The 55,590-nt window shown below is 73.0% G+C and carries 49 protein-coding genes and 8 pseudogenes (1 of these 57 only partly in view); 26 read left to right on the forward strand and 31 right to left on the reverse strand.

What is annotated here, in order from left to right:
- Positions 1-288 (reverse strand): annotated as a pseudogene (locus tag ACQKM2_RS26330) (hypothetical protein); the annotation flags it as partial.
- Between the two features lie 216 nt (positions 289-504).
- Here ACQKM2_RS26330 and ACQKM2_RS26335 point away from each other — a divergent pair.
- From ACQKM2_RS26335 to ACQKM2_RS26355, 5 genes are all read left to right on the forward strand, one after another.
- On the forward strand, positions 505-927 hold the full coding sequence (locus tag ACQKM2_RS26335) for a GntR family transcriptional regulator (protein WP_362462279.1): 423 nt from the start codon (positions 505-507) through the stop codon (positions 925-927).
- Positions 924-1,835: an ABC transporter ATP-binding protein gene (locus ACQKM2_RS26340; protein ID WP_427713966.1), complete on the forward strand. Its 912-nt coding sequence runs from the start codon at positions 924-926 to the stop codon at positions 1,833-1,835. Before ACQKM2_RS26335 ends, ACQKM2_RS26340 begins: the two co-directional genes overlap by 4 nt.
- On the forward strand, positions 1,832-2,785 hold the full coding sequence (locus ACQKM2_RS26345; RefSeq protein ID WP_427713968.1) for a transporter: 954 nt from the start codon (positions 1,832-1,834) through the stop codon (positions 2,783-2,785). Before ACQKM2_RS26340 ends, ACQKM2_RS26345 begins: the two co-directional genes overlap by 4 nt.
- A 64-nt stretch (positions 2,786-2,849) precedes the next feature.
- Positions 2,850-3,629: a class I SAM-dependent methyltransferase gene (locus ACQKM2_RS26350; RefSeq protein WP_427713969.1), complete on the forward strand. Its 780-nt coding sequence runs from the start codon at positions 2,850-2,852 to the stop codon at positions 3,627-3,629.
- A gap of 191 nt (positions 3,630-3,820) precedes the next feature.
- Positions 3,821-7,057 carry a TIM-barrel domain-containing protein gene (locus ACQKM2_RS26355; RefSeq protein WP_427713972.1) on the forward strand — a complete coding sequence of 1,079 codons (3,237 nt, stop codon included), beginning with the start codon at positions 3,821-3,823 and terminating at the stop codon, positions 7,055-7,057.
- Between the two features lie 48 nt (positions 7,058-7,105).
- On the opposite strand, the gene ACQKM2_RS26360 is transcribed toward ACQKM2_RS26355, so the two are convergent.
- Positions 7,106-8,458: an MFS transporter gene (locus ACQKM2_RS26360; RefSeq protein WP_427713974.1), complete on the reverse strand. Its 1,353-nt coding sequence runs from the start codon at positions 8,456-8,458 to the stop codon at positions 7,106-7,108.
- Positions 8,455-9,087, reverse strand: coding sequence for a TetR/AcrR family transcriptional regulator (locus ACQKM2_RS26365; RefSeq protein WP_427714080.1), 633 nt, complete (start codon positions 9,085-9,087; stop codon positions 8,455-8,457). Before ACQKM2_RS26365 ends, ACQKM2_RS26360 begins: the two co-directional genes overlap by 4 nt.
- Positions 9,088-9,244: 157 nt before the next feature.
- Between ACQKM2_RS26365 and ACQKM2_RS26370 the strand changes: the two genes are divergently transcribed.
- The 3 genes from ACQKM2_RS26370 (at position 9,245) to ACQKM2_RS26380 (ending at position 13,544) form a co-directional block, all read left to right on the forward strand.
- Positions 9,245-10,159 carry an oxidoreductase gene (locus ACQKM2_RS26370; protein ID WP_427713977.1) on the forward strand — a complete coding sequence of 305 codons (915 nt, stop codon included), beginning with the start codon at positions 9,245-9,247 and terminating at the stop codon, positions 10,157-10,159.
- Between the two features lie 64 nt (positions 10,160-10,223).
- Positions 10,224-12,281, forward strand: a complete 2,058-nt coding sequence (locus ACQKM2_RS26375) for a prolyl oligopeptidase family serine peptidase (RefSeq protein ID WP_427713979.1) — start codon at positions 10,224-10,226, stop codon at positions 12,279-12,281.
- A gap of 93 nt (positions 12,282-12,374) precedes the next feature.
- Positions 12,375-13,544, forward strand: coding sequence for a PP2C family protein-serine/threonine phosphatase (locus ACQKM2_RS26380; RefSeq protein WP_427713982.1), 1,170 nt, complete (start codon positions 12,375-12,377; stop codon positions 13,542-13,544).
- Between the two features lie 13 nt (positions 13,545-13,557).
- Here the strand turns inward: ACQKM2_RS26380 and ACQKM2_RS26385 are convergent, their stop codons facing one another.
- From ACQKM2_RS26385 to ACQKM2_RS26395, 3 genes are all read right to left on the reverse strand, one after another.
- Positions 13,558-15,627 (reverse strand): SpoIIE family protein phosphatase, encoded by a 2,070-nt coding sequence (locus ACQKM2_RS26385; protein WP_427713985.1) that lies wholly within the window; start codon positions 15,625-15,627, stop codon positions 13,558-13,560.
- Positions 15,628-15,783: 156 nt separating this feature from the next.
- Complete coding sequence (locus ACQKM2_RS26390; RefSeq protein ID WP_427713987.1) at positions 15,784-16,284, reverse strand: hypothetical protein; 501 nt, start codon at positions 16,282-16,284, stop codon at positions 15,784-15,786.
- 185 nt (positions 16,285-16,469) lie between these two features.
- Positions 16,470-16,721, reverse strand: a complete 252-nt coding sequence (locus ACQKM2_RS26395; protein ID WP_427713990.1) for a hypothetical protein — start codon at positions 16,719-16,721, stop codon at positions 16,470-16,472.
- Between the two features lie 147 nt (positions 16,722-16,868).
- On the opposite strand from ACQKM2_RS26395, the gene ACQKM2_RS26400 reads away from it, so the two are divergent.
- From ACQKM2_RS26400 to ACQKM2_RS26425, 6 genes are all read left to right on the forward strand, one after another.
- Positions 16,869-18,098 (forward strand): sensor histidine kinase, encoded by a 1,230-nt coding sequence (locus ACQKM2_RS26400; protein ID WP_427713993.1) that lies wholly within the window; start codon positions 16,869-16,871, stop codon positions 18,096-18,098.
- Positions 18,095-18,760: a response regulator gene (locus tag ACQKM2_RS26405; protein WP_427713995.1), complete on the forward strand. Its 666-nt coding sequence runs from the start codon at positions 18,095-18,097 to the stop codon at positions 18,758-18,760. Before ACQKM2_RS26400 ends, ACQKM2_RS26405 begins: the two co-directional genes overlap by 4 nt.
- 133 nt (positions 18,761-18,893) lie before the next feature.
- Positions 18,894-19,199: an SHOCT domain-containing protein gene (locus tag ACQKM2_RS26410; RefSeq protein ID WP_427713996.1), complete on the forward strand. Its 306-nt coding sequence runs from the start codon at positions 18,894-18,896 to the stop codon at positions 19,197-19,199.
- A gap of 104 nt (positions 19,200-19,303) precedes the next feature.
- Complete coding sequence (locus ACQKM2_RS26415; protein ID WP_427713999.1) at positions 19,304-19,936, forward strand: pyridoxamine 5'-phosphate oxidase family protein; 633 nt, start codon at positions 19,304-19,306, stop codon at positions 19,934-19,936.
- Positions 19,937-19,991: 55 nt separating this feature from the next.
- Complete coding sequence (locus ACQKM2_RS26420) at positions 19,992-20,729, forward strand: SOS response-associated peptidase (RefSeq protein WP_427714001.1); 738 nt, start codon at positions 19,992-19,994, stop codon at positions 20,727-20,729.
- A 44-nt stretch (positions 20,730-20,773) separates the two neighbouring features.
- Positions 20,774-21,202 (forward strand): GNAT family N-acetyltransferase, encoded by a 429-nt coding sequence (locus tag ACQKM2_RS26425; protein ID WP_427714003.1) that lies wholly within the window; start codon positions 20,774-20,776, stop codon positions 21,200-21,202.
- A gap of 19 nt (positions 21,203-21,221) precedes the next feature.
- Here ACQKM2_RS26425 and ACQKM2_RS26430 read toward each other — a convergent pair whose 3' ends face one another.
- Entirely contained in the window at positions 21,222-22,628 is a 1,407-nt protein-coding gene (locus tag ACQKM2_RS26430; RefSeq protein ID WP_427714006.1) for a caspase family protein, read from the reverse strand.
- Positions 22,625-22,966 (reverse strand): effector-associated constant component EACC1, encoded by a 342-nt coding sequence (locus ACQKM2_RS26435; protein WP_427714008.1) that lies wholly within the window; start codon positions 22,964-22,966, stop codon positions 22,625-22,627. Before ACQKM2_RS26435 ends, ACQKM2_RS26430 begins: the two co-directional genes overlap by 4 nt.
- 175 nt (positions 22,967-23,141) lie before the next feature.
- On the opposite strand from ACQKM2_RS26435, the gene ACQKM2_RS26440 reads away from it, so the two are divergent.
- Entirely contained in the window at positions 23,142-23,582 is a 441-nt protein-coding gene (locus ACQKM2_RS26440; RefSeq protein ID WP_427714011.1) for a hypothetical protein, read from the forward strand.
- Positions 23,583-23,605: 23 nt separating this feature from the next.
- Here ACQKM2_RS26440 and ACQKM2_RS26445 read toward each other — a convergent pair whose 3' ends face one another.
- Both ACQKM2_RS26445 and ACQKM2_RS26450 read right to left on the reverse strand, forming a co-directional pair.
- Positions 23,606-24,757, reverse strand: a complete 1,152-nt coding sequence (locus tag ACQKM2_RS26445) for a sulfite oxidase (protein WP_427714014.1) — start codon at positions 24,755-24,757, stop codon at positions 23,606-23,608.
- 39 nt (positions 24,758-24,796) lie between these two features.
- Positions 24,797-25,552 carry a DeoR/GlpR family DNA-binding transcription regulator gene (locus ACQKM2_RS26450; protein ID WP_427714016.1) on the reverse strand — a complete coding sequence of 252 codons (756 nt, stop codon included), beginning with the start codon at positions 25,550-25,552 and terminating at the stop codon, positions 24,797-24,799.
- A gap of 72 nt (positions 25,553-25,624) precedes the next feature.
- Between ACQKM2_RS26450 and ACQKM2_RS26455 the strand changes: the two genes are divergently transcribed.
- The 3 genes from ACQKM2_RS26455 (at position 25,625) to ACQKM2_RS26465 (ending at position 28,237) form a co-directional block, all read left to right on the forward strand.
- On the forward strand, positions 25,625-26,887 hold the full coding sequence (locus ACQKM2_RS26455) for an MFS transporter (RefSeq protein ID WP_427714018.1): 1,263 nt from the start codon (positions 25,625-25,627) through the stop codon (positions 26,885-26,887).
- An 8-nt stretch (positions 26,888-26,895) separates the two neighbouring features.
- Entirely contained in the window at positions 26,896-27,690 is a 795-nt protein-coding gene (locus tag ACQKM2_RS26460; RefSeq protein ID WP_427714021.1) for a class I SAM-dependent methyltransferase, read from the forward strand.
- Positions 27,691-27,859: 169 nt separating this feature from the next.
- Positions 27,860-28,237 (forward strand): hypothetical protein, encoded by a 378-nt coding sequence (locus ACQKM2_RS26465; protein WP_427714023.1) that lies wholly within the window; start codon positions 27,860-27,862, stop codon positions 28,235-28,237.
- Positions 28,238-28,310: 73 nt separating this feature from the next.
- Here the strand turns inward: ACQKM2_RS26465 and ACQKM2_RS26470 are convergent, their stop codons facing one another.
- The 9 genes and pseudogenes from ACQKM2_RS26470 to ACQKM2_RS26510 all read right to left on the reverse strand — a co-directional run.
- Positions 28,311-28,973, reverse strand: coding sequence for a methionine ABC transporter permease (locus ACQKM2_RS26470; protein ID WP_427714026.1), 663 nt, complete (start codon positions 28,971-28,973; stop codon positions 28,311-28,313).
- On the reverse strand, positions 28,970-30,037 hold the full coding sequence (locus ACQKM2_RS26475) for a methionine ABC transporter ATP-binding protein (protein ID WP_427714030.1): 1,068 nt from the start codon (positions 30,035-30,037) through the stop codon (positions 28,970-28,972). The genes ACQKM2_RS26470 and ACQKM2_RS26475 overlap by 4 nt, the downstream gene beginning before the upstream one ends.
- Positions 30,034-30,918: a MetQ/NlpA family ABC transporter substrate-binding protein gene (locus ACQKM2_RS26480; RefSeq protein WP_427714032.1), complete on the reverse strand. Its 885-nt coding sequence runs from the start codon at positions 30,916-30,918 to the stop codon at positions 30,034-30,036. The genes ACQKM2_RS26475 and ACQKM2_RS26480 overlap by 4 nt, the downstream gene beginning before the upstream one ends.
- Before the next feature lie 117 nt (positions 30,919-31,035).
- On the reverse strand, positions 31,036-31,425 hold the full coding sequence (locus ACQKM2_RS26485; protein WP_385764917.1) for a GntR family transcriptional regulator: 390 nt from the start codon (positions 31,423-31,425) through the stop codon (positions 31,036-31,038).
- 147 nt (positions 31,426-31,572) lie between these two features.
- Positions 31,573-32,556, reverse strand: coding sequence for an ABC transporter permease (locus ACQKM2_RS26490; RefSeq protein WP_427714034.1), 984 nt, complete (start codon positions 32,554-32,556; stop codon positions 31,573-31,575).
- Positions 32,553-33,497 carry an ABC transporter ATP-binding protein gene (locus ACQKM2_RS26495; RefSeq protein ID WP_427714036.1) on the reverse strand — a complete coding sequence of 315 codons (945 nt, stop codon included), beginning with the start codon at positions 33,495-33,497 and terminating at the stop codon, positions 32,553-32,555. The genes ACQKM2_RS26490 and ACQKM2_RS26495 overlap by 4 nt, the downstream gene beginning before the upstream one ends.
- Before the next feature lie 86 nt (positions 33,498-33,583).
- On the reverse strand, positions 33,584-35,539 hold the full coding sequence (locus tag ACQKM2_RS26500) for a helix-turn-helix domain-containing protein (RefSeq protein ID WP_427714038.1): 1,956 nt from the start codon (positions 35,537-35,539) through the stop codon (positions 33,584-33,586).
- A 16-nt stretch (positions 35,540-35,555) separates the two neighbouring features.
- Entirely contained in the window at positions 35,556-36,911 is a 1,356-nt protein-coding gene (locus ACQKM2_RS26505) for an MFS transporter (RefSeq protein ID WP_427714082.1), read from the reverse strand.
- A gap of 429 nt (positions 36,912-37,340) precedes the next feature.
- Positions 37,341-38,081, reverse strand: a pseudogene (locus tag ACQKM2_RS26510) (ATP-binding cassette domain-containing protein); the annotation flags it as partial.
- Between ACQKM2_RS26510 and ACQKM2_RS26515 the strand changes: the two are divergent.
- Both ACQKM2_RS26515 and ACQKM2_RS26520 read left to right on the forward strand, forming a co-directional pair.
- Positions 38,041-38,193: pseudogene (locus tag ACQKM2_RS26515) on the forward strand (TOBE domain-containing protein); the annotation flags it as partial. The pseudogenes ACQKM2_RS26510 and ACQKM2_RS26515 overlap by 41 nt on opposite strands.
- Positions 38,194-38,765: 572 nt before the next feature.
- Positions 38,766-39,074, forward strand: coding sequence for a hypothetical protein (locus ACQKM2_RS26520; protein ID WP_427714041.1), 309 nt, complete (start codon positions 38,766-38,768; stop codon positions 39,072-39,074).
- Positions 39,075-39,396: 322 nt separating this feature from the next.
- On the opposite strand, the gene ACQKM2_RS26525 is transcribed toward ACQKM2_RS26520, so the two are convergent.
- Complete coding sequence (locus tag ACQKM2_RS26525) at positions 39,397-40,128, reverse strand: MerR family transcriptional regulator (RefSeq protein ID WP_427714043.1); 732 nt, start codon at positions 40,126-40,128, stop codon at positions 39,397-39,399.
- Positions 40,129-40,182: 54 nt separating this feature from the next.
- On the opposite strand from ACQKM2_RS26525, the gene ACQKM2_RS26530 reads away from it, so the two are divergent.
- From ACQKM2_RS26530 to ACQKM2_RS26545, 4 genes and pseudogenes are all read left to right on the forward strand, one after another.
- The gene (locus tag ACQKM2_RS26530; RefSeq protein ID WP_427714045.1) at positions 40,183-40,491 is read left to right on the forward strand and encodes a hypothetical protein; all 309 of its coding nucleotides are present in this window, start codon (positions 40,183-40,185) and stop codon (positions 40,489-40,491) included.
- Positions 40,492-41,214: 723 nt separating this feature from the next.
- Positions 41,215-42,021, forward strand: a complete 807-nt coding sequence (locus ACQKM2_RS26535; protein WP_427714047.1) for an SDR family NAD(P)-dependent oxidoreductase — start codon at positions 41,215-41,217, stop codon at positions 42,019-42,021.
- Between the two features lie 135 nt (positions 42,022-42,156).
- Positions 42,157-42,942 carry a GNAT family N-acetyltransferase gene (locus tag ACQKM2_RS26540; RefSeq protein WP_427714050.1) on the forward strand — a complete coding sequence of 262 codons (786 nt, stop codon included), beginning with the start codon at positions 42,157-42,159 and terminating at the stop codon, positions 42,940-42,942.
- A gap of 112 nt (positions 42,943-43,054) precedes the next feature.
- Positions 43,055-43,718 (forward strand): annotated as a pseudogene (locus ACQKM2_RS26545) (sensor histidine kinase KdpD); the annotation flags it as partial.
- A gap of 32 nt (positions 43,719-43,750) precedes the next feature.
- On the opposite strand, the gene ACQKM2_RS26550 reads toward ACQKM2_RS26545, so the two are convergent.
- The 8 genes and pseudogenes from ACQKM2_RS26550 to ACQKM2_RS26585 all read right to left on the reverse strand — a co-directional run.
- Positions 43,751-44,848: a hypothetical protein gene (locus tag ACQKM2_RS26550; protein WP_427714053.1), complete on the reverse strand. Its 1,098-nt coding sequence runs from the start codon at positions 44,846-44,848 to the stop codon at positions 43,751-43,753.
- A gap of 44 nt (positions 44,849-44,892) precedes the next feature.
- Positions 44,893-45,402, reverse strand: coding sequence for a hypothetical protein (locus ACQKM2_RS26555; protein WP_427714055.1), 510 nt, complete (start codon positions 45,400-45,402; stop codon positions 44,893-44,895).
- 192 nt (positions 45,403-45,594) lie between these two features.
- Positions 45,595-46,131, reverse strand: a complete 537-nt coding sequence (locus ACQKM2_RS26560; RefSeq protein ID WP_427714058.1) for a hypothetical protein — start codon at positions 46,129-46,131, stop codon at positions 45,595-45,597.
- Positions 46,128-48,188: a hypothetical protein gene (locus ACQKM2_RS26565; RefSeq protein ID WP_427714060.1), complete on the reverse strand. Its 2,061-nt coding sequence runs from the start codon at positions 48,186-48,188 to the stop codon at positions 46,128-46,130. Before ACQKM2_RS26565 ends, ACQKM2_RS26560 begins: the two co-directional genes overlap by 4 nt.
- The gene (locus tag ACQKM2_RS26570) at positions 48,188-48,631 is read right to left on the reverse strand and encodes a hypothetical protein (RefSeq protein ID WP_427714061.1); all 444 of its coding nucleotides are present in this window, start codon (positions 48,629-48,631) and stop codon (positions 48,188-48,190) included. Before ACQKM2_RS26570 ends, ACQKM2_RS26565 begins: the two co-directional genes overlap by 1 nt.
- A gap of 90 nt (positions 48,632-48,721) precedes the next feature.
- Positions 48,722-50,301, reverse strand: a pseudogene (locus ACQKM2_RS26575) (ATP-binding protein); the annotation flags it as partial.
- Between the two features lie 372 nt (positions 50,302-50,673).
- Positions 50,674-51,348, reverse strand: a pseudogene (locus ACQKM2_RS26580) (DNA cytosine methyltransferase); the annotation flags it as partial.
- Between the two features lie 14 nt (positions 51,349-51,362).
- A pseudogene (locus ACQKM2_RS26585) lies at positions 51,363-51,707 on the reverse strand (hypothetical protein); the annotation flags it as partial.
- Between the two features lie 269 nt (positions 51,708-51,976).
- Between ACQKM2_RS26585 and ACQKM2_RS26590 the strand changes: the two are divergent.
- A complete protein-coding gene (locus ACQKM2_RS26590; RefSeq protein ID WP_427714064.1) occupies positions 51,977-52,192 on the forward strand; it encodes a hypothetical protein in 216 nt (71 codons plus the stop codon).
- A gap of 249 nt (positions 52,193-52,441) precedes the next feature.
- The gene (locus ACQKM2_RS26595) at positions 52,442-53,185 is read left to right on the forward strand and encodes a hypothetical protein (RefSeq protein ID WP_427714066.1); all 744 of its coding nucleotides are present in this window, start codon (positions 52,442-52,444) and stop codon (positions 53,183-53,185) included.
- 926 nt (positions 53,186-54,111) lie between these two features.
- On the opposite strand, the gene ACQKM2_RS26600 is transcribed toward ACQKM2_RS26595, so the two are convergent.
- The 3 genes and pseudogenes from ACQKM2_RS26600 to ACQKM2_RS26610 form a co-directional block, all read right to left on the reverse strand.
- Positions 54,112-54,480: a hypothetical protein gene (locus ACQKM2_RS26600; protein WP_427714068.1), complete on the reverse strand. Its 369-nt coding sequence runs from the start codon at positions 54,478-54,480 to the stop codon at positions 54,112-54,114.
- Between the two features lie 157 nt (positions 54,481-54,637).
- A complete protein-coding gene (locus ACQKM2_RS26605; RefSeq protein ID WP_427714071.1) occupies positions 54,638-55,096 on the reverse strand; it encodes an XF1762 family protein in 459 nt (152 codons plus the stop codon).
- Positions 55,093-55,590 (reverse strand): annotated as a pseudogene (locus ACQKM2_RS26610) (type IV secretory system conjugative DNA transfer family protein) (its annotated part continues 246 nt past the right edge of the window); the annotation flags it as partial. The pseudogene ACQKM2_RS26610 and the gene ACQKM2_RS26605, both read right to left, overlap by 4 nt.

Below are 55,590 nucleotides of genomic sequence, written 5' to 3' on the forward strand. Positions count from 1 at the left end.
CGGGGTGTCGGCTGCCGGCTCAGGGGCTGCGCTCTTCGGCTCGTCCCCGGCCGGGGTGTCGGATTCCGGTTCTGGGGCGGTGTCCTTCGGTTCACGCCCGGCCGGGGCGTCGGATTCCGGATTCGGGGCGGTGTCCTTCGGTTCACGCCCGGCCAGGGCATCGGCCTCCGGTTCCGGGGCGGTGTCCTTCGGATCGTGCCCGGCCAGGGCTCCGGTGTCGGGGAGCGGTTCGCCCTCCTCCGGGTTCCGCCCGGCCTGCGCACCGTTCGCCACCGTTTCCGCCTTCATCCACGCCCCACCTTGCTGTTCACACCCGGGCTGCGCCGGTTCTCGCCGTCACGTCCGCGCGGCCGTAACCGGCGCGCCGATCACCTAGATGCCCGCCCCGGCCTCCGCGTTCCCGCCTCGGCGGGCTGTGACGGTTCGGTCATACTCCGCCGGTTTGACGAGCCCTCACTCAGTCTGCACTATTCCACTAACGTGTTAGTGGAATGAGGTGGAGGGATGGAGTTCCGAGTAGACCGGCGCAGCGGCGTCGCCACCTATCTGCAGCTCGTCACGCAGGTCAAACAGGCCCTGCGGCTGGGCGTGCTGGAACCGGGCGACCGGCTGCCGACGGCCCGGGAGGTGGTGGCGGCCACCGCCATCAACCCCAACACCGTCCTCAAGGCGTACCGCGAGCTCGAACGCGAAGGACTCGTCGAACCGCGCCCCGGCGCGGGGACGTTCGTCCGCCGCTCCCTCTCGCACCCCGGCGCGGCCCCCGACTCGCCGCTGCGCCTGGCCCTGGCCGCCTGGATGGCGCGGGCCCGCGAAGAGGGACTGGACCGCGAGGACATCACGGCGCTCATCGCGGCCGCCGTGGACGAAAGCTTCAACCCCTCCGGGCCCGGGCGGCCCGGACAGTCGAGAGAGGAAACGGCGTGAGCGATCCGACCCACGCGCCGGCACTACGGGCCACCCGGCTCGGGCGGGAGTTCGGCGGACACCGGGCCCTGCACGCGTGCGACGTCGAGCTGCCCGCGGGCCGCGTCACGGCCCTCGTCGGCCCCAACGGCGCCGGCAAGAGCACCCTGCTCCAGCTCGCCGCCGGCCTGCTGCGCCCGACCAGCGGGGAGATACGCGTCTTCGGTGAAGCCCCCGGCACCCCCGGGGCCCGCCGCCGCACCGCCTTCCTCGCGCAGGAGAAGCCGCTGCACGCGGGCTTCACCGTCGCCGACACCCTGCGCATGGGCCGCGCGCTCAACCGCGGCCGCTGGGACCAGGACGCCGCCGAGCAGCTGCTCACCGGTTCGGGCATCCGCCGCGAGGCCCGGGTCGGGTCCCTGTCCGGCGGCAACCGGACCCGGGTCGCGCTGGCCCTCGTACTCGGCAAGCGCGCCGACCTGCTGCTCCTGGACGAGCCGCTGGCCGACCTCGACCCGGTCGCCCGGCACGACGTGATGGCCCTGCTGATGACCGGGGCCGCCGAGCACGGCACCGGCATCGTGATGTCCTCGCACGTCCTGGCCGAACTGGAGGACGTCTGCGACCACGTGGTGCTCCTCAAGGACGGTGCCGCCCGGCTCTGCGGCGACGTCCAGGAGCTCCGCGAGGCCCACACCTGGATCACCGGCCGGGCCGACCCGGCCGAAGCCGACGGGCTGCCCCGCTCCATCGACCGCGGCGGCGTCGTGCACGCGGCGGTCGGCGGCCGGCAGGTCACCGCGCTCGTCCGTACGCCCCCGCCGGCCGACGACGGCCGCTGGATCACCGAGACCCCCTCCCTGGAAACCCTCTTGCTCGCCCACCTCCGCGCCCCCCGCCCCGCCGCCGACGAGGAGGCCGCCGCATGAAGGGCGTCCTGTGGCTGGCCTGGCGCCAGCAGCGCCTGATGATCCTGTCCGCGTTCGCCCTGCTGGCGCTCTGCGCGGCGTACGTGGCGTACCGGCGCTCCGAGATGGCGGAACTGATCGACGCCACCGGCTGGGTGCCCTGCCCCGGCTGGAACGGGGGCTGCGAGAGCCCCGCCACCTTCCAGATCATGCAGGGCAACTCCGACGGCATCCGCGCGCTCGGCGCCCTCGGCATCGCGGTCCCGGCGCTGATCGGCGTGTTCTGGGGCGCCCCGCTCATCGGCCGGGAGCTGGAGACGGGCACGTTCAAGCTGGCCCTCACCCAGGGCGTGGGCCCGCGCCGCTGGTTCGCGGCCCGGTTCGGCCTCGCGGCGCTGGTCGCCGTACTCGTCGCGGCCGTCGTCGGAGCGCTCGTCGCCTGGTGGTGGCTGCCCATCGCCAACACCCTCGACGGCCCCTACTGGCACGACGCCGCGGTCTACAACGCGACCGGCCCGGCCCCGCTGGCCTGCGCCCTGTTCGGCCTCGCCGCCGGCACCCTCGCGGGCCTCCTGGTGCGGCGGACGCTGCCCGCCATGGGTGCGGCCGTGGCCGCGATCGGCACCGCGATGGTGTTCGTGACGTTCTTCCGCACCTCGTGGATCGCCCCCGAGACCCGGATCACCCCCGGCGACACCCCGAAGCGGCTCGTCGGCAGTGCCTGGTCCACCGGGCAGTTCGGCTACATCACGCCCGACGGCCGCGAGTACCCGATCATGCGGTTCTGCCAGACGTCCGGCGACGAGATGCGGGCGTGCATGGCCGAGCACGGCTTCACCGGCCGCTACCACAAGGTCTATCCCAGCGGCGACTTCTGGACCTTCCAGTGGATCGACACCGCCCTCTACCTCGGGGCCGCCGCCGTACTCGTGGGCCTGACCCTCCTCGTGCTGCGCCGCCGCACGGCCTGACCGCCGCGCCCGCGACCGCCCCGCGCCCGACCACCGTTCCGTCCGCACTCCTGGGGGACCCCTCATGGCCACCAAGAAGAACCTCACCGCCAACCGGGCCGGCCTCGGCCACAAGGTCCGCTACGCGCTGGGCAACCCGACCCGCATCGCCCCGTACGTACGCCGTGCCGCGCGCGACCGCTGGCTGCGCCTCAAGCACCCCGACCACGTGGGCTACTACCGCGCCGTCATGGCCTCCGACACCGGCCGCAACCCGGAGGCCGCCGTCGGCAGCCAGACCCACGACCGCTGGCTGGCCCTCGGCAAGATGCAGTTCGACTACCTCATGGCGCACGGCCTCACCCCGCGCCACCGCATGCTCGACATCGGATGCGGCAACCTGCGCGCGGGCTGGCGGTTCATCGAGCACCTGGACACCGGCCACTACTACGGCATCGACATCTCGCCCGACATCCTCATAGCCGCCAAGGGGACGCTGGCCGGGCGCGGGTTGCAGGACAAGCTCCCGCACCTGACCATCACCCAGGACCTGACCCTGGACTTCCTGCCCGACCGGCACTTCGACGTGGTGCACGCGCACAGCGTGTTCTCCCACTCGCCGATCGGGATCATCGACGAGTGCCTCGCGCACGTGGAGCGCGTCCTCGCGCCCGGCGGCTGGTTCGACTTCACCTTCGACCGCACCGAGGGCACCGAACACCAGGTGCTGCGCGAGGACTTCTACTACCGCACCCAGACCCTCGTCGACCTCGCGGCCCGGCACGGGCTGAAGGCCCGCTTCATGGACGACTGGGAGGAGCTCGGCCACGGCCAGTCCAAGATCCGCGTCACCGCCGCCGGCTGACGGCGGCGGGTCGGGCCCGGGCGGCGAAGCAGGTGTGACGGCTTCCCGCCCGGGCCTCTTCGTGCTCAAATCTGCTTGGTACCGGACTACTTCGAGCAGGTTCCTTCAAATGGGCCGCCCGAGTCCGCTATCTTGCCGGGTGCATGCCAAGGCGGTGTGTCCGCGATCCGGACCGCACGAGGAGCTGCCCGATGAGTCCCACGAGACTGTCCCTGAGGCGCGACCGGCACGAACCCCCACCCGAGCACCGCCGCCGGGCCCGCCCCGGCCGCCACCGGGCCCGCCTCGCGGCCCTGCTCGCCGCCGCCCTCGCGACCGCCGGCCTCGCCGCGGCGGGGCCCGCCACCGCCCGCGCGGTGGCCGCCGCCCCGGCCGCCACCGCGGGGACGGCCACCGGCCTGACCCAGTCGGGCGGCACCTTCACCGTGAGCACCTCCAGCGGGGCCAAGGCCCGCGTGGTCGTCGCCCGCGCCGACGTCTTCCGCCTCTGGCTCTCGCCCGACGGGGCCTTCACCAACGACCCGGCCGGCTCCGACCTGGCCCAGACCACCGACTTCGGCCCCGTGAACGCGAACTGGACCGACGCGGGCGGCTACTTCCGGATCACCACCGGGGCGCTGTCCATCCGGGTCAACAAATCGCCCCTGCGGTTCTCCGTCTACCGCGCCGACGACACCACCCTCGTCTGGCAGGAGACCCAGCCCACCAGCTGGGGCGGCGGCAAGACCACCCAGTACCTGGCCCGCGGCGCCGACGAGCAGTTCTACGGCACCGGCCTGCGCCTCGGCGAGTGGGCGCTGCGCGACAAGACCGTGCCCGTGGCGGTCGACAACAAGTGGCGCGAGAACGACAACGCCAGCCCCGCCCCCTTCTACATGTCCACCAACGACTACGGCGTCATGCGCAACACCTGGGCCCCGGGCTCGTACGCCTTCAACGCCCCGACGGCCCTCACCCACGACGAGACCCGCTTCGACGCCTGGTACTTCACCGGCGACTCCCTCAAGTCCGTCCTCGACGCCTACACGGACGTCAGCGGCAAACCCTTCATGGCACCGATGTGGGGCTTCGAACTCGGCAACGCCGACTGCTTCAACGCCTCCAACCCCACGTACCAGGGCGACCACGACCGGCCGCGCCACCAGACCACCCCCGACGTGGCCGGCTACGCCGCCGACGCCCGCGCCGCCGACATGCCCTCGGGCTGGTTCCTGCCCAACGACGGCTACGGCTGCGGCTACACCGCACCCCTGAAGTCCACCGTCGACGCCCTGAAGGCCAAGGGCTTCCAGACCGGCCTGTGGACCTCCACCGGACTCGGCTCCATCGCCGACGAGGTGGGCAACGCGGGCAGCCGGGGCGTCAAGACCGACGTGGCCTGGATCGGCGGCGGCTACAAGACCGCCTTCCAGGGCGTCCAGCAGGCCGTGGACGGCATCGAGAAGAACTCCGACGCCCGCCGCTACGTGTGGACCGTCGACGGCTGGGCCGGCACCCAGCGCAACGCCGTCGTCTGGACCGGCGACACCTACGGCACCTGGGACGACATGCGCTGGCACGTCCCCGCCATCGCCGGCGCGGGCCTGTCCGGCCTCAACTACGCCTCCGGCGACATCGACGGCATCTTCGGCGGCAGCCCCAAGACGTACGCCCGCGACCTCCAGTGGAAGGCCTTCACCCCCGCCTTCATGACGATGTCCGGATGGGGCGCCGCCAACCCGTCGGCCGGCTACCAGGACAAGCAGCCCTGGCGCTTTGCGGAGCCCTACCTGTCCGTCAACCGCAAGTACCTCCAGCTGAAGATGCGGCTGATGCCCTACCTGTACACGATGAGCCGCACCGCCCACGAGACGGGCGTCCCCAGCACCCGCGCGATGGTCCTGGAGTACCCCGACGACCCGGTCGCCCGCGGGAACCTCACCAGCGGCCAGTTCATGGCCGGGGACTCCTTCCTCGTCGCGCCGGTCGTCTCCGACACCTCCGTCCGCGACGGCATCTACCTGCCCGCCGGGACCTGGACGGACTACTGGAGCGGGAAGACGTACGCGGGCCCCGGCTGGCTGAACGGCTACCGGGCACCCCTGGACACCCTGCCGCTGTTCGTCAAGGGCGGGGCGGTCGTGCCGATGTGGCCGCAGATGAACTACTCCGGCGAGAAGCCCGTCGACACCCTCACCTACGACATCCACCCGCGCGGCACCTCCTCCTTCAGCCTCTACGAGGACGACGGCCGCACCCGCGCCCACGCCTCCGGCGCCTTCGCCCGCCAGCGCGTCGACGTCAGCGCCCCGACGGCCGGCTCCGGCACCGTGACCGTCTCCGTCGGCGCCCCCACCGGCAGCTACGCCGGCCAGCGGGCCTCGCGCGGCTACGAGTTCACCCTCCACGTGGCCTCCGCCCCCACCGCCCTGACGGCGGACGGCGCCGCGCTGCCCCGCCTCGCCGACAAGGCCGCCTACGACGCGGCCGCCACCGGCTGGTTCTTCGACCCCGCCGACCGCGCGGGCGTCCTGTGGGTCAAGACCGGTACGAAGACGGGCGCGTTCGGCGTCACCGCCACCGGAACCTCCGTCCCGGCCGCCGAGGCGATCCCGGTCACCTCCTCGCCCGTCTCCCAGTCGGCCTGGACCCTGGTCTCCGCCGACAGCCAGGAGACCGCCGCCGAGAACGGGGCCGCGGCCAACGCCTTCGACGGCGATCCCGCCACCCTCTGGCACACCGCATGGTCCTCCGGCAAGGCGGCGGCCCTGCCGCACGAGATCCGGATCGACCTCGGCGCCCGCTACAGCGTCGACGGCCTCGGCTACCTGCCCCGCCAGGACGGCGGGGCCAACGGCCGGATCGGCGGCTACGAGGTCTACGTGTCCGACACCACCGCCGACTGGGGGACCCCCGCCGCCACCGGAACCTTCGCCGATACCGCGGCGGCCAAGACCGTCACCCTCGCCCCCCGGACCGGCCGCTACCTCCGGCTGCGGGCCCTGACCGAAGCGGGCGGGCGCGGCCCCTGGACCAGCGCCGCCGAAATCACCCTCACCGGCCGCCCGGCACCGCTCCCCGCGGACGCCACCCTCGTCAACGCGGCCTCCGCGCGCTGCCTGGACCTGCCGCACAGCGACACCACACCGGGCACCGCACCCACCCTGTACACCTGCCACGGAGGCCCGAACCAGCGCTGGACCCTCCAGGACGACGGCCGCCTCACCGGCCTGGGCGGGGTCTGCCTCGACGCCGCGGACCCGGCGAAGGTGACGGTGCGGGCCTGCGCCGCCGGGCCCGCCCAGACCTGGCAGCCCGGCCCGGACGGCAGCCTGCGCAGCGCCGGCCAGTGCCTCACCCCGGCGGGATCCGGCACCGCCAACGGCACCGGACTCACCCGGGCCGCCTGTACCGGCGCCGCCGCGCAGCGCTGGACCTTCACCCCCTGACCGCGGGTCCGGCCCGGCCCCCCACGCCGGGCCGGACCCGCCTGCGGCCTAAGCCGGTTCCGGTGCCGGTTCGGGTTCCGGCGCGGCCTTCCGGGCCCGGCCCGGGAGCAGCGGGGCCGCCGCCAGGCCGAGCGCGGCCAGTGCCGCCAGGGCCGCCAGCGGCGGGCCCGCCGCTCCCGCGGCGCCGGCGCCGGCCCCGGCGCCCGCCGCCACGGCGATCCCCAGGCTCGGGCCCACGTTCATCGCGGTCTGCTTGAGCCCGCCCACCACCCCCGCGTACCCGGCGGGGGCTTCGCCGACCACTGTCCCGGTGGCGGTGACCATCACCGCCGCGAACCCTGCCCCCAGCACCCCGAACGCCACACCGCCGCCCCCGCCCAGCCCGGCGATCCCCAGCACCACCAGCGCCGTCCCCGCCAGCGCCGTCAGCCGGGGCCCGTACCGGCGCAGCGCGGCCGCCGCGACCGGCGCCCCGGCCACCATCAGCGCCGTCAGCGGCAGCACCCTGATCCCGGTGGCGAGCGGGCTGAGGCCCCGTACGTCCTGGAGCAGGAACGTTGCCGTGAACAGCGCCCCGGACATCCCGGCCGACACCGCCAGCAGCAGCGCCACCGCCGCCGCCACGGGCCGCGACCGGGCCACCGCCGCCGGTACGAGGGGGAGTTCCGCCCGCCGCTCACCCCGTACGAACAGTGCCCCGAGCCCGGCCGCCGCCGCGAACCCGAGCAGCACCGGCGCGGCCGTCCACCCGTCCTGCGGTACGCCGGCCAGCGCGTGCACGGCCGCCGCCAGGGCGGCGGCGAGCAGCACCGGACCGGCCGGCCCCAGCCGCCCGGGCTCCGGCGGCTCCGGCGCGGGCACCCGTACGGCGAGCGCGAGGGCGGCGATCAGCAGCGCGGCCGGCACGTTGAGCAGGAACACCGCCCGCCAGTCCAGCAGCGCCACCAGCGCCCCGCCCACCAGCGGCCCCGCCGCCGCGGCCGCCCCGATCGCGGCGGTCCGCACCGCCACCGCCCGGCCGAGGCGTTCCGGCGGGTACGCCAGCCGGAGCAGGGCCAGCGTCGCCGGCTGCAACAGCGCCCCGAACACCCCCTGCACGGCGCGCAGCGCGATCACCCAGCCGACCCCGGGCGCCAGCGCGATCCCCGCCGACGCCGCGGCGAAGCCGAGCACCCCCGTCACCAGCAGCCGGGTGTGGCCGTAGCGGTCCCCGAGACGCCCGGCGACGACCAGGAACGCGGCGACGGCGAGCAGGTAGGCCGTGCTCGTCCACTGGACCTGCGCGACCCCGGCCCCCAGATCGCGGCGCAGGGCCGGCTGCACCACGACGAGCACCGTACCGTCGAGCGCGACGAGCATCGCCCCGGCCGCGCCGGCCAGCAGCGCCATCCGCTCCCTCATGCGGGCCCCGCCCCCAGGTGCGCGTCCACGACGGCGTCCACCAACGCGGCCAGCCGCCGCCCTGCCGCGTCGTCCGCGCCGGTGCCGGTGCCGTTGCCGGTGTCGGCGCCGATGACCAGCGGCAGACTGCCGTAGCCCCACAGCTGCGCCACCCCGTGCAGCCCCGCCCACAGCGCGGCCGCGGTCACCTCCGGCTCCGCCGCCCCGCAGGCGCCGACCAGCCCGGTCAGCAGCCCGAACAGCGGCAGGGTCTGTTCCCGCAGCCGGGGGCCGCCCGAGGGCTCCTGGCCGCTGCTGTCCAGCAGGTCGTGCCGGAACATCAGCTCGAACATGCCGGGCTGCTCCAGCGCGTAGCCCACGTACGCCCGTCCGAGCGCCCGCACGTGCTCCCGGGGTGCGGGGCGCTCGGCCCCGGCGGCGAGGAAGCGGGTGCCGAGGTCGCCGAAGCCGCGCCGCGCGATGGCCGACAGCAGGGACTGGTGGGTGGGGAAGTAGCGCCGGGGAGCGCCGTGGGAGACCTCGGCGCGGCGGGCGATCTCCCGCAGGCCGAGGGAGCCGGTCCCTTCGGTCCTGACCAGTTCCACCCCGACGTCGATCAGCCGCTCGCGCAGCGGCGCATCCGGTTCCATCGTCATGGACAGTGTCTACCAGGCTTCGTAGACACTGTCTACCCGATCCTCCGGGGCGGCGTCGTCCACGAGAAGAACGGCCGCCACGAGGACGAGCCCGCCTTCGTCCGGCTGACCGAGACCTACTGCTCCGACCCGCACATGTGATCATCTCCGGATGACCACTGAAACGACCACCGCGGCCGAGTCCGGAACATGGACCCTCGGCGACCTGAAGGTCAACCGCATCGGCTTCGGCGCCATGCGCCTGCCGCAGAACGGTGCGGCCCTCCAGGCGGCCGCCGCCTCCGGTGACCGGGACCGGGCGATCGCCGTCCTGCGCCGTGCCGTCGACCTCGGCGTGAACCACATCGACACCGCCGCCTTCTACTTCTCCCCGCTCCGCTCCGCCAACGAGCTCATCAACAGCGCCCTCGGCGGCCCCTACCCCGACGACCTCGTCATCGCCACCAAGGTCGGCCCCGCCCGGGACGCCTCCGGCGAGTGGACCGCCCACGCGGGGCCGGGGCAGCTGCGCGGGCAGGTGGAGGAGAACCTGCGCCAGCTCGGCCGCGACCACCTCGACGTCGTCAACCTGCGCGTCCTCGGCACCGACTCCGTCGCCGAGCGCTTCGGCGTCCTCGCCGAGCTCCGCGAGGCCGGGCTCATACGCCACCTCGGCGTCTCCAACGTCACCCCCGAACAGCTCGCCGAGGCCCGGACCATCGCGCCGGTCGTCTGCGTGCAGAACATGTACGGCATCGGCGTGCGGCCCGAGTACGACGCCTTCGTACGCTCCTGCGGCGAGCAGGGCATCGCCTTCGTGCCGTTCTTCGCGATCGCCGCCGCCGGCCGCGAGCAGGGCGCGGCCGGCGCCGAGAGCGAAGAACTGCTGACGGTCGCCCGCGCCCACGGGGCCAGCCCCGCGCAGGTCCGCCTCGCCTGGACCCTCCACCGCGGACCCCACGTCCTGGCCATCCCCGGCACCGGCAACCCGGATCACCTCGCCGACAACGTCGCCGCCGGCGCCCTGCGCCTCACCGACGAGGACCTGGCCCTCCTCGAAGGCCTCCACCACCGGGCCGCCGAGTAGCCCGACGGACGCGGGGCGGGCCGGGGGAGCCGCCGGCCCGCCCCGCGTCCGGCACAATCGGCGGATGAGCGAACAGACCCCCGCCGGCGCCGCCGGCCCGCACGACCACGACCCCTACCTGTGGCTGGAGGACGTGGAAGGAGAGGCCGCGCTCTCCTGGGTCCGTGAGCGCAACGCCGAGACCGTCGCCGCACTGACCACCGACCCCGGCTTCAAGGTGCTGGAGCGCGAGGTGCGCGAGGTCCTCGACGACGACGGCCGCATCCCGTACGTGACCCGGCGCGGCCGCCACCTCTACAACTTCTGGCAGGACGCCGGCCGGCTGCGCGGCGTGTGGCGGCGCACCACCCTGGAGGAGTACCGCACCGAGCACCCCGCATGGGAGACCCTCCTGGACCTCGACGCCCTCGCCGACGCCGAGGGCGAGAAGTGGGCCTGGGCCGGCAGCACCGTCCTCGGCCCCGCACACCGCCACGCCCTGGTCATGCTCTCCCGCGACGGCGCCGACGCCTGCGTGGTGCGCGAGTTCGACCTGCACGCCATGGAGTTCGTCGAGGGCGGCTTCGCCGTCGAGGAGGCCAAGACCCGCGTCGACTGGATCGACGCCGACCACCTCTGGATCGGCACCGACTTCGGCCCCGGCTCCATGTCCCCCTCCGGCTACCCCCTCCAGGTCCGCCGCTGGCGCCGCGGCACCCCCCTCGCCGAGGCCGAGAAGGTCTACGAGGGCCGGCCCGGGGACCTGTCCGCCAGCGGCTGGCACGACGACACCCCCGGCTTCGAACGGGACTTCGTGCACCGGCAGATCGACTTCTGGAACGGCGAGCTGTTCCTGCTGCCCGAGGACCCCGCCGCCGCACCCGAGAAGATCGACGTACCGGACGACGCCGGCGCCGGCGTCCACCGCCAGTGGCTGACCGTCCAGCCGCGCACCCCCTGGCTCGGCCACCCCGCCGGCAGCCTGCTCGTCTTCGACTTCGAGGACTTCCGGGCCGGCGGCCGCGAGCCCGAGGTGCTGTTCACCCCCGACGAGCGCACCGCCCTCGCCGGCTACAGCTGGACCCGCAACCACCTCCTGCTGACCACCCAGGCCGACGTCTCCTCCCGCCTGGAACTCCTCACCCCCGGCCCGGACGGCTGGACCCGCGCCCCGCTGGACGGCGTACCCCCGCTGTCCACCGCCTCCGCGTGGGGCACCGACCCCGACGAGAGCGACGAGTACTTCCTCGACGTCACCGGCTTCCTCCAGCCCTCCACCCTCTCCCGCGGCGAGGCCGGGACCGCCGGAACCGAGGTGCTGCGGCAGGCTCCCGCCCTCTTCGACACCGCCGGGCTCCGCGTGAGCCAGTACTTCGCCGCCTCCCCCGACGGCACCCGGGTCCCGTACTTCGTCGTCGGCCCCGAGGACCGGCCCGGCCCCGGCCCCACTCTGCTCTACGGCTACGGCGGATTCGAGATCTCCATGGTCCCCGGCTACAGCGCCGTCACCGGCCGGACCTGGCTCGCGCGCGGGGGCACGTACGTCCTCGCCGGCATCCGGGGCGGCCGCGAGTACGGGCCCGCCTGGCACCAGGCCGCCCTCGGCGCCAACCGGGTCCGCGCCTTCGAGGACTTCGCCGCCGTCGCCCGCGACCTCACCGCGCGCGGCATCACCACCCCCGCCCAGCTCGGCATCGAGGGCGGCAGCAACGGCGGCCTCCTGATGGGCGCGGTGCTCACCCGCGACCCCGGCCTGTTCGGCGCCGTGGTCTCGCACGTGCCGCTGCTGGACATGCTCCGCTTCCACAAGCTCCTCGCCGGAGCCAGCTGGACCGCCGAGTACGGCAACCCCGACGACCCCGCCGACCGGCCCCACCTGGAGCGGATCTCCCCGTACCACCGGATGACCGCCGACGGCCCCGCCTACCCGCCGCTGCTCCTGCTCACCTCCACCCGGGACGACCGAGTCCACCCCGGCCACGCCCGCAAGGCCGCCGCCCGGCTGCGCGAACTGGGCCACCCCGTCCTCTTCCACGAGCACATCGGCGGCGGCCACGCCGGCGCCACCGACCACCGGCAGACGGCCTTCAACGAGGCCCTCGTCACCGCCTTCCTCTGGGAGCGGCTCACCCCCGCGAGGTGACCTCCGGCGCGCTCCACCGGCCCCGCCGCGCCGGGGCTGGTGGAATGGACCGACCGGCGGCCCGCAGGGGGCCGCCCGCCGGTCGGAGGAGACGTGTCGGACCGCGACGGCCGCGCACCGGACCCGGACGGGGCCCTGGAGGCCATCGGCACCACCGACGACGAGCGCACCACCTGCCGGGAACTGGCCGCCTTCCTCTTCCGCACCCTGTGCGACGCGGCGGCCGTCGACCTGACCGCCGACGGCCGCACCGAACGGGTGGCCGCCGCCGGGGCCACCGGTCTGCTGCGCGCCCCCGGCCCCGCGGTACGGCCCGCGGTCGTCGCCCTGGACGGCGGCCACCCGCTGCGCAGCTGGACGCTGCGGCCCGGCGGCCCCGCCGTGCACGGCCTCTCCGTCGAGCTGGCCCGGCACGGGACCTCGTACGGCACCGTCCTCGCGGTCCGCACCGGCACGGCCTTCACCGACCGGGAGGCCGCCGCCCTGCACTTCGCCGCACGCGTCGCCGCCCTGCACATCCGGCACGCCAGGCGGCTCGCCGCGACCGAGTCCGTCGCCCTCGACCTCCAGCGGGCCCTCGTCGCCGACCCCGGCCGGCCCCACCCGAACCTGCTGGTCGCCGGCCGCTACCTGCCGGTCGGGCCGAGCGCCCTGGTCGGCGGCGACTGGTTCGAGACCGTCCGGCTGCACTTCGGGCGGACCCTGCTGGTGGTGGGCGACGTCATGGGGCACGGCCTGCACGCCGCCGTGGACATGAACGCCTACCGCTCCACCCTGCGCGAGGTCGCCTCCACCGAGCTCGCCCCGCACCGGGTGCTGCGCCAGCTCGACGCCCTCGTCGCCGACGACGCCGCCCGGCGCGCCGCCACCTGCCTGCTCGTCCGCGTCGATCCGGCGCGCGGCACCGCCCTGTACGCCAGCGCCGGCCACCTGCCGCCCGCCGTGTTCGCGGCGGACGGCACCGGCCGGCTGCTCGACGTGCCGGTGGGGCCGCCGCTGGGCACCGGACTGGGCGGGTACGAGTCGGCGGCCCACCCCCTGGGACCCGGGGACACCCTGGTCCTCTACACCGACGGGCTGGTCGAGCGGCGGGGCGAGGACATCGACCGCTCCCTGGCCCGGCTCACCGCGCTGCGGCTGCCGGCCTGCGCGACGGCCGAGGAGGCCGTGGACGCCGTGGTCGCGGGCCTCGACGCCCGGCACGCCGAGGACGACGTGGCCGTGCTCGCCGCCCGGATCCGCTCGCGGAGCGCGCCCGGGTGAGGGCCCGGCGCGCTCAGCCGAGGGCGCGGGCGACGAGGAGGGCGACGTCGTCGTGGGTGTCGGGGCGGCGCAGCGCCGACAGCAGCAGGTCGCAGGTCTCCTCGATGGGGCGGTGGGGGCCGGCGAGGAGGTCGGTCAGGGTCAGCAGGCGGGCGTCGATGTCCTGGTCGCGGGTCTCGACCAGCCCGTCGGTGTAGAGCACCAGCTCGTCACCCTCGCCGACGGTGACGGCGGTGTTCTCGAAGGGGACGCCGCCGACGCCCAGCGGCACCGCCGTCGGCAGCCGCAGCAGCCGGGGCGGGCGCCCGGCGCGCAGGTGCACGGGCGGCAGGTGGCCCGCGGTGGAGATGTGGCACAGCCGGCTGTGGGGGTCGTAGACGGCGTAGACGCAGGTGGCCATGGCCTCGCCGAGGTCGCCGGTCGCCGCGTCGAGGTGGGTGAGCACCGTGGCCGGGTCGAGGCCGAGGCGGCCCAGCGCGCGGGCGGTGGCGCGCAGCTGGCCCATGGTCGCCGCCGCGTTGATGCCGCTGCCCATGACGTCGCCGACGACCAGCGCGGTGCGGTCCCCGGTGAGCGGGATGACGTCGAACCAGTCGCCGCCGGTCTCGTCGGCCGCGCCGGCGGGCTGGTAGCGGTAGGCGATGTCCAGGCCGGGGGCCGCCGGCGGGTGCTGGGGCAGCAGGTGGCGCTGGAGGGCGAGGGCCGCGTGGCGCTGGCGCTGGTACCAGCGGGCGTTGTCGATGGACACGGCCGCGTGGGCGGCGAGTTCGGAGGCCAGGAGCACGTCGTCGGGGCCGAACGGCACCGGGTTGCGGGCCCGCTTGAGGTCGAGGGTGCCCAGGACCTGGCCGCGGGCGATCAGCGGCACCGCCAGGTACGAGTGCACCCCCGCCTCGCCCAGCAGCCGGGCGGCGGCCTCGTCGCGGGCGATGCGGGGAAGGTCCTCGGGCCGTACGTGCGGGACGAGTTCCGGCCGCGCGGTACGGGCGCAGCGGGCCACCAGCCGCTCGGGGCGGTACGAGGCCACGTCGCCCACGGGGTCGGCCGCCGCCTCGGCGGGGGTCCGGTACGCCGACTTCACCGCGAGCGCGCGGAAGCGTACGGCCTGCTCGTCGGCGGCCTCGCCCGGCCGGGGTCCGGTCAGCACGGTGTCGAGGACGTCCACGGCGGCGATGTCGGCGATCTCCGGGACGGCGACGTCGGCCAGCTCCCGGGCGGTGATGTCCAGGTCCAGGGTGGTGCCGATGCGCACGGAGGCGTCGGCGATCAGGGCCAGGCGGCGGCGGGCGTGGGCGGCCGAGACGGCCGCGCGGTGCTGTTCGGTCACGTCCACGACCGAGACCGCGACGCCGATCACCCGGGCGGCCTGGTCCTCCAGCCGGTAGATCGACACCAGCCAGGCCCGTTCACCGGAGTCCTCGGAGATCTGGCCGGTGGTGAAGTGGTCCAGCACGGGTACGCCGGTCGCCATGACCTCCCGCATGCCGGTCTCGACCGCCGTCGAGTCCAGGAACGGCAGGACGTCGGCGATCCGGTACCCGATGTGCTGTTCGGACGGCACCCCGTTGATGCGTTCCAGGGCCGGGTTGACCAGCACGTACCGCAGATCGGTGTCGAGGACGGCCAGCCCGATGGGGGACTGGTCGACCATGCGCAGGGACAGGGCCAGGTCCCGTTCGACCCGGCGCAGGGTGGCCTGCTCCGAGGCCAGGCCCAGGGCGTAGAGCCGGCCGTTGGCGGCCTGGAGGCGCATGTTGCGGAACTCCACGAGGACCGTGTGGCCGTCCCGGTGGCGCACGGGGAAGGAGCCCGCCCACGCCCCCTGGCCCCACATCACGCGGGCGAACAGTTCCAGGACCTCCTCGCGGTCCCGCTCGTCCACCAGCAGCGTCGCCGCGTACTGTCCGAGGGCCTCCTCCGCCGGGTAGCCGAAGAGGGTCTCGGCCTGCGGGCTCCACAGGCTGATGCGGCCCTCGGCGTCCAGGACCACGGCGGCCACCCCGAGCACGTCGAGCAGGCCGCCCGCCGCCGGAGATCCCGCTCCGGGGCCGCCGGACGGCGGTCCGGGCTGCGCATCGGCCATCACCGGCGCCTCCTCACCCGGGCGGACTCCCCACCATGCTCATGCCCCGCCGCGGTCCCGGCGACCCGGTCGGGGCCATCGGGTGGTGCCCCCTGACGCGGCACGGCACCGCCGTCCGGTGCGGACGGCGGTGCCGTGCCGGCGGGTGCGGGCCGGTCAGTGGAAGAGCATGGACGCGCCGCCGGCCTCCGTGGTCACGGATCCCGGGCACAGGAAGCTGCCCGAGGTCTTGGTGGCGGTGAAGGCGCGGTTGACGTACTTCCCGGTCGCCGCGTCGCGGTCCCACAGGATGTTGGTGGCCCTGTAGCGGCAGGAGATGAAGCTCTGCTGGCCGGTGATGTCGATCAGGTCGGTGAGGGCGTTGGCCCCGGTGGAGCCGAAGGTGAACGACGGGTTGTTGTTGAGGGTGGCGGTGATGCCGCCGCCGCAGGCGAGGTTCCCGCCGGGCTTGTTGATGCTGGTGCGGTCGACGGTGAGGGCGTTGGGGGGATTGGCGCTGGTGCGGGCGTTGGTCCAGGTGCAGGTGTTGCCCGCTACGACGATGACGCCGTCGACCTTCTGGTCGGCGGTGGTGCCGAACGCGGCGGCGCTCGTGACACTGCCGGCCGTGGCCGCGAGGGCCAGTGCGGCGACGGCGAGCTTCGCACGGTGCATCATGTCGCTCCTCTGTGACACGTCCTTGTGGGGGTGTGGTGCGAGGGCGGTGCGGAGTGCGCCACGGAATGTGTCACAGCCGTCTTGAAATGTCATGCACGTGTCATGCATTGGCCGGAATGAGGCCCCGGGGGCGAGGCCCCGGAACGACGCCCCGGAAGGCCCTGAACAGGGGGAGGAGGGCGGTGTCAGGGGACGTCGGTGTCCGTCGGCCCGGCCTCGTACACGTGCGGGGCGTCGCCCTGCCACTCGATCAGCGCAGGCCCGCCGCCGAGCACCACCTCGTCGGGGTCCGGGACCTCCGCGCGCCGCAGGAACTCGATCACGTCCGCGTCGGCGTGCGCCGTGCCGAGGGCCGCGTCCCGGTCCCGGACGCGCAGGGTGACCCGGCGGCCGCCCGAGGGGGAGATGCGGTGGACGACGATCGGCGCGTGCTCCATGCCTCCACCCTGGAGCCGCTCCGCCGCCGGCGCATCCGGGCACGGACGACCGCCCCGGCGGTACCCCGGTGTACTACGAGGGGAGTACGCCGGGAACGCTACGCAGGGGTGACGCCGGTGACGGGGGAGCCGGTCTAGCGTGACGGTATGGAAACGCTGAGCGGACGCCCGGACCCCCCGTGGCGGTGGCGGCACTGGGTGGAGCGGACCGGGCGGGGACCGGCCTGGCGGTCCGCGCTGCTCGTCGCCGTCGTCCAGCAGGTCGGCTCCGGCTGGGCCGCGCAGGTGCAGAGCGGGCGGGTGGAGCTGGACTGGGCCGCGCGGATCCTGCTGCTGCTCGGGCCCGCCCTGCTCGTGGTGCGGCACCGGCATCCGGTGGCCGTGGTCTACGGGGTCAGCGCCGTCACCCTGGTCTACATCGGGGCCGGCTTCCCGTACGGCCCCGTCTTCGCGAGCCTGGCCGTGGCCTGCCTGGCGGCCGTGGTGGCCGGGCGGAGCAGAGCGGCCTGGGGAGCGGCCGCCCTGCTCTGGACCGGGCACCTGCTCATCGGCCACTGGCTCTACCGGTGGCTGCCGCCCGCCGGTGACGGCCCGGCCCCCTGGACCCGGGAGCTGGGCGCCACCGCCTGGGTGCTCGCGGTGCTCGCCGTCTGCGAACTGGTCCGGGCCCGCCGCGAGCAGTGGGCCCGCGAACGGGCCGAGCGGACGGCCGCCGCCCGGCGCCGGGCCGACGAGGAACGGCTGCGCATGGCCCGCGAACTGCACGACGTACTGGCCCACAGCATCTCCGTCATCAACGTCCAGGCGGGCGTGGGGCTCGCCCTCCTCGACAGCGACCCCGAGCAGGCCCGTGCCGCGCTCACCACCATCAAGGCGGCGGGCAGGGAAGCCCTCGGCGAGGTCCGCCAGGTCCTCGACACCCTGCGCACCCCCGGCGCGGCCCCCCGCGCCCCCGCCCCGGGCCTCGACCGCCTCCCCGAGCTCGTCGAACAGGCGGCCGCCACCGGGCTCACCGTGGACACCGCCGCCGAAGGACGGGCCCGGGGCCTGCCGCCCGGCGCCGACCTGGCCGCCTTCCGCATCCTCCAGGAGGCCCTCACCAACGTCGTACGGCACTCCGGTTCGCGCACCGCCCGCATCCGGCTGCGCTGGCGGCCCGACGCCCTCGAACTGCGCGTCGACGACGACGGCCCGGCCACCGGCGGCCCCGCCGGCGGCAGCGGCAACGGCCTCGCCGGAATGCGCGAGCGGGCCGCCGCGCTCGGCGGCACCATCGAGGCGGGCCCGCGCCCCGACGGCGGCTTCCGGGTGACCGCCACCCTCCCGCTGCGCCCCGCCGACCCGGCGGAGCCCGCCCCGCCCCGGGAGGCCCCGTGATCCGCGTCCTGCTCGCCGACGACCAGCTCCTCGTACGGGCCGGCTTCCGCGCCCTCCTCGCCGCACAGCCCGACATCGAGGTGGCCGGCGAGGCCGCCGACGGGGCGCAGGCCGTCCGCCTCGCCCGCGAACTGCGCCCCGACGTCGTCCTGATGGACATCCGCATGCCGCTCCTCGACGGCCTCGCCGCCACCCGCGCGATCAGCGCCGACCAGCAGCTGGCCGACGTCCGGGTGGTCATGCTGACCACCTTCGAGCTCGACGAGTACGTCTTCGAGGCGATCCGCGCCGGAGCCTCCGGCTTCCTGGTCAAGGACACCGAACCGGAGGAACTGCTGCGCGCGGTACGGGCCGTGGTCGCGGGGGACGCGCTGCTCTCGCCCGGGGTCACCCGCCGCCTGATCGCGGAGTTCGCCGCCCGCTCCCGCCGCCCGGCCCCCGCCGAGGGTCTGGAGCGGCTCACCGACCGCGAGCGCGAGGTCATGGCCCTGGTCGGCACGGGCCTGTCCAACGAGGAGATCGCCCGCCGCCTGGTCGTCAGCCCCCTCACCGCGAAGACGCACGTCAGCCGGACGATGGTCAAACTCGGCGCCCGCGACCGCGCCCAGCTCGTCGTCCTCGCCTACGAGAGCGGCCTGGTACGCCCCGGCTGGCTCGGCTGAACCCCGCACCCCGCCCGGGCTGCTCCCACGGGAGTACCCGCGGAGCAGCCGGCCGTACGACGACCCGGAACCCCTCCCGGAGCCAGGCTCGGAGCAGCAACGAGAAGCCCACCCTCCGAGGAGCTGAACCGAGATGGACACCCTCACCACCCCCACCACCCTCGCCTTCGACGGGCCCGGCCCGTGGATCCTCTTCCTCCCCCTGATCTGGGCGGCGGTCGTGCTCACGGTCGTCACCGTGCTGCGCCGCACCGTCTGGCGCGGGGGCCGCCCCGGTCCCCGGCAGTCCGACCGGGGAGCCGTCCAAGGGGCGCACTCGCCGCTCGCGGTCCTCGGACGCCGCTTCGCCTCCGGCGAGATCGACGAGGACGAGTACTGGCGCCGGCTGTCCGTCCTGGACGAGCAGTTCGGCCGCTCCCTCAAGGACGGCACCGTCTGAGCCCCCGTCACCAGCCCCGCCACCGGGGTCCGTAGAGTGATCACGAGACCGTCGCGCCGGGGGTGGGCCGTCACCCCCGGGATCCGACCAGGGGGAGACCGACGATGGAACGGACCGGAGCAGTGGAGATCACCTCCGAGGCAGAACTGCGCGAACTCCTCGGGCCGGTGGCGCCCGTGGCAGCCCGCAAGGGGCGGCGTTCCCTGCACGAACACCACCGGCAGTGGATCGCCCGTTCCCCGCTCTGCCTGATCGGCACCTCCGCCGCCGACGGAAGCTGCGACGTCTCCCCGAAGGGCGACCCGCCCGGCTTCGCCAAGGTCCTCGACGACACCACCCTCGTGATCCCCGACCGCCCCGGCAACCGCCGCGCGGACAGCTACCGCAACATCCTCGCCAACCCGCACGTCGGGCTGCTCTTCCTGGTCCCCGGCCGGGGCGACACCCTCCGCGTCAACGGCCGGGCCCGGCTGCTGCGCGACGCCCCCTTCTTCGACACGATGACCGTCAAGGGCCACCGGCCCGCGCTCGCCCTCGTCGTGGAGACCGAGGAGATCTACTTCCACTGCTCCCGCGCCTTCCTGCGCTCGGGCCTGTGGCAGACGGACACCTGGGACCCCGAGGCCGCGCCCTCCCGGGCGAGCATCTCCAAGGCGCTGGAGAAGCCCGAGAAGTCGCTGGAGGAGCTGGAGCGCTACTACGGCCCGCAGTACGGCCAGAACGACCTGTACACCTGACACACCGGGCCCCGGGAGGCGCCCCGGGGCCCGACCGCGTGGCAGGCTGGAGAGCATGTGCGGCCGATACGTCTCCACCCGCGGCCCCGAGGACCTGTCGGGGCTCTTCCAGGTCCCCGGTCCCGCCCCCGACCTGGTGCTGCCGCCCAGCTGGAACGTCGCCCCGACGGATCCGGTGTGGGCGGTGCTGGAGCGCGCCGACCGGGACAGCGGGGTCCTGGAACGGCAGCTGCGGGCACTGCGGTGGGGGCTGGTGCCGTCCTGGTCGAAGGGACCGGGCGGCGCGGCCAGGATGATCAACGCCAGGGTCGAGACGGTGGGGGAGAAGCCCGCCTACCGCCGGGCCTTCGCCAAGCGCCGCTGCCTGTTGCCCGCCGACGGCTTCTACGAATGGGAGGCCGTCCCCGCCGCCGGGTCCGCGAAGGCGTACAAGCAGCCCTGGTTCATCAGCCCCGAGGACGGCACGGTGATGGCGATGGCGGGCCTGTACGAGTTCTGGCGCGACCCCGCCGTCACCGACGCGGACGACCCGGCCGCCTGGTGGGCGACCTGCACCGTGATCACCACCGAGGCCACCGACGCCGCCGGCCGCGTCCACCCCCGGATGCCCCTGGCCCTCGCCCCGGCCGACTACGACGCCTGGCTCGACCCCGGGCACCAGGACCCCGACGCCCTGCGCGCCCTCCTCGCCACCCCCGCCGGAGGCCGCCTGACGGCCCGCGCGGTGAACACGGCGGTCAACAACGTGCGCAACAACGGCCCCGAGCTCCTCGAAGACGCCCGGCCCGCCTGAACCACCGGCCCCGACCCCTCCCACCCCTCACGGACAGGACACACATGACCTCCGGCACGGCGAACGGCGCCTACGAGATCCACCCCGGCGTTCCCGACGTCGCCACCTACCGCCGGCTGCGCGGCGAGACCGGGCTCGGCGCCAAGAGCGTCGAGGGCTCCGCCATCGGCCTGCCGAACTCCTGGTACTGCGTCACGGTCCGGCACGGCGGCGAAACCGTCGGCATGGGCCGGATCGTCGGCGACGGAGGCTGCTTCCTGCAGATCGTCGACATCTGCGTGCTCCCCGAGCACCAGGGCCAGGGCCTCGGCAAGCAGATCATGGCGGACCTCTCCGCCGAGCTGGAACGGCGCGCGCCGCAGGGCACGTACGTGTCCCTGATCGCCGACGGCGACGCCCGGCACCTCTACGCGAAGTACGGCTTCGCCGAGACCGCCCCCGCGTCGGTGGGCATGGCCCGCCTGTTCCCGTGACCCGGGTCCCGGGCGCGCCCTAGGAAACGAGGAGTTCGAACGACGTTCTCGCGGTTTGCACTCCGGGGAATTCCGCCGTGGCGAGGTAGGTTCCGGCCGGTGCCCGTCGGCCGGGTGGGGCCGAACACGGTTCGATCGCCCTGCTGTCCGGGTTCCATCGGAACGTGAGCGTTGCGGTCGTTTTGGCTTCGATGCGTCGTTCGTAGGAGGGATCCGCCCTTGCGGTCTGGCAGTCGTTCGACGCTACTTGGGCGTCGCTCACAGTGTTGATGTTGATGACGACGGGGGTGAGCCGGAAGTCCAGGGTGCAGGGGGTGCTGCCGCGGTTCATCGCGGTCAGGTTCAACTCGGGTTGCTCATCCGGCTTGTACTCGTACTTCTTGCTGAGGAGGGAGAGCTGGAGGTCTTTGCCCTTGCACGGCCTCGCCTCTGGGGCAGGCGGCTTGTCCTCGGGCGTGCGGCTCGCCGCGGGACTGGGCGACGGCGTTGTCGACGGGGTGGGCGACGGCGTGGGGGCTTTCAACGCCTTGCCGCCCCCTGTGAAGAGCCCGCTCTGGAGGGCGCCGAGCACCCCGACGCCGAGGAGGACACAGAGGCCGGCGGTCAAGGCGGCTCTCGACCGGAGGCGGGGGACGGCAACGGCCGCTGCGCCGGGGCCGTCGTCGGCGGGTTCGGCCGGCGAGGGGTGCGCACGGTTGCGGAAGGCGACCCGGTCCGCGGTGTTGCGGATCCTCCGCTGGGGCATGGGCCGTTGTTTGGCCCGCAGGGCCGACTCGACTTCCCGGTACACCGTGTCGAGGTCGAGGTACGGCCCCTTGCCCGGGACGCCTCGTGAGAGGACGTTCAGGAGTTCCGCGGTGAAGGCCGTATGCGGTTCGCCGGGAACGGATATCGCGGCCTTGGTCTCGGCCGCGGCGGCGATCAGGTACGTACCCTCGGTCTCGGCCTCATCGGCCACCAGCGTCACCGGGTCGTTCCCCGTCATACGGCCCAGAGCGCGGCCGCTGTAGCAGCAGTCGAGGACGACGACCTGACGCAGCGCCCGGACGCCGACGAGTTCTTCGCGGACCAGGCCGTAAGGCACGGCCGTGTACGACGCGTTCGGTTTGGACGCGGTCAGCGCCAGGTGCAGTTCCGGTGGCGTCCGCGCGACCAGTCCGTGGCCGGCGTAGTACACGAGCAGCGTGTCGGTGGCCTCGGCCGCGGCGGCCGCGATCGGCTCCAGCACCTCTGCGGCGGTGGCCGGGTTCGCGACGACGGTGCAGTTCTCCGCTGACAGGCCCCACACGTTCGGAGCCTGGAGCAGCCCGGCCAGTGCGTCGAGATTGGCTGCGACGGCCGGGAGGTCGCCCAGGGCAGGGCTGTCGTAGCGGCTCGTTCCGATCAGCACGGCCCGAGAGGCGGCCGGGTCCGGGAGCGTGCTCATTCCCCAAGTGCCCGGACCAGCCTGGCCACTGCCTCGGGGTCATGCTCCGTCATCGTGATGCTCACCCCGTCGCGCTCCACGGTGATCTGCGGGGTGGCGGCAGGCCGGGTCGCGCGCCAGGCGGCATAGGCGAGACCGAGGTTGGCCAGTTGGAAGCCGGATTCGACGATCAGCTTGACGACATCGAGAGCGCCGCCCATCTCCCCGTCGGCCGGGGTGGCGGCCGCCCACTCGATCCTCGCATGGCGGTGGATGTCCGGCTCGTCTCGCAGCCACTGCGCGAAGGAGGCCAGCTCGTCGCCGGAGCCCTCTGCTCTCAAGGTCAGCACCTGCGGCATCGTTCCCCCTCCATGACCCCGACTGCCCGCCCAGCTTAGGCAATGCGCTCCCGGCATGCGGCGGTTACGGTCCGATCCGACGGGACACCGCGACGGCCTGGACCTGTCCGGACGATCATCCGGTACGCGGCTCGGCGATACTTCGACCGGGACCTTGGGAGGGGTGGGCAGATCCGTGGACAGTGAGCTGCGGCGTGCGGTCGTCGTGACGCTCGGCGAACTCGGGCGGAGCGATGACTGGCGTGACCGGGCGGATGCCGGTCACGGCCTGGCCGGGTTCGCCGAGATGCGGGAGGCCGTGGAGCCGCTCCTGGCGCTTGTGCTCGATCCTGGTGACACCTTCGTCACCCGACGGACCGCAGAGGGCTTGCTTCGGCGAAAGGACAGGGCCGGACTGACGGTAGTCGCGTCCGCACTGGCGGTCGCCGACGACGGTCACGCCGATTGGATCCACACCGCGATCGTCGATGTCTTCAGCGTCTGCTCGGAGGACCTGGACGAGGCGCTACGGCTCTGCGAGGAGTTGTCGGGCGACGCCGACGACCGTGTTGCCCTGGGGGCCCGCCGGCTGCACGAGGGGCTGGCAGTGGTCGATCCCGTTCTCCGACCCGCATAGGGGGAGATCGCTGTCGTGAGGTCCTAGCCGCCGCTCCGGCCGCCGTCCCCCGGCAGTACCACCACCGGTACCCGCTGCACCAGGTTGTTGCCGAAGCCCCCGCGGTTCCAGGGCTGTTCGAGGGGCTGGGTCCGGCCCGCCGCGTCCGTGGCGCGGACCGCGAGGGTGTGGCTGCCGGGGACGGCCGTCCACGGGGCGCTCCAGGCCTGCCACGCCCAGCCGCCCGGCTCCCGCGCCGCCACCTCGGCGTCCGTCCACGTACGGCCCCCGTCGCCGCTCACCTCGACCCGGGTCACCGGCCCGTACCCCGACCAGGCGCGCCCCTCCAGCCGCACCGGCCCCGGCCGCAGCACCCGGACGCGGGACATGAAGTCGGGGAAGCCGGGCGGGACCATCAGCGCCCTCGGCGCGATCCGGGTCACCGGCTCGCCGGGGTCCTCGGCGGTGCGCCGGTAGCGGTAGGCCACGGCCTGCTGGAAGCCGGTGAAGGGCCGGTCGGCCAGGGTGATGTCCCGCAGCCACTTCACATGGGCCATGCCGTACCAGCCCGGCACCACCAGCCGCAGCGGGAAGCCGTGCTGCGGCGGCAGGGGCGCGCCGTTCATCGCGTACGCGAGCAGCACCTCGGGGTCCGTGCCGGTGGCGACGGGCAGGGGCAGGCTGCGCCGGTAGTCCTGTTCCACGCCCCGCTCCACCCCGTGGTCGGCGCCGGTGAACACCGCCTCCACCGCCTCCGGCAGTACCCCGGCCTCCGCGAGGACGGTCCGCAGCGGCACCCCCGTCCAGTCGGCGGTGCCCACCGCCTCGACCAGCCACGGCTGGCTCACCGGCCGGGGCGTCAGCCGCGCCCGCCCGTTGCCCGCGCACTCCATCGTGACCCGGCGGGTGACGGCCGGCAGGGCCCGCAGGGCGGCCGGGTCCAGTGAGAGCGGGGTCCGCACCCGGCCGCCGACGCCGAGCCGCCAGCCGTCGGCGCCCGGGCCCGGGCCGGCGTCGGGGATGTCGTAGTGGACCAGTACGTAGTGCAGCCCGGGCGGCGTGACCTCGTACCGCAGCGCCTCCAGCGGCAGCCCGTGGTTGCGGGCGGCGAGGGCGAGTTCCTCGGCGCTGATGCCCTCGCCCTCGGCGGCCACCCGGCCCGGGGCGCTGACGCCGTTCAGGGGCGCTTCGTCCATCCCTTCATGGTCGCCCGCCCGGACCGTCGCCGCATCGCCTCACACCGTCCGTACGGTGACGCCGGCCGCGGCCAGGGCGTCGGCCTCGTCCTGCGGCGCCCCGTCGTCGGTGATCACGGCGTGCAGCGCGGAGGCGGGCAGTACGTGCGCGAGGGCCGTGCGCGAGAGCTTCGCCGACTCGGTGACGGCGACGACGCGGCGCGCGGAGGCGATCGCGGCGCGCTTGACGGCGGCGTCGGCCAGGTCGTAGGCGGTCAGGCCGTGCTCCGCGCTCAGGCCGCAGCAGCCGATCACGGCGGTGTCGAAGCGCAGGGCGGCGAGGGAGGCCTCGGTCAGCGGCCCGGTGAGCGCGAGCTCGCCCTTGCGGGGCGCCCCGCCCGGCAGCAGCAGCGTCATGCGGGGCGCGTCGGCGAGGGCGTTGGCGGCGTGCAGGGACAGCGGCATGACGGTGAGCCGGCGGTGGTGCAGGGCGCGGGCCACCTCCAGGCAGGTGGTCCCGCTGTCCAGGACGACCGATTCCCCGTCCGCCAGCAGGGCCGCGACCTCGGCGGCGATGCGCCGCTTGGCCTCCAGCCCGTCGCGGGCGCGCAGCGGGAAGGGCACCTCCTCCCCGCGCAGCAGCAGACTCCGCGCCCCGCCCCGGTAGCGCTCCAGCACGCCCTGTTCGGCGAGGGCCTCCAGGTCGCGGCGGATGGTCATCTCGGAGGCGCCGGTGAGCTCCGCGAGCTCCGTGACACTGCGGCTGCCGCTCGCGCGGACGGCGTCGGTGATCTGCTTCAGGCGTTCTGCACTCATACCCGAATTGAACATCGGTGATGTTCGAAAGGCAAGTTTCGAACATGGAGTGTGTTTGTTATGTTCGATTGCATGCAGTCACTCGCACCCGGTCCCGGAACCGGACTCCAAGGGCCGCCCCCGTCCGCACGCCTGCGGAACGGGCGGCGGGCCACCTTCGCCTACTTCGCCCTCAACGGCTTCCTCATGGGCATGTGGATCGTGCACATCCCGGTGGTGCGGCAGCACACCGGCGCCGACCACGCCCTCCTCGGCTGGCTCCTGCTCCTCCTCGGGGCCGGCGCCTTCGCCGGCATGCGGCTGGCCGGACCGCTCACCGACCGCTTCGGTGCGCAGGTGACCGTCCCCGCCGGCGCCGCCCTGTGCGCCATCGCCCTCGTACCGCCCGCCTGGGCGGCCGACGCGCCCGCGCTCGGCGCCGCACTGCTGCTGCTCGGCTTCGGCAACGGCTGCCTCGACGTCGGCATGAACACGCACGCCGTCCAGGTGGAACGCGGCTACGGGCGCCCCGTCATGTCCGCGTTCCACGCCGTCTTCTCCGTCGGCGGCGCCCTCGCCGCCCTGGCCGGCGCCGCCGCCCTGGGCGCGGGCCTCCCGGCCGCCGCCACCCTCGGGGCCACCGCCCTCGGCGGCCTCCTCCTCGCGCTCCTCGCCGCCCCCGCCCTGCTGGACCCGGACCCCGCGCCGGACCCCGCCCAGGCCCCCGCCCCGGCCGCGCGCACCGCCCGCCGGGCCGGGCCGCGCGTGCGGATGCTCGCCGTACTCGCCTTCCTGCTGATGCTCTGCGAGGGCGTCGCGAACGACTGGAGCGCGCTCCACCTGGAGGACTCCCTCGGCGCACCCGCCGCCACCGCCGCCCTCGCCTACGGGGCCTTCGCCACCGCCATGACCGCCGGGCGGTTCCTCGCCGACCGGGTGGCGGCGCGCACCGGACCGGTAGCGGTCCTGCGCTACGGTGCCGCCCTCGCCGCGGCCGGCCTGGCCCTGGCCGTGGCCGCGCCCGGCGTCCCGGCCGCCCTCGCCGGCTGGACCCTCTTCGGCGCCGGCCTCTCCGGCTGCGTCCCGCAGCTCTTCAGCGCGGCCGGCCACGCCGATCCGGAGGCCGCCGGGGCCAACGTCGCCCGGGTCGCGGGCCTCGGCTACCTCGGCATGCTCGCCGGCCCCGCGGTGATCGGCCCGCTGACCCGCCTCGTACCGCTCGGCCCGGCCCTGCTGCTCCCGGTGGCCTGCTGCGCCTTCGCGGCCCTCGCCGCCGGCGCGCTGCGGCCGCGGGACCCGGGCGGCCGGACGCCGGCCGTGTCGCGGCAGCGCCCCGGGGCCGGCGCGGGTCGATAGTGGGGGCTGTGAGCGACTCGGAGCGGGATTCCGGGGACCAGGGCGCCGCCGAGGCGGCCGCCTGGTCCGGGCGTGAGGGAGCGCGGGCCTTCGCCGCGCTGGAGGCGGCCACGGACTGGCTGCTCGGCTACCCGTTCGTTTTCCGGGCCCTGGCCCGGCGGCGGATCGGTGCCGGGGCGGTCCTCGTGGACTACGGATGCGGCCCCGGCAAGGTCGCCGGGTACGCCGCCCGGCTGCTGGGGGCGCGGGTGGTGGGGGTGGACACCTCGCCCGAGATGCTGGCCCTGGCCCGCGCCTCGGACACCGGAGCGGCCGAATACCACCTGGTCGAGGACGGCCGGGTGGCCGGCCTGGCGGACGGCGCCGCGGACGCGGTCATGTGCAGCCACGTGCTCGCCTCGCTGCCGGACCAGGACGCGGTGCTGGCCGTGTTCCGGGAGGTCCGCCGACTGCTGCGGCCCGGCGGCCCGTTCGTCCTGCTGGCCACCGACCCGGCCTGCACCGGTACGGAGTACGCCTCCCTCCGGATCGGCGAGCCGGGCGCGGTGTACGCGCCGGGCCAGGAGCTGACCGTACGGCTGAGGCGGACCGACGGTTCCTGGCAGGAGGTCCGCAACCACGCCTGGCCCGTCGGCCTCCTGCCCGGACTGCTGGAGCGGGCCGGCTTCCGGGACGTGGTCCAGCACCGCCCGACGGTCGCGGAGGCGGGGGAGGCGGCGGACCCGGGCCTGGTGGGCGGCCGCCCCTGGGCGGCGGAACGGGAGAGGCCGCCGCTGGTGGTCACCACGGCCGCGGCCGCCTGAAGCGGAATGGGCGACGGCCGGCGGCCCAGCCTCCGAACATCCTTATGTCAGGCAATAGTTCGACTTCACGGGAATCAAGTCGAAAGTCAGACAATCCTGTGATTCGTGTGGCAGCCTGCTGCGCACGGCAGGGGGCGCGAAGGCGCCCGGCCGTGACCGGGGAGGTCACATGCGTGGATCACTGCTGCGTAAGTCCCGTGCGGCGCTGACGGGTTCCCTGATGGCGCTCGGCGTCGTCGGCCTGAGCGCCGCTCCGGCCAGCGCCTGGACGGGAGGGAACGTCTGGGTCAACTTCGGCAGCTGGAACTGCCCGGCCGGCGGCTCCGTCGTCGGGGTGTACTGGGGGGTGGACGCCTATTCCAGCGGCCCCGCTTCCGGGGACTGGGGCGACAACGTCATCTACCCGCGCGTCCGGGTGGGGTCGGGGGCCTACAACACCCTGAGCTACCAGACGATGTGCAAGAAGTGGGGCTGGTACACGTACCGCGGTGTGGTGGGCCAGCGGACGCTGACCCCGTACAAGTCGGGCCTGAGCTACACCTACTGACCGGACGGCGGCGGCGCCCCCTCCGCCAGGGGGGCGCCGCCGTCCGCCGCGTCCGGGGGCGGGGGCGGGGCGGTCAGCGCCGGAGGATCCGGCGTGAGACGCGGTCGCCCAGGAACTGGGCCGACTGCACCAGCACGATCAGGACCAGTACCGTCACCACCATCACGGACGTGTCGAAGCGCAGGTACCCGTACGTCATGGCCAGGTTGCCCACCCCGCCGCCGCCGACCGTGCCCGCCACCGCGGAGAAGTCGATCAGCGCGACGAGCATGAAGGTCAGGCCGAGGACCAGCGGCCCGAGGGCCTCCGGGACCAGCACCGTGAGCAGGATCCGCAGCGGGCCGGCGCCCATCGAACGGGCCGCCTCGACGACGCCCGGCTCCACGGCCAGCAGGTTGGACTCCACGATCCGGGCGATCCCGAAAGTGGCCACGACCGTCATCGGGAACACCGCGGCATCGGTGCCGATCATGGTGCCGACCACCGCCCGGGTGACGGGGGCCAGGGCCACGATCGCGATGATGAAGGGGACGGGCCGGATGACGTTGATGAACGTACCGAGCACCGCGTGCACGACCCGGTTGGGCAGGACGCCGCCCTTGCGCGTCGCGTAGAGGGCGAGCCCGACGGCGAGGCCGCCCACGCTGGACAGGGCGAGGGTGATCAGCACCATGTAGACGGTCTCGCCGGTCGCGTCGAGGACCTTCGGCCAGAAGGTGCTCCAGTCCGCCTTCACCGCACACCCGCCTTCCGGCGGCCGGACCGGGCCAGGCCCGCTTCGACGGCCTCGACCGCCGCCCGTTCGCCCCGCAGTTCGATGGTCACGCTGCCCAGCGGGCGCCCGCGGACCTCGCCGACCCCGCCGTGGACGAAGGAGAAGTCGACGCCGTGCTCGCGCAGGAGCGGCGAGAGGCCTTCCATGACCGGTACGCCGTCGACGACCGGTACGGTCACGAGCCGCCCCGGATGGCGGGCCCGCAGGCGCTCCAGGAGCTCGCCCTCCGGTTCGGCGTGCAGTGCCGAGCGGACGAAGGCGGCCGTGGTGGGGTGCCGCGGCCGCGCGAAGACCTCGTACACCTCGCCCGTCTCGACGACGCGGCCGTCCTCCATGACCGCCACCCGGTCGCAGAGGCTTCGTACGACCTCCATCTCGTGGGTGATCAGCACGATGGTGACGCCCAGCTCGCGGTTGACCCGGCGGAGCAGGGCCAGCACCTCGCCGGTCGTCTGCGGGTCGAGCGCGGACGTGGCCTCGTCGCACAGCAGCACCTTGGGGCGGGTGGCGAGGGCGCGGGCGATGCCGACCCGCTGCCGCTGCCCGCCGGAGAGCTGTTCGGGGTAGCGCTTGCCGTGCCCGGAGAGCCCGACGAACTCCAGCGTCTCCTCGGCGCGCGCCCGGGCGGCGGCGCGGTCCAGGCCGGCCAGGCGCAGCGGGTAGAGGACGTTGCCGAGGACGGTGCGGGAGCGGAAGAGGTTGAACTGCTGGAAGATCATGCCGATCTCCCTGCGTACGGGCCGCAGTCCGCGCTCGCCGAGGGCGGCCAGGTCGTGCCCGTCGACCAGGACGCTGCCCGAGGTGGGCTCCTCCAGGCCGTTGACCAGGCGCAGCAGGGTGGACTTGCCGGCGCCGCTGTGTCCGACGACCCCGAAGACGGTTCCCGCGCCGACGGTCAGGCTGACGTCGTCCACGGCGACGGCCCCGCCGGGGAACTCCTTGCGGACGGCGCGGAACTCGACCGCCGGGCGGTCGGGGGTGGCACGGTCGGCGGCCGCCGGGCGGCCGGGGGCTGCGGCGGTCACTTGGCCAGCTGCTCGGTGATGCGGGCCAGTTCGGCCTGGAGCTCCGGTGCGGGCAGATCGATGTGGTGGGCCGTGCCGTTGCTGGTGCGGCGGACCTCGTCCTGGACGGCCTTGGAGGCGTACAGCTTCACGATCTTCGCGTAGTCCGGGTCGTCCTTGCGGTCCGCGCGGGCGGCGATGACGTTGAGGTACGGGACGGACTGCGGGCTCGCCGGGTCGTCCTTGAACAGGGCGGTACCGGCGTCGATGCCGGCGAGTTCGGCGACCCCGTCGTTGATGATCGCGGCGTCCGCGTCCTTGAGGGTGCGCGGGGTCTGCTGGGCGTTCACCGGGGTGATCTTGATGTGCTTGGGGTTGGCGGTGATGTCGTCGGGGGTGGCGAAGAGCCCGGCGTCCTTCTTCAGCTCGATGACCTTGGCCTGTTCCAGGACGCGCAGTCCGCGGCCCTGGTTGGCGGGGTCGTTGGGCAGGGTGACCGAGGCGCCGTCGGGGAGGTCGGCGAGCTGCTTGTGCTTGCCGGAGTAGAGGCCGAGCGGTACGACGGTGGTCGCGGCGACGGGGGCGATGTCGGTCTTGTTCTCGGTGTTGGACTGGGCGAGGAAGACCAGGTGCTGGAAGGCGTTGAGCTCGATGTCGCCCGCGCTGAGCGCCTTGTTGGGCAGCGAGTAGTCGTCGAAGACCACCGTCTCGACGGTGAGGCCCTCCTTCTTGGCCTCCTTGGCGAGGACATCCCACTCGGGGGAGTCCCCCGAGACGCCGACGCGGATGCGCTTGCCGTCCGGGCCCCCGAACCCGCAGCCGGAGACGAGCAGCGCGAGAGCGGTCGCGGTGGTGGTGAGGGCGAGGGCGGTGCGGCGGCGGCGCGGCGGTGCAGAAGACATCGTGGATCCAGAGGTAGAAGAACGCATCGAGCGAGGTACCTGTGAACGGTAGGCATGGATCCGCGTTTTATCTTGATATGAAAGATCGTATTCACGATCCTGCAACGAATGAAAGGTTCAGGGGGTGGGTGGGTAGTACTCGCCGAGTACCGCGCCGAAGAGTGTCGACACGTCGCGGGCGCTCAGCCCCTGCTCGCGGGCCTCGCGCATCCACTCCCCGAGCCCCGTGCGCAGCGGGGACTCCGGCGCGGTCTGCGGGGTGGCCAGCGAGCGGGTGATGAAGGTGCCGGAGCCCTGGCGCACCTCGACGAGGCCGGAACGCTCCAGCTCGCGGTAGGCCTTGAGCGTGGTGTTGGGGTTGACCTTCGTGGTGGCGGCGACCTGCGCCGCCGTGGGCAGCTTGTCGCCCTCGGCCAGCGCCCCCATCCGCAGGGCCTGTTCCACCTGCTGCACGATCTGGAGGTAGGCGGGCAGGCCGCTGCGGCGTTCGATGCGAAACACGACCACGGTGCCCGCCTCCTTGCTGCTTCTCGGTCCGTCGGGGTTCCGGGGGTTCCGGACGTCCCGGGGGTTCCGGGGGTCCCGGGGGATTTGGAGTTTCCGGGATCCCGGGGGTGACGTTCCAGCCTAGGCCGTCCGCGGGGGTGGTCCGGCTCAGAGCGCCGAGTGCCGGGCCCACCGCAGGAACGCGCCCACCAGCAGCGCGGTCAGCCCGAGGAAGATCCCGGCCGCGGTCCACTGCATGCCCGCCATCTGGTCGGGCCCGAAGTACTCCCAGACCGAGTTGACGATGCCCAGCGAGGCCCGGCAGCCCTCCGGTGAACTGTCGTGCACGCAGGTCCCCCAGCCGTAGAGCCTGCCGGAGGCGGTCCCGACCCACTGGTCCACCTGCACCACGTGGTCGAGCGCGGCCGGCTGGGCGGAACCCAGCGGAAAGGCGAGCGACCGGGGCGTCGCGAGCCGCTTCCGGAGCAGCTCCGCCGCGAGGAGGGCGGTGTACGAGGCGAAGAACGTCGCCACCATCGCCGGCAGCGACCGGCGGGCCAGTGCGCCGATCGTGATGCCGAGCGCGGTGCAGAACAGGGCCGAGGCCGCCAGGACCGGTCCGGTGGCCCCGAACACCGGGCCGTTCAGCCAGTCGCGGGGGGCGAGCGGGCCGACGGAGTCCAGCCACCAGGAGTAGAGCAGGCTCAGGACCACCGACGGCACCGCCGCCAGTGCCAGGGCGAAGCACAGCTTCCACAGCAGCCAGCGGCCGCGCGGGACGGACTGGGTGGCGATCAGCCGGGCCGTCCCGTGCTCCCGGTCGGCGGAGATCAGCGGGGCGCCGAGCAGGACGCCGAACAGCACGGGGAGGAAGGCGAGCGTGCTGCCGAAGGAGTCCAGGTCGTTCGCGGCCCGGTCGTAGGCGGCCTGGTCGACGGTGCGGGGTGAGGCGACCGGCCAGCCGGTGGCGTGCAGGGCGTCCAGCATCGCGGCGCGCTGGTAGAGGACCCAGGCCGCTCCGGCGAGCGTCAGGACTGCGCAGGTGATCACGGCGGTGCGGTGCTGGCGGGCCATGAGCCAGGCGAGCCCGCGCAGCCGGCGCGGGCGGGCGGTGACCGCGGGGGCGGTGGCGGTGGCGGTGGGTGCGCTCATGCCGCGCACTCCTCTCGGTGCAGCGGGGCGGCGGTGGGGGAGAGCAGCGCGGGGGCCCCGGGTGAGCGGAGGTAGGCGAGCAGCACCTCCTCCATGCTCGGTTCCGCCTGCTGCCACGCCTCGTCCAGCGGGCCCTGGCGCCGCACCAGCGCGGTGAAGTGGCGTCCTGAGGTCCGCACTTCGATGACGGTGTGGTCGTCCAGGGAGGCCGGCGGCCCGCTCTCCGTGCACACGCCGCTGACCAGGGTGTGCATGGGGACCAGCTCGTCGGCCTCGCCGGCCATCCGGACCCGGCCGTCGGAGAGCACGAGTACGTAGTCGCACATCGGCTCGATCTCGCTCAGCAGGTGGGAGGACATCACGACGGTGGTCCCGTGCTCGGCCGCCTCGGACAGCAGCAGGGCGCCCATCTCGTCGCGGGCCACCGGGTCCAGATCGGCCATCGGTTCGTCCAGCAGCAGCAGTTCGGGGCGCTTGCCGAAGGCCAGCGCGAAGGCCACGCGGGTGCGTTGACCGCCCGACAGGTCACCCACGCGGGCGTCCTGCGGGACCATCCCCGCGCGGACGATGCGCTCGGCCACCGCCTGGTCCCAGCCCGGGTTGAGTTCCTGGCCCAGCCGCAGGGTCTGCGCCACCGTGAACCGCTTGAACAGCGGCTTGTCCTGCGCGAGATAGGCCCACAGCGGCATGGAGGCCCGGGAGCCCGCGGGCGTGCCGAAGACCCTCAGCTCGCCGGCCGAGGGCCGGGCGAGGCCGGCCGCCAGGCTCAGCAGGGTGCTCTTGCCCGCCCCGTTGGGCCCCACCAGGGCGGTGACGCGGCCGGCGGGTATCCGGAAGGAGCAGTCCCGCAGTGCCCAGCCGCGCCGGTACTTCTTGCCCAGCCCGCGCGCCTCCAGGGCCCATCGGCCGGCGGCCGCGCCGGAAGTGGTCGTGTCGTGCACAGCCTCCCCCTTTTCACTGAATCCACTAGATGAGTAATGGAATAATGGGGCGAGGGTGCGGCCCTGTCAAACGGCGGTGGCCGTGATCAGGACGAAGCCGGCCCCGGCGCCGCCGGTGCCGCCGGAGTCCCTGGTGCCCCCGGAGTCCCAGGAGTCCCCGGAGCCGACACCTGGTGCAGGCGCAGGGCGAGTTGGAGCTCCAGGGAGCGGTCCGGGGACTGCCAGTCGGGGCCGAGGAGCCGGCCGATGCGGTCGAGGCGCTGCACCACGGTGTTCACGTGGACGTGCAGGACCTCCCTCGCCCGCGCCTGGCTCATGCCCGTCGCGAAGTAGACCCGCAGCGTCCCCACGAGGTCGCTGCCGCGCCGGGCGTCGTAGTCCAGCACCGGCCCGAGCACGGTCCGCACGAAGCCCGGCAGGTCGGCCCGGTCGCCCAGCAGCACCCCGAGGAACCCGAGGTCCGCCAGCGTGCTCCCGTCACCGGCCCGGCCCAGCGCCCGCAGCGTCGACAGGCAGCGCAGCGCCTCCGCGTGCGCGGCGTGCAGCCCGCCCGCGCCGCCGCCGGCCCGCGCCGCACCCACCGTGACCGGTGCGCCCACGCTCCGCCCGAGGGCCGCGGCGAGCCGGGCCGCGTCGGCGCCGGCCGCCTCCGAGGGGGCCAGCAGCACCGCGTGGTCGTGGTGGACCCCGGCCAGCCCGCGGCGCTCGCGGGCGTGGTGCGCGGCGGCCGCCAGCAGCCGCGGCCGGGGAACGGTGTCGCCGTGCAGGACGAACAGGCCGTGCGGCCGGGCCAGGTCCACGCCCAGCCGGCCGGCCCGCACGGCCAGGCTCCCCGGATCGGCGGACGGGCTCAGCAGGTCCCCGAGCAGCTCCCCGCGGATCCGGTCCTCGGTCTGCGCCACCGAACGGCCCAGGAGCAGCAGCAGGGCGGTGACCGTCGCCGCACGCTCGAACAGGCGCCGCCCGGCCTCGTCCAGACCCGGGCGGCCGGTCAGCGTGATGCTGCCCAGGAGTTCGGGACCCGCCAGCACCGCGCACACCCAGGTGCCCCCCTCCGCGACGGCCCGGCCGCCGGACCGGGACGCGGCCACGGCCCCGGCCGGCGGCGGGCAGGGCCCGGCCTGCGCGCGGGCCAGCTCCCTGCCCTCGGGGTCGTGGACCAGGGTGCCGCCCTCCAGCAGCGCGCCGATCGCGGCCGCCACCTCGGCGACGTCGCCGCCGCGCAGCACGAGTCCGGTCAGCCGGTCGTGCGCCCGCTCGGCCCGGCGCAGCGCGTCGCTGTTCTCCTGGATGGTCCGGGACGCGGCGCCCAGTTCGGCCAGGGCCCGGCGGGTCTCCTCCAGCAGCCGGGCCCCGTCGATGGCGATGGCGGCGTGGTCGGCCAGCGAGGACAGCAGCGCCACCTCGCGCGGGCTGAACTCGCGCGGACTGCGGTCGGCCGCGAAGAGCACCCCGATCACCTTCGGCCCCAGCCGCAGCGGGACGCCGAGGATGGCGTGCAGGTCCTCCTCGCCGACCGCGCCGTCGATGGGGCCGGTGTGCCGGAAGCGCGGATCGCGCTGGTAGTCGCCCGTGGCGTACGGGCGGGCCGTCTGCGCGACGAGCCCGCCCAGCCCCTCGCCCATCCCCAGCCGCAGCTGCTGGAAGGCGGCCGACACCGAGCCCTCGGTCACCCGCATGAAGGTGTCGCCCGCCGCCTCGTCGATCAGCGACAGGTACGTGACGTCCGTGTGCAGCAGCTGCTTGGCGCGGTGCGTGATGGCCCGCAGCACCGCGTCCAGGTCGCGCAGCGCGGCCAGGTCCCCGGCGGTGTCGAACAGCGCGGTCAGCTCCGCCTCGCGGGTGCGGTGCCGGCCCAGCGTCCGGTGGACCTCCAGCGCAACCCCCGACGCCTCCTCCAGGGCGGCCAGTTCGGCCCCGGAGGCCCCGGCGGCGCGCGCGGCCGCCGCGGGCCGCGCGAACTCCTCCGCCGGGGCCCCCTGGGCCAGCAGTCCGAGCAGCTCCCGTATGCCTTCGGTCACGGTGGTCACGCCGGTGAGCATACGGGCGCGGCTCCGTTCAGCCCTTGACGGGAACGGGCGCGGCCGCAGGAGCGGCCCGGTCGAGGCTGCGGCCGCGGGTCTCCCGGGCGACGAGCGCGGTCACCGTCGTGATCAGCGCCGCCGCGCAGAGGTAGACGGAGACCGGCACGGAGGACCCGTACTCCTTGAGCAGCTCCACCGCGATGATCGGCGCGAGGGCGCCGCCGATGATGGAGGCGACCTGCGAGCCCATGGAAGCCCCCGAGTAGCGGACGCGGGTGTCGAACATCTCCGAGATGAACGCCGCCTGCGGCCCGTACATCGCACCGTGCAGCAGCAGCCCGGCCGTCACGGCGGCGGCGATCACCGGGAAGGACCGCGAGTCCAGCAGGGCGAAGAAGGCGAAGGCCCAGCCGGCCATCCCGACCGATCCGACGAGGGTCACGGCCCTCCGCCCGATCCGGTCGGACAGCGCGCCCCACAGCGGGATCGTCACGAAGTGCACCGCCGAACCGATCAGCACGGCGTTCAGCGCGTCCCCCTTGGGCAGGTGCAGGTGCACGGTCACGTACACCAGCAGGAACGCCGTCAGCACGTAATAGGAGACGTTCTCCCCGAGCCGCACCCCGATCGCGGTGAGCACCCCGCGCCGGCCCGACCGCAGCACCTCCACCACCGGCGGGCGCTGCCGCACCCCGGCAGCCTCCTCGGCCTCGGCCCGGGCCCGCGCCTCCAGGAACGCCGGCGACTCCGACACCGAGACCCGTATCCACAGCCCGACCACCACCAGCACCCCCGACAGCAGGAACGGCACCCGCCACCCCCACGCCAGGAACGCCTCGTCGGACTGGACGGCCGCCAGCAGCGCGAGCACCCCGGTGGCCAGCAGGTTCCCGCCGGGCGCACCGGCCTGCGGCCAGGACGCCCAGAACCCCCGGTGCCGCTCGTCCCCGTGCTCGGCGACGAGCAGCACCGCCCCGCCCCACTCACCCCCGAGCGCGAACCCCTGCACCAGCCGCAACACGGTCAACAGCACGGGCGCGGCCCCGCCGACGGCGGCGTGCGTCGGCAGCAACCCGATGGCGAAGGTGGCCCCGCCCATCAACAACAGGCTCACCACGAGCAGCCGCTTCCGCCCGATCCGGTCCCCGAAGTGCCCGAACACCACCCCGCCGATCGGCCGCGCGGCGAAGCCGACGGCGTAGGTGAGGAACGAGAGGAGGGTTCCGACGAGGGGATCGCTGGCGGGAAAGAACAGCGTGTTGAACACCAGGGCGGCGGCGGAGCCGTAGAGGAAGAAGTCGTACCACTCGATGGTGGTCCCGACGAGGCTCGCGGCGACGATCCTGCGTATGCCGGACGGGCTCGTTCTGCTCGCTGCGGGGGAGACCATGTGCACCACTTCCAGGGGGTCAGCGGGGACGTCGACTGTGGCCACAACGTAGAAGTCCCCAGGTCAGCGTCATATGTGGCGGACCATCACATTCACAGCCCGGCTTGTGTGCCGCACCACCACACGACCACCGCTGGCTCATTTTCGCCCCCGGAGGAACCCCCTCCGCATGGCGCCGGATTTGCAGCATTCCGCACGTTTTGGAAGGGCGGTGCTGACTCCCGTGCTGGTTCGGTGCTGACCAAAAGCCCACGTCATCCCACCTTGCAGCCCGTCCCGTGCTGGTTCGGTGCTGGTTACGCAGCGTCGAACTCCGGCATTCGACGCGGATCGGGTCTGAGGCCTTGCAGCTTGAAGGTGACCGGCAGGTGCTCAGGGGAGGTGTTCCGATCGCGTCGGCATGTGCGTCCACGGCGCGTGTGGCGGCGATGGCCAATCGGACCCGGGTCTGCTGTTCGGACGCCACCTCTCGACCCGTGAGGGAGCCGGTGGGGAGGTGGCCGGCTCGCGGGAAGCGGCACTGCCGAGTGCTGTGCGGGGCCCGGTATCGGCGGGCGGCCGAGCGTCCGCGCCACCCAGGGTGATCGCGGATTGCGGGTGACCTCCGTCGGCGGTGCGTCCTGCAGGGTGCGGCCGTGGGCCAGTACGAGGAGTCGATCGGCCGGCGACACGGCCTCGACCGGGTCGTGCGTGACGATCAGGCAGACCCCGCCGAAGGGAGCCAGGTGCGTGTGCAGGGTGTGACGGACTTGCGGCCGGCGAGGTGGCCGACGCCGAGCCGGTGGAGCCGTACCTTCGCCCACCCGCGTGGCTCCTCACGTGACACGCCGCGGGCGCAGAGCCCGCAGGCGTCGTTGGTCAGTGCCGCCAGGTGCGGGAACCGCGCGCCGTCCTGCGGCACCCACGCCACCCCGCGGCGGTGCGGTGGCATCGCCATCACGTCGTCGTCGCCGAGCCGGAGTTCGGCGTGGGCGCGCGGGGTGAGGCCAAGCAGAGGGCGCAGCAGGGTGGTCTTTCCGTCCCCGTCCTCACCGGCCACGGCGATGGTGGTGCCCGGCTCGGAGTCCAGGGTGAGCTGGTTGAAGAGTTGAAGCCGGTGACGTCGGCGTGCAGAGCCCAGCGGCCGGCCGGTGGCGCCATGGGCTCGGTCAAGGTGTCCGTCGCGGGCGGCGAGCTGACCGCCGCGATCACCAAGGACGCCGTCGAGGCCCTCGGCCTGGCCTCGGGCACCTCCGTCGTCGCCCTGATCAAGGCCACCGAGGTCTCCCTCGCCGGCGCCTGACCCTTCCCGCACAACCAAGGTCGCGCACCATGAACGGTGCGCGGCAGCGGCCTGCCAGGCGGCGAGCTCACAGCTGCGGAAAGCGATTGGTGAGCGGATCGGAGCGCCGAAGCAACCCGCTCGGCGGAGCCTCGAAACGACCTGAGCCGATAGTCGTGCCCATGTCTGCCGTGTTCGTCACCGCTCCGTCGATCTCAGGCGCTGACCGCGTCTTCGCGCCCGATGATCCGCGTCGCCCCCCTTCCGTGTCCTGGGTGCAGGCCCGGCTCCTCGCACACCGGGCTCCCGGACCGTTGGCTCCTCGCACTGCGCCCCTGGCTGCCGCCCCAGGGCTGACCTTGGCGCACCGGCTCACCGCGATGCAGCCGCTCCCGGCCTTCGACACGGCTGCGATGGGCCTGCCAGAAGGCTGCACCGTTGTCCGGGGCGTCTCCGTCTCCGAACGTACTGGTGACCAGCAGCCCCCTGCCCTCGCCACCCTCGGCTCCGCCATCGTCCCGGCCCTGTTGTGGGCCTGAGCCCGCGACGAACGCTGTCTGGCATGATCGTTCCTGTGGAAGCAGGAGGGTGACTTGGGATTCGGCCTGTACGTCGCGGTACCCGTCGGTCTGATGGCGCTGTTGCTGGCTGCCTCCGGGCTGGCGACGCTCAGCCGAGGCTGGCTGCTGCTCCGGCAGCGCCGGCACATTGTCCGCCCGCGCCTGTTCGGCTGGGCCCAGCTCCTGATCGCCGCCGCATTGGGCGTGCAGCTCATCGGTCTCCTGGTGATCGATCCCGTCTACCGCCCGGTCGTCGTCATGCCGGGCTCCGTAGCACTCCTCTTCGGTTTGGTACTGACCACGCGCGCCCAGAGATCGCCGCGTGATCGCCAAGGCGACTGACGCGTCGGCGCTCCGGCTGCCGTGGCCTGCAGCGGGCCGGCGCGCTGTGTGAAAACCCATCGGAGCTTCTGGGCGGCACCCTTGAGCCCGGGTCCGGTGACGGGCGTCCCTACGGCGTCAGCACCCGGCCGGCCTCGGTGCGAGCCCCCTGGTCGGGGCGGGTTACTGCAGACCGGAGACCTTGAACACGGTGTGGGCCGTACTGAGGCGGGGGCGTGCTGTCAGTCTGCCGCGGAGCGGGTTCACCACCAGGGTGAAGGCCGCCGTGGTGGCGGCCGGTTGACCCGGGCGCGGGTCGGCGGAGGTGTCCCCGCAGATCGGATCACACCCCCAGTTGCCCGCGGATGAGTGTGTCGAGTCGCTGCCACGCCGGGGACGAGGCGTTCACTGTGCCCTGGATGAGGGCGGGGATCTCCGAGGTTCCCTCCAGCCCGGGTAGCGGGTCGGGTCCGTAGCGCTCCCGGCTAGCCCTGGCGATTCGGCGGGCGAGGTCGTCAATGCGTGGATCGTCGGCGTCGAGGTCATGCGCGTGGTCGTAGTCGAGGTAGAGCTGCCGTAGGGCGGTGTCGGCCATGGTCTCGGCCTGGTCGTGGAACAGCGTGACCGCGCGGTCCGGGTGGGTGGCGAACACGAGGATCCACAGGTCGCGTTGCAGGGCCTCCCATCGAGGCGTGAATCCCCATTCGGCCAGGCGCTCCAGATGGGCTCCGACTTCGGCGGGCAGCGGGGCCAGATGCCCGGCTGCGAGTTGTCGCAGGCGCCCTTGCGCTGCCCGCAGGCCGCGGATGCGGATGGTGAGCTCGTCGTCGATCTCGCGCAGCGCCTGCTGGAACTCCTCGTCGGTCGCAGATCTCAAGTCCCGGATACGGGCCAGAGGAACACCGGCCTCGGCCAGCGTCCGGACCTTGATCAGGTCGATGGCGTCGTTCGCGTCGTACCGTCGGTAGCCGGACGCGTCGCGGTCGGGCTCCGGGAGCAGCCCCTTGTCGTGATAGACGCGGATGGTCTTGGTCGACACGCCTACGTACCTGGCCAGCTGCCCGATGGTGATCACCTGGCCATTCTCCCGCTTGACCTTTCCCCTGGGGCAGGGTTGCAGCATGGGGTCATGGCGAATACGAACATCGATCGGGAGACCTTGCGCGAGCTGGCCGACGCGGGCAACGAGACCGCGTTGGACCGGTTGGCCGACCTCGCCGATGCGGCCGGCGACCTCGGGGAGCTGAGCGGACTCCTGGACGAGGGATCCATGCATGCTGGGCTTCTGCTCACTCGACGCGCGGCCGCAACCGGTGACCTGCGCGAGCTTCAACGGATCTCCGATGCCGGGTACGACGAGGCCGGCAACGAACTGGAGCGGCTGCTGAAGGCTCCGGCCGAGGGGCGTCGGGAGGGAGGCTCCGACCGGCCGCTGTAATGTCTCGATCCGTTGAGGACGAGGACGAGGACGAGGACGAGGACGAGGACGGCGGGACGGCGGTGGCACTCGATGCCCGCGCTCATCCGAGGGCCGCAGGCAGGGCGCGGGGTGCTCCTCGACCACCAGGTGGCCGACGTCCGGGATGCCGTGCAGACCGGTGTCGAGCACGGTACGGACCGCCGGGGCGAGTCGTCGCGGCGGCAGGAGGATCTCCTGCGCCCCCCGGCCGCCAGCCGGGGGAGCGCACCGCGCGGGGAGGTCCGCCGAGCCGGGTGCGCGCTCGGTGGGCGTGCAGCCGGCGCCATCCACTCCGCCGGCTCCTCACGGCCTGAGTGAGCCGTTCGCCGCGTTCCGGAGCAGGCCGTACGGACCAGGCGACGAAACGGCAGGCAGCCGCCCGATCCGCCGAGGAACGGCCCGCACCTGGGGACCGGCCGAAAGCCGTCAAAACCGCATCAGAGTGACGTCAGAGCCCTTGAACGCTCAGCCGTGCGCACGTTGGATGGATGACGTGAACACCGGACCGCGCTACGACGACCGGCCGCCGAATCCGGTGGCGCCGGGGAAGCGCCCTGTTCACCTGCCGCTGAGCTAGCGCCCGTCGGGCCGAGGGGTGAAGTTTCCCCTGGGCCCCGGAAGCAACTTCACCGCACTTCACCGCACGGCTGTGGCCCGGCTTCCCGGGCCTCGCGCCGCCGTGCCCATCTCCAGGAACCACTCATGCCTTCCTTCCTTTCCGGCCGGACCGTCATGGTCACCGGCGCCACCTCCGGCATCGGCTACGAGACCGCCCGCCTGCTCGCCGAGTGCGGCGCGACCGTGCTGCTTCACGGCCGTACCCCGGAGGAGGCCCGGGCAGCGGTCACCCGGCTCATCGCGACCGCGGATGTCGATGCCGAGCTCCTGCGCCCGTGCGCGGCGGACTTCGCGCACCTCGACGAGGTCGAGCGGCTCGCCAACCGTGTCATCGCCGGGCACCCGCACCTCGACGTCCTGGTCAACAACGCCGCTGTCGCCGCCCCCGAGCGCCACACGGTCACCGATGACGGCAACGAGCTGTCCTTCCAGGTGAACTTCCTCGCCCACTACCTGCTCACCCATCTGCTCGAACCGGCGCTCACCACCGACCCGGGCGGCCGGGTCGTCAACGTCTCGTCCTCGATGCACCGCTCCGCGTCGATCTCGTGGAACGATCCCAACCGCACGCGCAGGTACTCGAGCCTCGCGGCCTACGCCCAGTCGCGGCTCGCCCTTACCGTCTTCGCCGCGGACCCCCGCGTCACCGCGGTCTCCGTCGACCCGGGCGTCTGTGAGACCGCCCTGCGGCCGCTCTACGGACACGAGGGCGCGACGCCCGCCTCGGGGGCCGCCCACGTCGCACGGCTCTGCGACCCGGCGCTGGAGATCGTCAACGGCGCCTACTACGACCGGAGCACGCGCAAGGACGCGGCCCCCGGGGCGACCGAGGAGCACACGGTCAAGAGGCTGAGCAAGCTCGCCGACCTGCTGGTCGGTCACTCCTCCTGAAGCGCGGAACCCAAGACCACCCCGGCCGCCAGGCCGGCCGGCGCTGACGCTCACGGCGCCGGTTACCCGCGGGGGCGGCCCGCCGTCCAGGGCCGCCCCCGCCTCTGCGTCCCTTGAACCGAGGCGGCATCCGTCGTGATCGAGCTCCCTCCTTTCAGTCCTCCCGCTCTCGCCCGCTGGTTTCCCGGCGGGGCCGCGGGCGTCGCGGCTCTGCCCGAGCACGTCCTCGCCACCGGCAACGGCCGCTGGTGGGCCGACCGCGCCCCCGATCCGCGGGTGGTGGCGGTCTCCAGCGGGGACCACGTTCTGCTCCGTGGGGACCCGGGCGCGCTGTCGCCCGATTCGCTCGCTCCTTTCGCAGACCGCTACGTCGAGGCACCGGCTCGCTTCCTGCCCCGCCTCGGCGGTGCCTTCGCCCGCGTGGACCCGTGGGAGCGCATGGTCTACGTGCACCGGGAGCCCGCCATGGCCGCCCGCCCGGCACCCGGGGTCACGGTCCGCCGGCTGACCCCGCGCGACGCGTCGGCTCTCGTCGCCCTCGGCCCCGGAGCGGCCTGGATCCACAAGACTTGGGGCGGCCCGGAGCGGCTCGCCGCCTCCGGTCTCGCCTGGGGTGCCTTCCACCGCGGGCGTGCCCTCTCGCTGGCATGCACCTACTTCCTCGGCACCGGCCACGAGGACGTCGCAGCCCTGGCCGACCCCGGCCACCGCAGGCAGCACCTCGCACTGGCCTGCGTCACCGCCCTGTGTGCGGACATCGCCGCCCGCGGCCGCACACCGAGCTGGACCTGCTCCCGCGACAACCGCCCCAGCCGCCTCCTGGCCTGGTCGGCAGGCTTCCGCCTGACGCGCGAATACGTCCACTACGCCACCGGTCCGGCTCGCCGTCAGATGCTCAGCAGGCAGGCGGAGGCCGCCTGACCGCGCGTGCCTGACAGGCCGGGCGGCACGAGGTGGAGGGCGCGAGCGGTCTGGTGGGCGCACCATGGAAGGAGCAGGCGAGCGGCGTAAGGGCTGGGCAGGAGCCCGTTTCATGGCGCGTGGACGATTGCGGATCTACCTCGGGGCCGCCCCGGGGGTGGGGAAGACGTACGCCATGCTCCAGGAGGGCCGGCGCTTGGCCGCGGCCGGCGCCGATGTGGTCGTCGGTTTCGTGGAGCCTCACGGGCGACGGCCGACTGCCGCTCTTGCCGAGGGTCTGGAGACCGTTCCCCGGCGTGCCATGGAGTACCGCGGGGCGACGTTCACCGAGATGGACCTGGACGGGTTGCTCGCCCGCCGCCCGCAGACCGCCCTGGTCGACGAGCTCGCGCACACGAACGTCCCCGGCGCCCGTCATGCCAACCGGTGTCCCGCAGCGGGAGCCCCTGCCCGACGAGGTGGCACGCCGCGCGGACCAGATCGAACTGGTCGACCTGCCGCGGGAGCTGCTGCGGCGGCGCATGCTCCACGGTGACATCTACCCCTCGGAGCGCATCGAGGCCGCCCTCACCCACTACTTCCGCGTCGGCAACCTCACCGCCCTACGGGAACTTGCCCTGCTGTGGCTCGCAAACCGAGTGGAGGAGGGCCTGTAGCGCCACCGCGCCGAACACGGCATCACCACTCCCTGGGAGACCCGCGAGCGCATCATGGTGGCCCTCACCGGCGGCGCGGAGGGCGGCATACTGATCCGCCGCGCCGCCCGCGTCACGGCCCTGGCCCTCCTCACCCCCCCGTAGGCGGGGGGTCAGTGACCGGCGGACCGGTCGGACCGGCGGACGTCGACCCCGAAGTGGCCCAGCAGGCCGAACAGAGCGGCCTGATCGGGGACGCCGGCCGGATCCCGGGCGACCCGCTTCGGGCTCGTGCCCCTGGCGTGTACGACGAACCCCGTCCGCGCGTCCGCGGGCGGGACCAGCTCGACGTGGTCGATGGCGCTCCAGGACAGGTGCCTGCTGAACCTGACCAGGAGGATCCAGTCGTAGAGGAGCAGCCCGTCCGGTGTGACGGCGACCGTCCTGAAGTCCACGGCCCGGCCCTCGTGCAGACGTGTCAGCATCCGGGGAAGCCGTGCCTGCGCGATCATCGGATCCACCAGGCGGGCGAAACTCGCGAGTTCGTTCCGTTCGTCGGAGGGAGCGAAGGCCGCCATCCGGTGGCGGCTCCCCCGGTACCGGAGCCGGTAGACGTATCCGGGCCGGCCGTCCTTCCGCGGCAGGAGGGTGGTGCCGTGCTCGAACCTCTCGACCTCCTGCCACCTGACGAGGAAGGTCCTGCCGCGCCCCGGACGCCCCATCGCGCGCAGTCCGTGGAAGAAGACGGCGCCGTGCTCGTGGACGTATATGGTCTCGTCCGGCACGGAGAACACACCGAGGCGCGCGCCGAGTGAGGCTTCGGCGGCCAGCTCTTCGGCGACCGGCGTCATGTGGTCCTGGCCGTGCGCGTGGAGGAACCGTGCCGTGGCCTTCGCCGAGGTGAGCAGCACTCCGCTCAGCGCCAGAGCGCACACCCCCGCGAAGCCGGCCATGTTCGTCAGCCACTGCCCCATCGCCGGCGAATCGCCGGAGGGCCGTTGGGCGAGTCCTCCGGCGACTCCGAGGGCGGCCGTCCCCAGGACGATGAAGTAGATCCTTTCCGCCCGGGGCTGGGCATCGCCGAGGCCCCGGAGCAGTCCGCGGCCGCACCGCAGCAGGTCCACCCCCAGGGCCAGGACGAGGAGGCACCACAGGAAGAGGGCCCAGCCGCCCAGCCACCGGTTCTGCCCCGGGGCTGCGCCGTATGTCCACCACACGATCCACACGGCGCCGAAACCGCCGCACACGATCATGATGGCCCCGGTCGCCACGGCATGACGTCCTGCCGCCGTGGCCATGCCGGGACGGGCGGAGGTCACGAGGGCAGACCGGAAACCCTGAACACGCCGTGAGCCGTCTCTCGGTCGATGCGCTCCGACAGCTCGCACAGGGCGGCCGCGCCGCTCAGCAGGGTGCCGCGCCGGATCGACGTGCGGGCGTCCATGTCGAAGCGGTACCACATCGCGGGGTTCCGGACCATGACGGTCGGGTCGATCTCGACCAGGCCTCCCTCCGTGTCGCGGAGGACCATCCGCTGGGCCACCCCGTCGTACCACCGGACCGAGACGAGGGAGTCGGTGCGCACCGTGTCCTCCACCAGCACTCCGCGCTTGCTCAGCAGCCCCGGACGCACCGAGACCCGAGGCGGAACCAGGATCACGAAGATCAGCCCGGCCAGGCCGGTCCAGAGCAGGCCGCGCGTCACGTCGAGCTGGCCGAGGCACGCGTCCATGGTGAACAGGGCGATGAAGAGGAGGAACGCGACACCGATCGCCGAGCGTTGCTCACCGGCCCAGTGGGTGTCTTGTGCGAAGCCTCGTTCCATGAGGGTCACGCTAGGGCGGGCTGAGACCCTGGTGCGGGACCCTGATGTGCTGCTGATGTGATGGCTACGAGACTTTGACGGGGTCCCCGCCAGACGGGAACCCCGTCGCCGTCAGCGGCCTGGCGGGCTGCTCGAAGACGCCGGCCAGGAGTGGTCGTACTCTGGCGTCCGCGCCTCGCGGTGGGACATGCGTCAGGGAGCGCAGCCCGCCGCCTTCAGGGCCGCCGGGAGGTAGGCCGCGATGAAACGGGCGAGGTCCTGGCGGCGCCGATCAACGTCGGGTGGGCTCTTGTCCACCCATACCTCGACCACGTAGCGGCGTTGCTCGCCTTTGTAGGTGCACTCGTCGTACGCCATCGCCGCGCTGTCGGCGATCCGTGCGTCGCTGCCTATCGCGGCCTTCTGCGGATTCCCGGAGCGCAGCAGGTTGCTGCGCTTGACTTCGAGCGGGTCGACATCGGCGGGCACCAGACTCGCCTGGAAGGTGAGTTCGCGCCGCTTGTCGACCTCCATTGCGCAGCCGGTGATGTCTCCACCGTCCTCGTACGTCTTTCCCTGGTGGAGGGATTCACCGGGCGGCAGCAGCGGCTCCAGCAAAGACGGCCGCACCTCGACGCCGCAGACATCGCCGGGTACCGCGTACGCCTGGCCCTGAGCGCAGCTCGTCGCACCGGTGAGCAGGAGCAGGAGCAGCAGTAGGGGGAGGAGGGCGGTTCGGCGGGGGTTCACTGGTCACCTGCCAGGCCTTGGGCCTTCTGGTTTCCGTCGAAGGCCGCCCCGTTGATCTCGGAGGTGAGCACGTAGCGGCTGTTGCCGCCGCTGGGGTTGACCTTCGCCCATTCGTCGGCGAGTGCCTGGAGCTGTCGTTCCCGGGCCGTGAAGGTCTCTCCGTTCTGACGCGTGGTCTCGGCGTTGATCCGCGCCTGTTCGTCGAGCTGCCACTGGTAGGCGAGGGCATCGATCCCTCGCTGGGCGGCATCGCCGACGACGGGGATGAAGTTCGCGGCTCCGCCGAAGCCGTGGTAGAGCCACTTGGCGTTCCAGGACGCGTCGTCCTTGTCCGTCTTGAGGGCCTCGTAGCGGGCCTCCTCCAGGAAACCCACTGTCGCACCCGACCGGAGCAGGGTCTCCTTCGGGTCGCTCGGGTGATCCGCGTGGATGTCCTTGATCATCTCGTGGTTCATGGCCTCGTTGAGCATGCCGTAGGCGTCTTGGCTGCGGGAGACCTGCTTGCTCACCTCCAGCAGTTGCCTGCGGTCCAGAAGACGGGGGTCGTTCTCGTCATCGGCGAGCGAGCTGGCGGAGTGGTGGACGACGTCGCTGTGCGTGGAGAGGATCTTGGCCATGTCGTCGCGCATCTCGGATGGGAAGTCGTCGCCGCGCTCGGACAGGTACTTCAGGGAGCGGTCCAGGACCTGGCGGTGTTCGTGGGACAGGTCATCGGGGCGGGTGGCGCTGTTCGGGTCGACGCCCGTCGCCGCGGCGACCAGGGCGGCGCCGGTGGCGTCCCAGGCCGTGTTGCCGTCCTTGCTGTCGAGGGGCGTGTCGTCGAAGGTCCGCCGGTCGCCGAGGACGTGCTGGGCGTTGTCGGTGGGCCGGGTGGTGTTGAAGAACTCGGTCGCGGCGTGCGGGCTGCCGGCCAGGGCCTTCATGAAGCCGGTCATGGGGTCGCGGCCGAAGTCCTCGCCGGTGAAGTTCATCTTCGGTACCGGCGGGATGCCGCCGTTCCAGTAGCCGGCGGGGAGCTTCGCCTTCTTCTCGGTGGCTACCAGCGCGTTGCCGTAGTCGTTGAGGAAGCGGTCGTCCCAGTCGCCGTTGCGCATGAGGTTGCTCATGATCTGGTAGCCGTACACCTGGCTGCCCCTGGTCTGGATCCGCTCCTCGCCCAGCCGCACCATGTCCTTCTCCCAGGTGCGCATGGCGGGGCTGTCGGACTGGGTGGCGCCGGCCAGGGTGAGGGAGAGGTTGTGCTGGAAGTCGCCGAGCTTGTCGTGGCGGGAGCGCTGGAGGGTGCCGCCGTCCGAGGGGTCGGCGAGGTCCGCCCAGAAGTCCAGGAGGCCGCGCGGGCCGATGGTGGTGGCGAGCTTCTCCTGGAAGAGCCGGTCGTCCTTGTACCTGGCCAGGTCGGAGTTGAGCTTGTCGAACTCCTCGGGGGTCAAGTCGTCCCCCCTGGTCTTGAGGAGTTTCGCGATCCGGTCGGCGTCCTTCATCGCGTCCGCCGCGCGGTCGCGGTCGTAGTAGGCGGCGTCCGAGAAACCGTACGGGGTCTGGTCGACCAGCATGGTCAGGGCCTGGGCGGCCGTCGTGTCGCTCTCGGTGGCGCCTTGAAGGATGCGCTGGACCTCGTCCCGGAAGGCGGTCGCGTCGGCCTCGGTGTGCTCGGGGACCGTGTGGCCCTTGGCGGCGCGGTCGGGGTGGACGTTCACCGTGACGGTGAAACCGCCGTCCCCGGTCCCCACGGCGGTGAGGTTCTTCTCCAAAGCCCGCGAGATCGCCTCGTTCAGCCGAGCCTTGTAGCCGACGAGTTCGCCGTGGGTGTCGCGAAGGATGTTTCCGATGCTCGTGGCTTCGGTGGCGGCGTCGGCGAACTCCTTGGCCGTCTTGCCGATGAACTCCCTCGTCACGGTGGCGTTCACCCCCGCCCAGTTGGCCTTTGCGGCCTTCCCGCCCATATCGCCGCGGGCATCGGATTCGAGCTCCCACAGCTTGGTGGCCATGGCCGTCCAGTCGGCCACTGCGGTGGACAGCTTGGAGAAGTCCGCGAAGCGCAGTGCGTCCAGGTCCATCAGTGCTGTGCCCTCTCCTCGAAGCCCTGGTTTAACTGGGCGAACTTGAACTGGGTGGCGAGCCAGTGCTCGTCTCCGGCGTGGGCGTTCTTCGTGTAGTCGAGGTGGTTGGATATGTGTGCGCAGGCGTCCAGCAGCGTGCCTACCTGGTCGTGCCACTTGTCCGCGAGCGTCGACAGCGCGGCGCCCAAGGCGAAGTCCTTCTTCAAGGAGGCGGCCGCCTCGTGGGTGCTGGCCTTGGCGTGGTCGCCGTCAGTGCCGAGCCGCTGGCGGAGTCTGAACGCCGCGTCCCCGATCGCCGCCAGATCCTGATGGTCGATCTCCAGATCCCCCTGCGGCCCTGGACCGCCGCGGCCTCCCGGATCGAGCTGATTGAGCCGCATCGACACCTGCCTCTCGGCCGCGGCTGCCTTCAGCTCCGCCCATTCGTCATCGAACGACACGAGACCTCCATGGTGATCGGATGTCCATCGGATCAATGAGGCTAGATCACCGATGAGGAAGCTCCACCCCCGGCGTGCGGGTTTCCGGCCTCAGGAGGCCGGGTCGGGAGCGGCGGGCAGGGAGAGGACCATGGTCAGGCCTCCGCCGGGGGTGTCCTCGGGCGTGAGCGTGCCGTTCATGGCCTCGGTGAGGCCCCGGGCCAGGGCGAGGCCGAGGCCGAGGCCGGCGGTGTTGTCGCGGTCGCCGAGGCGCTGGAACGGCTCGAAGGCGCGCTCACGGTCGGCGGGGTCGATGCCGGGGCCGCGGTCGGCGATCCGGATCTCGACCCGGCCTGACAGTGAGCTGGCCGTCACGAGCACGGGGCGGTCCGCGGGAGCGTGGCGGACGGCGTTGCCGACGAGGTTGGCCAGCACCCGTTCGAGCAGGGGCGGATCGGCTTGCGGCGCGGGTACCGTATCCAGGTTCTGTACGTCGACGGCGGGCCCGGGCGCGGAACGGAGGTCCAGCGAGTCCAGGGCGGCCGGCAGGACTTCTTCGAGGGTGGTGGCCCGCAGTTCCAGGGTGAGGGCGCCGGCCTGCAGGCGGCTGAGGTCGAGCAGGTTCTCCACCAGGCTGTTCAGCCGGTTCAGGGAGACCTCGGCGGAGGCCAGCAGTTCCGCGCGGTCCTCCTCGGAGAAGTCGACGTCCGGAGTGCGCAGCGAGCTGACCGCGGCCAGCGCCCCCGCCAACGGGGTCCGCAGGTCGTGGCTGACGGCGCGCAGCAGGGCCGTGCGCAACCGGTCCGCCGCCTTGATGGGTTCGACCTCGGCGGCGGCCTCGGCCAGCCGGGCCCGCTCCACCGCGGCGCCCACGTGCGCGGCGAAGGCCGCCAGGACACGCCGCTCGGATGAGGGCAGCGGGCGGCCGCGGCCAGTTCGACGCTGTCCATTCCGAAGGTCTCCCGCGTACGTTCCAGCAGTGCCGGAATCGTCTGGTCGCCGCGTACGATGCTGCCGGCCAGCGAGGACATCGTCTCCGCCTCTGCCGTGGCCCGGGCGGCGCGGCGGGAGAGCCGTAGGGACCTGTCCGCGGCCGCGGCGACGGTGGCCGCGACGACGGCGAAGACCGCCAGGGCCAGCACGCTGTCGGGGTCGCTCATGGTGAACTCGCCGACGGGCGGCATGAACCAGTAGTTCAGGAGCAGCGCGGCGGTCAGGGCCGCGATCAGGGCGGAGGCCACTCCGCCGATGCAGGCCACGCCCACCACGGCCACCAGGAAGAGCAGGGCCTCGCTGGTGAGGTTCAGCGTGCCGCGCGCACGGTCGAGGGCGAGGGTGAGCAGTACGGGGAGCAGTACGCCGGCGACCGGTCCGGCGACGAGCCGGGAGGTGGGGAGCGTGCGCCGGCGCGAGGGCAGCAGCCTGCCGCGGCCCGCCCGCTCGTGCGTGACCATGTGGACGTCGATGTCCTCGGACAGCGCCACGACGGTCTCACCGATTCCCCGGCCGGTGAGGAAACGTTCCAGCCGACGGCGGCGGCTCGTACCCAGGATGAGCTGGGTGGCGTTCTCCGCCGTCGCGAAGTCCACCAGCGCGGCGTGTGAGACCCCCGCGGCGAGCCCGTCGCTGCGTGTGACGTGTACGGCGAGCAGCTCGCCGCCCGCGGACCGGCCGGCGATACGCCCTGGCCGGGCTGGCCGGGCATGACACGGAGCGGGTGTGCCTGCGGCAGGAGCACCTCACCGCCCGCGTCCGGGAGGTCTTCGGCGACGAGCTGGACACCACGGTTACGGACTGGGCGTGCTCGCACGGTGACCTCGGCTGGGCCAACGTCACGGCCCCGGAGTTCATCCTGCTGGACTGGGAGAGCTGGGGGGCGGCCCCGGTCGGCTATGACTCTGCGTGCCTGTGGTCGGCATCCCTGGCCGTGTCGGCGCTCGCCGAGCGGGTACTCACCGAGTTCGTCGACGTTCTCGAAACCCGCTCCGGTCGTCTGTCCCGCCTCATGCTCTGTGCCAATGTCGAGCGCGCACATCGTCGTTCGGGCCGGTTGACGCCACTGACCACCCAGGCGCGGACCGCAGCCAAGGAGTTGCTCCGCACGCGCGGCCCGGCCCGAACAGCGAGTCTGGTTCCGCGGCCTGGGCGTGTGTGGGTGTCGGCGGTTCGGCGGTGCGGACGCGGGAGGCGAGCAGAATCGCCCGGCGCCGGGTCTGGGGTACGCCGTAGTCGGCGGCGTTGAGGATCCCGGTCCACACCGAGAACCCCCAAGTGCGCAGGATGACCGCGTACTGGCGCCACAGGGGGAGCACGTCGGGGACTTCCTCCAATGCGATCCACTCCGGCTCGCCGACCGAGTGGAGGGCGTGGAGATAGCGCATCGGCTCGGCGGCCGGCAGGGAACGCGCGTCCTTGCAGGCGGTCAGCAGCTGTACGCGGGTGTCGCGGCCGGCGGCGAGGTCGGCGACGGCCTGGTGGACCAAGGGCTGGTCGACCAGCCCGAGCCGCTTGCCGGCCATCGACCATGCCTGACATGGCGGCGACGCCAAAAAGCCCCAGGTCCGTCCCACCAGCGGCCGGGCCGGATACAGGGCCACGTCGGTGCGGATCGTCAGCTGCCCGGCAGCCGCCCGCGTCCGACACGCCCACTCGTCCCACTCGAGCCCGACCTCGCGTATCCCGAACACCTTCAGAGGGTGGCTCCAGCCCCCCGGACCCGCGAACAGATCCAGAACCAACGGCGGGGAGACGGTCACGAGGCAAGCCCGAAGCCGTCCTGCACCGGCTCCACTTCGGACCCGCGGCAGGACCAGGGCGAGCACCCGCTCTACACGCCCTGTTCCAGCTCCTCCAGATCCGCCTCAGCGGCCTGGGCCTGCTGGGCGGCCCACTCCGCGGCCGTGACGTGGTCGATCGGGGCTTCGCCGAGCGGGACGCGGGAACGGTGGAGGAATGCCTTCCCGAGGAGCCGGTTTCCGCTAGCGTTCGCGCGAGCGTTACCCGCCCGGATCGCCTCATCGAACTTCACCACGTCGTCCCATTCCGCAGGCGAAGTGTCGCGGATGTGCCGCCACTGCGCGTTGCCGTGGAACGGGCAAGTTATTGAGAATCGAGACAGGTTCGTGACCTTTCGTCTGGGGGAGGGAGCGTCCTCCCGGGGTGGTTGAGGGTGTGTGAGCAGGGTGAACACCGTTGGGGGTGATGGCGGTGTGGTCGGGTCTCTACCGTGTGGGTGGAGGCGGCGGCGCTGACGGAGTTCGTTGACTGAGGAGTTGGAGGCGCGAAAGGCGGCAGCCCGTCCCACTGGAGAGGCGCGAGGCTCAGATCGCGGAGCTGACCGCGTGGCTTGAGGGTGAGCGGGAGGCGGTGGAACCCGAGGCGCGGGCGGTGGGGGCGGTCGTGGCGGCGAGCTGGCGGGAGGGGCTGTCGGTGGAGGCGTTGCCTGATCTGTACAGGGACGTCGTCGAGCTCGTCGAGCTCGTCGAGCTCGTCGAGCTCGTCGAGCTCGTCGGGCACGCCGCGAAGCCGATGCGGGCGAAGCGGGCGAAGCAGATCGTGCCCAGGATCGGCCTGCCCACGTGACCGCGAAGATCAAGGGAACGCGAGGGAAGCTGAAGCGACTGGTGGAGCGGGATGGCTGGTAGAGGACCAGCCCGGCCAGTTCGCTCTGACCGCCGCGCGGCGGGTGGGAAGTCGGGCGACCCGGAACAGCCAACATGCGGCCTGAGGGCCTGAGCCTGATCTTCACTAGAGAAGAGCCGCACCCTTTCTCTTTCCCACAGCGTGGACCTATCGTGAGGGCCGCCGGCAGGTTGAGGACAGGGGGCATCCATGAGGCGGGGCAAGCGCATATCGGTCTTAGGCCTGGCCATGGTCACGGTTGGCGTGATTGGGGGCTGCACGGGCGCAAAGCCCGACCATTCTGTGCAGCCGCAGGGAACGGCTTTGGCACCGACCACGACCTCGACCACGCTGTTGGGTGACGAGACGGCCCTGACAGTCGGCGGTGTCCTCACCCACTCGGGTCTGGAAGCGGCGCTACCGAAAGCGGATGAGCTCCCTCCCGGCTGGAATCTACGGAAGGATGACTACGACCTTCCTTGGAAAGGTGACTTGGATGCCTACAGGGGGCGCCAACTGGGGCTGTGCTTCCATGAGAGGGGGATACAGCTTCCTCCCCACGGCGCCTCGTACCATGTGAACACCTCCGCAGGAGATGGAGATGATCAAGGTGCCCATATCGATCTCGGTGTTCTCACCACTGGCGAAATAGCGATGGATAGGTCGCTCACGCTGGCACATCGTGTCGCTCTGGCCCAGGAAAACCTGCGGGCGAGCCGAGCAGAGATCGATTGCCTCAACCCTGTCGACTCCCGCATCGGTGATGGAAGCATCAGCTTTAACTATGAAAACTACTCCTACGTCACCATGTATGTGAGCGGGGTAGAAGTTAAGATCGAGGCGCCTCGTTCCGGTCCCGCGCCAACGGCCGAGGCATGGGCGCGTGTCCTTGAGCAGCGCATCCGGTCGGTCTCAGACGGGAAGACACCCACTGCCCGGATCGCCGGACGCTGAGGCCCGACAACCCCGTATTCCCTAACCCTCTGGGCCAGAGCGCCGCTCGCACAGCGTTGGTGGGTTAATGCCCTTCGCCGGTGGCTGTAGCCCTTTCCTCCGGAAGGGCTACACCCTTCGATGGTTCGACCACCACCTGGCGGGTCAGCTCAGCCGCCGTGACTTCCGGGATCACGGAACTCTGGGCCGAGGCCGAGGCCGAGGCCGATGCGATGCAACGCAATGAGGTGTGTGCCTTCAGCTGGAGATTCTGCACGGATGAGGGCCCGGGCGAGGTGCTTCAGGAGGATGGGACGGGCCTCTACTTGGACGCGGTCTTCGATGTTCGAGTCCAGCCGGGCGTCACCGCGGCGGAGCCCATCGCTCCCCCTGTTGCGCCCGCGGTGTTCGGACGCTTCGAGGCTGACGCCCCGAACGAGTTGTGGACCGGCGATGCCCTGCACGGACCGATGTTCACGGTGCGGATGTGTTCGGACTTCCCTCACTCGGCGAGGAGTCTCTCCCGCCTCGCCAGCCTGGCCCCCCGCCACGAACTCAGAAACCCCAGCACAAGGCCGATCAAGACGAACCACCGCCATGCACCTTCGAGGACAGGCTCAGTCACGGAAGCGACGCTGAGTACCGCATAGAAGACGCAACCGGCAGCGTTCCCCCAGAACCGCACTCCTGGACTGACTCTCACTCTCATGACCCCCCACAGACACAAACGACGCCACCGATGACGATCAGCACAGTAGACGAATGGATCACAGCGCCATCCAACCGGTGACGGCGGCAGCGCCAGACAGCTCACTGACCCCCGACACCTTGCCGACCGACGCGACACCTCGCCGGCGATCGCCCCGCTGGGACCAGACCAGCGGGGCGATTCCACTCTCGCTCTTCGGCACCCTGGATGCCGCGCCTGTCGGGAATTTCAGCGTCGCTCAACAAGCGGGTGGCGCTGGTGGCGGGGTGTTGGGGCCCGGCTTGCCCAGTGCCGTTCGGGTTTCGGCCAGAGCCCGGTGAGCGGCGGCCAGGTGGGTGTGCAGCGTGCTCTGGAGTTCGATGCGGTGCAGGACGGACCGCATGCTCTGGGGCTGGCCGGGTCTGGTCAGCGCGGTGAGCGGGATCAGGGCTTGGGTGTAGTGGGACAGCGTCCGGGTGAGGGGGACAGCGGCGGTGGTGAGGGCTTCGACCTGGTCCCAGGGCAAGGCGGGGACCTCGCATGCCTGCTTGGCGCGATGTACGGCGTCGTCGCTGAACCGGTCGATCAGGTGGCTGATGAGGGAGATGTGCCGGGCGGCGGTGAGCATGCCGGCCGCACCCGGGACGATCGGATGCGTTCGGGAGTCCGTGATGACGGCGTCGACGGCGGCGGACGGGCCGAGGTCGTCAAGATCATGTGGTTCGTACAGGGTGGTGCTCCGGTTTCGGTACGGGGGCCGGGACGGCGCTGTGGTCGGTGAGGCGTCAGGGGGCTTGCCACAGGGTGCGCGCGATGTGTTCCGTGCCGCGCGGGGTGCGGGGCCGGGACGGGATGTGCCAGCCGGGGCGGGGCGCGCGGTGGGCGATCACACGCCATCCCGCCCCGCGCAGCGAGGCACCGGACTCCCCGTCCTGCATGTACGTGATCAACCTGCGGTAGCCGAGGGCTTTCGCCGCCCGCCACGCGGCCCCGTACAAGAGTGAGTTTGCGTTGGCAGCGCCGTCGGTGCAGGTGCGGGTGACTTCCAGGGTCGCCCGGTCGTCGAGGTGCCGGGCGACGGGCCGGCCGACGGTGGCGACGGCGCGCAGGACACCGGCTTCGTCTGCGGCGCCGACGGCGAACACCATGCCCGCCGGCGGCGGATGGTGCCGGTGCCAGGCGGCCACGAAGGCCTTCGCATCGCGGGAGCGCACAGGCGCCACGTGCAGCCGGGGCCCGCTCATGCGGCGGTTCCGAAGTCGGACTGGCGCGGTGCGGCCTTGGCGACAGCTCGGGCGGTGATCGCATTCGAGGCGGCGGCGGAGGCGGCGGCCAACTCATTCGCGCCGGGCTCGAGGTACCAGGGGCGCAGGTCGAGCATGGCGGCCCGCAGGCCGGTGGCGAAGCACAGTGCCGTGCCCTTGGGCAGGGCGCGGATCGCGTCGGCGGGCAGGATGCGTTCCTGCCGCATGCTGATGCTGGTGGACTTGCCCGAGTCGGAGATGCTGGTGGACTTCGTCTCGACGTCGTGGTCGCCGATCAGGCGGGACAGCTTGTCGGCGAAGTCGGGGTCGTCGATGCCGGAGCCGATGACCTTGACGGTGGAGGCGGACCACATGGCGTCCATGTCCGCGTCACCCCAGACTCTCTGGCCCTGCCGGTAGGACTGCAGGATCGTGATCGGGATGATCCCGCGTGAGCCGAGGTGGGAGTACAGGTCGGGGAGGTCCGAGATTTT

Origin of the sequence: Streptomyces sp. NPDC004126 (genome assembly GCF_050275515.1) — a bacterium.
In the GTDB taxonomy this organism is placed as follows: Bacteria; Actinomycetota; Actinomycetes; order Streptomycetales; family Streptomycetaceae; genus Streptomyces.

Excerpts from the sequence above, each read along its gene's own strand:
- ACQKM2_RS26335 (WP_362462279.1), top strand. The coding sequence starts at position 505 with ATGGAGTTCCGAGTAGACCGGCGCAGCGGCGTCGCCACCTATCTGCAG.
- ACQKM2_RS26345 (WP_427713968.1), top strand. The coding sequence starts at position 1,832 with ATGAAGGGCGTCCTGTGGCTGGCCTGGCGCCAGCAGCGCCTGATGATC.
- ACQKM2_RS26350 (WP_427713969.1), top strand. The coding sequence starts at position 2,850 with ATGGCCACCAAGAAGAACCTCACCGCCAACCGGGCCGGCCTCGGCCAC.
- ACQKM2_RS26355 (WP_427713972.1), top strand. The coding sequence starts at position 3,821 with ATGAGTCCCACGAGACTGTCCCTGAGGCGCGACCGGCACGAACCCCCA.
- ACQKM2_RS26360 (WP_427713974.1), bottom strand. The coding sequence starts at position 8,458 with ATGAGGGAGCGGATGGCGCTGCTGGCCGGCGCGGCCGGGGCGATGCTC.
- ACQKM2_RS26365 (WP_427714080.1), bottom strand. The coding sequence starts at position 9,087 with ATGGAACCGGATGCGCCGCTGCGCGAGCGGCTGATCGACGTCGGGGTG.
- ACQKM2_RS26370 (WP_427713977.1), top strand. The coding sequence starts at position 9,245 with ATGACCACTGAAACGACCACCGCGGCCGAGTCCGGAACATGGACCCTC.
- ACQKM2_RS26375 (WP_427713979.1), top strand. The coding sequence starts at position 10,224 with ATGAGCGAACAGACCCCCGCCGGCGCCGCCGGCCCGCACGACCACGAC.
- ACQKM2_RS26385 (WP_427713985.1), bottom strand. The coding sequence starts at position 15,627 with ATGGCCGATGCGCAGCCCGGACCGCCGTCCGGCGGCCCCGGAGCGGGA.
- ACQKM2_RS26390 (WP_427713987.1), bottom strand. The coding sequence starts at position 16,284 with ATGATGCACCGTGCGAAGCTCGCCGTCGCCGCACTGGCCCTCGCGGCC.
- ACQKM2_RS26395 (WP_427713990.1), bottom strand. The coding sequence starts at position 16,721 with ATGGAGCACGCGCCGATCGTCGTCCACCGCATCTCCCCCTCGGGCGGC.
- ACQKM2_RS26400 (WP_427713993.1), top strand. The coding sequence starts at position 16,869 with ATGGAAACGCTGAGCGGACGCCCGGACCCCCCGTGGCGGTGGCGGCAC.
- ACQKM2_RS26410 (WP_427713996.1), top strand. The coding sequence starts at position 18,894 with ATGGACACCCTCACCACCCCCACCACCCTCGCCTTCGACGGGCCCGGC.
- ACQKM2_RS26415 (WP_427713999.1), top strand. The coding sequence starts at position 19,304 with ATGGAACGGACCGGAGCAGTGGAGATCACCTCCGAGGCAGAACTGCGC.
- ACQKM2_RS26420 (WP_427714001.1), top strand. The coding sequence starts at position 19,992 with ATGTGCGGCCGATACGTCTCCACCCGCGGCCCCGAGGACCTGTCGGGG.
- ACQKM2_RS26425 (WP_427714003.1), top strand. The coding sequence starts at position 20,774 with ATGACCTCCGGCACGGCGAACGGCGCCTACGAGATCCACCCCGGCGTT.
- ACQKM2_RS26430 (WP_427714006.1), bottom strand. The coding sequence starts at position 22,628 with ATGAGCACGCTCCCGGACCCGGCCGCCTCTCGGGCCGTGCTGATCGGA.
- ACQKM2_RS26435 (WP_427714008.1), bottom strand. The coding sequence starts at position 22,966 with ATGCCGCAGGTGCTGACCTTGAGAGCAGAGGGCTCCGGCGACGAGCTG.
- ACQKM2_RS26445 (WP_427714014.1), bottom strand. The coding sequence starts at position 24,757 with ATGGACGAAGCGCCCCTGAACGGCGTCAGCGCCCCGGGCCGGGTGGCC.
- ACQKM2_RS26450 (WP_427714016.1), bottom strand. The coding sequence starts at position 25,552 with ATGAGTGCAGAACGCCTGAAGCAGATCACCGACGCCGTCCGCGCGAGC.
- ACQKM2_RS26455 (WP_427714018.1), top strand. The coding sequence starts at position 25,625 with ATGCAGTCACTCGCACCCGGTCCCGGAACCGGACTCCAAGGGCCGCCC.
- ACQKM2_RS26465 (WP_427714023.1), top strand. The coding sequence starts at position 27,860 with ATGCGTGGATCACTGCTGCGTAAGTCCCGTGCGGCGCTGACGGGTTCC.
- ACQKM2_RS26480 (WP_427714032.1), bottom strand. The coding sequence starts at position 30,918 with ATGTCTTCTGCACCGCCGCGCCGCCGCCGCACCGCCCTCGCCCTCACC.
- ACQKM2_RS26490 (WP_427714034.1), bottom strand. The coding sequence starts at position 32,556 with ATGAGCGCACCCACCGCCACCGCCACCGCCCCCGCGGTCACCGCCCGC.
- ACQKM2_RS26500 (WP_427714038.1), bottom strand. The coding sequence starts at position 35,539 with ATGCTCACCGGCGTGACCACCGTGACCGAAGGCATACGGGAGCTGCTC.
- ACQKM2_RS26505 (WP_427714082.1), bottom strand. The coding sequence starts at position 36,911 with ATGGTCTCCCCCGCAGCGAGCAGAACGAGCCCGTCCGGCATACGCAGG.
- ACQKM2_RS26530 (WP_427714045.1), top strand. The coding sequence starts at position 40,183 with ATGGCGAATACGAACATCGATCGGGAGACCTTGCGCGAGCTGGCCGAC.
- ACQKM2_RS26535 (WP_427714047.1), top strand. The coding sequence starts at position 41,215 with ATGCCTTCCTTCCTTTCCGGCCGGACCGTCATGGTCACCGGCGCCACC.
- ACQKM2_RS26555 (WP_427714055.1), bottom strand. The coding sequence starts at position 45,402 with ATGGAACGAGGCTTCGCACAAGACACCCACTGGGCCGGTGAGCAACGC.
- ACQKM2_RS26565 (WP_427714060.1), bottom strand. The coding sequence starts at position 48,188 with ATGGACCTGGACGCACTGCGCTTCGCGGACTTCTCCAAGCTGTCCACC.
- ACQKM2_RS26595 (WP_427714066.1), top strand. The coding sequence starts at position 52,442 with ATGAGGCGGGGCAAGCGCATATCGGTCTTAGGCCTGGCCATGGTCACG.
- ACQKM2_RS26600 (WP_427714068.1), bottom strand. The coding sequence starts at position 54,480 with ATGCTCACCGCCGCCCGGCACATCTCCCTCATCAGCCACCTGATCGAC.
- ACQKM2_RS26605 (WP_427714071.1), bottom strand. The coding sequence starts at position 55,096 with ATGAGCGGGCCCCGGCTGCACGTGGCGCCTGTGCGCTCCCGCGATGCG.